The following is a 57,671-nucleotide window of genomic DNA, read 5'->3' as shown; positions in this document are numbered from 1 at the left end:
CCGAATCAGTGAAGAAGATCAGCGAAAGAACGATTTACGTGAAATAGAAGATACCCTTTTAAAAAATAAAGAGGCTCTTTTGGAAACGGTCGGAGTTATCCAGCATGCCCATGAGCGGGGACTTATCTCTCTGGTAAGCGGGCTTTTAGCCGAAGGAGATAAAATCCTCAATATTCTTGTCAAGAAGGCGGATACTCCAGAAACGGCCAATACTCTGAGGAACCTGCTTTTAATGGTTGGGGTTCTCGGCACCCTGAATGTTAAACAGCTGGAACCCATGCTGTTAAAGGTGAATTCAGGTATTGCCCGAGTAGCTGAAATGAAAGATGATGATGATCGAATTGGCCTATTTGACCTTTTCAGATCCTTAAAGGATCCGGAAATCAACAGGTCGATTGCACTTATGTTTGAATTCCTAAAAGGAATGGGCACAGACACAAGCAAAATGGAACGGACTACCCAGCTTCCAGAAGATCAGGCTCAGCATCAAAACGAGGACCATACTCTTAAAGTCTAATCATTCAGCCCCTGCCACATTGGCGGGGGCTGTTTAATTATCGGGTAATTAGGATATTAGAAGAATAGGTAATAAAAAGAAGTTAGTTACCATAGAAGGGATGGCTATGATGGAACCAGTCGAAGTAAAACGCGAGATCCTTCGCTTTGGAAATGGCCACGCCGAGCGTGTTGAGGACCACATCGTTACGGAATATTCAGTTACCGTTAAATTGAACGGACAGGAATTTGTTACAATGGTCTGTACGCCTGAATATATAGAAGACATGGTAATTGGCTTTCTTGCCTCAGAGGGAGTAATTAAGAGCCAAGAGGATATAGAAGATTTATGGATTCAGGAAAAGGAAGGTTTTGTACATGTTACCACCTCCCGACAAAATCCGTATTTTAAGGATTTACAGGGAAAAAGGTATCTCACATCCTGCTGCGGTGCCAGCAGGCAGGGATTTGTTTTTGCCTCAGATGCCTTAACCGCTAAGAAAATGACAAATAACACTGTAAAAATAAAAGTAGATGACTGTTTCCGTCTTATGAAAAACATGCAGGATTCTGCAGCGGTTTTTCAGCAGACCGGCGGTGTCCATAATGCAGCGTTATGTGATAAAGAAGGTCCAATCATCATGCGGATGGATATTGGCAGGCATAACGCCCTTGATAAAATCTATGGATATTGTTTGAAAAACAATATTTCAATTGATGATAAATTTATCGTCTTCAGCGGCCGGATATCCTCTGAAATTTTATTAAAAGTGGCCAAGATCGGATGTGCAGTAGTTTTATCAAAATCCGCACCGACTGAACTTGCTTTAAAGCTGGCGGACCATCTGGGTATTACCGCAATTGGATTTATCCGAAACGAATCAATGAATGTGTATACACATCCCGAGAGAATAATCCATTCAGGAGTCAGCCTTTCAACAGCAGCAGGGAAATAATTAGCTTCCGCGCAATGGCCTAGCCATTGCGTTTTGCGTTTAGTTGAGGTTATGGATTAAATACTAGCTCGATGGAAATGAATAAACAAGCCGTGTTTAAAAAAGTGTTCCCAATCCGATTCAAACAGTAGCTTATGTACACTTTAAGTGATCGAAGTCTATTGCTGAGAAGGAAAACGGTAACGAAAGCAAGCGTTATGTAACCGAAGTCCGATTGGGAAACGATAACGAAAAAAGTATGGGTGGTATTAAATGGCTAAGTTAATGGGAATATGTGAGTTATGTGAACGGGATGAAGTTGAATTAACGGTCCACCATTTAACTCCCAAAGAAGAGGGAGGCACCTTTTTGCCTACTGCTCTTCTTTGCAAAGCCTGCCATAAACAAATTCATGCTATATATACAAATAAAGAGCTTGCTGTAAGGCTAAACACAATTTCATTACTAAAAGATGATGACGAAATTAAAAAGTATATTAAATGGATCAGAAAGCAGCCAGTCTCACGGTCCGTTAAAACAAAAAAGTCAAATCGAAAGCGAAACAAGTAAGCTGGATTTATTAATTACATATAACACTGGAATTCCGGTATCTTGGAAAGGGTATAGTGGCAAAAATTAAGGTAAAAGGGACTGAAATGGTTCAGCCCCTTATTTGTTTAATTCAACCTTAATAGGGTTCATATTAATAGGATCATTTAGGCTTAAGATATCGAATGGAATAACCAGAGAGTAATCTTTTATATCAAAATCTTCTTGGTTATCCAATATATAAGTTGATTGAAAATCCATTCTATTATCCTGCAGAAGGGAAGCCGTGCTAACGCTTAACCTATTCTTTTCCATTAAATCAAAACGAATATCACCTTTTTCACTTAGTAGAAACTTTTTAGATTTAACTACGTTAACAGTTTCAGCAAAATTTTGAAGGATGTCTTTTCGAATCGCTTTTTTGTTTACATTCTCCAAAGAATAATTGACGAATAGCTTATTTCCATTTTGGCTTATTTTATTAACGTTTAATTTATAATGTAAACGGCTGCTTTCAATCATAAAAGGAGTTCCATTATTAAGCGATTTTATAGCTCTTTTTTCCTTTCTTCTTATTACAGGCTGAACAGTTAAATAGTTAGCATCACTATTTATCCTACTGGTAATAAGCCCGCGAATCCTTTTTTCATAGCCCTCTTGGGTCATTTTTGTTGATAATGTGTCAGCATCTTGAAGCAATAACCTTTTACCTTGACTATCCTCTGCGGCTACTTCAATTTCATCCTCTTTAAATGGGGAAGTAGTTTTATACTTTAGCAGGGTGGTCGCTTTTCCAGAGTGTATAGAGTCCATTTTTATAGAATATCCCTCCAAATGGCTTTGTCCCTGAATAGGAATAGTTTGAATTGGAAGCTGTTTAACCGGAACCTCGAACTTCCAGCTGCCCTTGATACCACCCATATTTGTGAATACAAGGGGAAGCTTGAAGGTTTTGGGTAAACTTTCATCTCTATTATTATAAAACTCCATAGATGCCGTGTAGTGGCCATCCTTTGTTTTAGTTAACATAGTCATGCCGCCAGACCAATTTTCTCTATCATCTTCGCTGAATAAATGGTATGAATATCCGCTTTCTGGCCCCTCAGTTCCGTTCCCGTCTAATGAAATTCGATCACCTTCTGCAATAAAAGTAACTCCTAACACATTTCCATCATAATAGGTGCTTGTAAGTGTAACCTCAACTCCATTGGAGGTGGCTTTTTCGTTAAGCTTTGTAATTAGATTATTTTTCTGCAACGATTCTCCGATCTGCATGCTATGCTTCTCATAGAATGACCCGACTAAGGGTACGTCGGCTAAAACGTTCGTTACTGGTGCAAAAATAAATCCTGAGGCGAAAAAAGCTGTTGCAGCAGCGGCACTTAATACTCCAATTATATTAGATTTTGCTTTTCTTTTTTTGTGAGATTTTACCATCCTGCCTTTTTCTAGGCCTTTATTAATAGCAGAGAAAACTTCAAAGCTAGGGACTTCAATTTCATTAATTTCCTTATTGAAAAGCTCTTTGTTCAAAATAATTCACTCCCTCCAATGAATGTTTAAGCTCCTTTTTTGCCCGGCGCAGATAGGTTTTTACGGTATTCTCGGGAATATCCATTATCTCCGCTATATTTCGGTTAGGAAGATCATGATAGAAAAATAAAATAATTACCGTTTGATAATTTTCGCTTAGCTTTGAGATGGCGGTTATTAAATCTATCTTTCCATCAATATCATTTGTTTTTGTCGGGGTATCCTTAGTAAAGTCTAATACGAGTTTCTTTCTTTTTCTAAGTAAATCAAAAGAGGTCCGTATAAGTATTTTTGTAAGCCACGTATGAAAAAACTCCGGCTGCTTCACCTTTTCAATTGAGATAAATGCTTTATAAATAGTTTCCTGAAGGACATCCAAGGCATCCTCTTTATTACGTACATACATAAATGCAGTTTTATATAATTTCTCACTTTGCTGTTTTACGAGTGTTTCAAATGCTTTCTCATTTCCTTTAATAGCAAGCCTAACGAGCTCCTCATGTTCCATCTCCCAACCTCCTTTCAATAGTTAGAGCAAACATGGGACGAATAAGTTTCAAAAAAATAAAAATCTATAATCTACCTTACTATTAAAGAAAAATTTGGAAAAGAAATATTTGAGGAGTAAAAATAAAATCTGGGGATTGGTGGTTCAAAACAGTCGATACAGCAGGCATAATAGGTCGCAATCGAACAGAGAATAGCAAGATTGAAAGCGGGTTCCATTCGGACAGGGGAAAGCCAAAAATGCAAGAGCAAGTCCGAAAGCCGGTTCCATTCGGACAGGGGAAAGCCAAAAAAGCAAGGGCGAGTCCGAAAGCCGGTTCCATTCGAACAAGACCGGAAGAAAAGGCCTGAGTCGGTTTGAACACGTAATCAGCAAATTCTTCTATGTTAAAAGAAAGAACAAAAAAAACAGGACCCGCCATTTGGGGGTCCTGTTTTTCATTTTTACACCATATCTCCATTATAAGAAGCTTTTCCAAATGAAGGAGTCTTAGACATTTCATCATCATATGCTCCACTAGGAACAGATGTGGAAGGCAGACTGTCTTTATAAACTTCACTGCCAGTGCTGCCGGTGTCAGCCGATTCGCTAGAGCTGAATTTTGACATTCCCATTTGCCCCATTACTTTTTTGCGGGCTTGTTTATTAGTCGCTAAATAGGCTGCAGCTCCCATAGCAAGAGAACTTAGCAATTTTCCTTTTGAAGCCCCAAGAATGCTGCCCATTGACTTTTGATCTGTTGTGGTTGTTTTATCCATTGTGGACGTTTTATCTATCGTGGATGTTCCATCCATCGTAGATGTTTCATCCATTGAACTTTTGCTGGAAGAAGATTTGCTGCCAGGCATCATTGATTGAACTTGTCCCATCAATTTGTCCCGCAGTTCTTTATTTTGCATAATATACGTTGCGGCTCCAATTGCTAAAGAACCCATTCCCATCATCTTAGTGTTAGTAGCCATAATGCATCCTCCTTTAAATTTGTGAATAATAATTTATTCCCTTTACAGGGGGAGGTAAACAAAAAAGCAGGCTTTTAAGCCTGCCTCTTATTGCCAGTTTATCTTGCAGATGGATAAAGATCGCTGATACTAAAATGTCTTTCCAGCTTTCTTTTGATACGCTGCAAGGCATTGTCGATAGATTTTGTGTGCTTGTCCAGTTCCTCGGAAATCTCAACATAAGAATGTCCGGCAATGTACAGAGATAAAACCTGCTTTTCCAAATCGCTTAATTTTTCGGATATTCTTTGCTCAAAGTCGGAGCTTACTTCCTGGTCAATAAAAAGCTCAGCCGGATCAAGAGCTTCGGGTCCGCTTAAAACATCAATAAGCGTATGCGCTGATTCATCATCATAAATTGGTTTATCCAGGGAAATATAAGAATTCAGGGGAATATGTTTTTTTCGGGTGGAGGATTTTACAGCAGATATAATTTGCCTTGTAATACACAGCTCGGCAAAAGCCCTGAAGGAATAGAGCTTGTCTCCCCTAAAATCGCGGATAGCTTTATAGAGGCCAATCATCCCTTCCTGAATAATATCTTCCCGATCTCCGCCGCATAAAAAATACTTACCCGCCTTAGATCGCACAAAATTCCTATATTTATGAATCAGGATTTCCGTAGCTTCCGTGTCTCCGCTATGTACTCTAAAAACCAATGATTCATCTTCCGATAATGTATAATCTTCAACCAGTCTTTCTTCGATGAGTGTACTCACATTTATCCCTCCGCTTGGGTTTTGCCGCAACTGCGCTTCTATATAAATTAATAGTAACTGAGAACATGATTGAAAGAAATTGAAAAATTACGACTTTTGTTAACAATTCTTGTCAAAAAAAGAAGGTTAACTTAAGCAAGCGTGGAAATCCCTCATTTTTAGATGTCTGTTTATGTAAAAGGCTGTCGAAATTCTTTTTTAATCAAGGAGGAATAAAATCTCTTTTCTCGAATAGGGAAACAAAAAGGCAGACCTGGAAGTCACAGGCCTGCCTAACTATCTATTTTTTAGGTTTTAGATGATTTAAATAAATTTTTGCATCCCCAAGAGTTTTTACAGGTACGATTTTAATATCTTTATATCCAAGCTTTTTGGCCTCGTCTGTTATTTCTTTTTGGTTTGTATCATCGGGACCCTGGTCAGCAGGGCAGAAGAAGATATCCACATTTTGTTTATGCGCGGCAACAATTTTATCCCGGATTCCGCCGATCTGTCCAACGTTTCCTTCTAGGTCCATTGTGCCGGTTCCGGCTATTTTATATCCTTTTTTCAAATCCTCAGGAAGTACCTGACTTAATATTTCAAGAGAAAACATCAGGCCGGCAGAGGGGCCGCCAATGTCTTCCGTGTGGAAGGTAACCTTCCTTGGAGTTTTAACAGAAATTTCGTCCTCAGGATAGATTCCGAGACCCGCTGTTTTTGTTTTTTTATCGATCTGGATAAGTTTTATTTTATTGGTATGTTGCTTTCCTTTTCGAAAGGACTCTATTGTTACTGTAGATCCCTTTGGTTTGCCTGCTAAGTATTTTTTAAAGTCGGCAGTGTTTTTAGTAGGAACTCCGTCAACGGAGGTAACGATATCTCCCACCTGTAAAACACCTTTCGCTTTAGACTCTGGCAAAATATTGGAAATAAATACGCCTTTTTGCTGAATGTCAACCTTTTCACCAGCGGCTTTTAGTCCCGAAGCCATAGCGCTTTCCTGAGAGGTCTTCATCATATGGTCTAAAAGTCTGTTATATTCAACTTCAGACATATCGCCCTTTACTTCTTCTTCCTTCATTATTTGAGTATGCGGGGCAAACTTTCCGTATATCAAATAATAGACATTGCTTGCTTTAATTGAAAGGATGGTTGTTAAGTAAAACTTCCCATTATGTGACTTATGGCCGTTCTCAACACTTACCTTCGAGGAAAGTTCTTCTACAGAGCCAGGTTGATAGAGATAATAGGGTGTAGGGATAAAGAGAGTAACCAGGAAGAGCAGGCCAATAATTAGGAAGACGGATAATCTTTTTGAATATCTTTTTTTATTTTGTTCCAAGCACTTTTTTCCCCTTTAAAAATGAATGATTAATATCAAAATAGTAACACACTGGTTCACCAAATAAAAATAGTAGGTAAAAAAATATAAAAGGACACATTGCAAATGATTTTGTCCTTTAAGTATTTATTTATCTTAAAACACTTCGTTTGTCATCTGATTCAGACTTGGCAAATCGTAAGCTCATGACAATGCTAATAGCTGATATCGTAATCAGCACCATTCCCAGAACCTGCATATGCCAGCCGGATATTTCTTTTCCAAAAACAATCCCCAGAACAATAGAAGAAAGTATTGATCCCAGATAGCGGCAGGTTTGGAAGAGTCCTGAGGTTGTTCCTATAATAGCACGAGGACTTGCTTCCAGCATCGCAGCCTGTAAAACCACATTCCCAATCCCGTAGCTTAGCCCTAGCAGAGAAAGTATGACTCCCATCCGCCAGTAAGGGGCATCTACAAAGAAAAGGGTAAATAAGACAGCTCCTGCAAGAGATAGAAAGGCAAATGCCAGAACTGGCTGGCGTACTCCGGATTTGTCTACCCACTTACCGGTTATCGTTGAAATGATAATACTGACACCAGACATAAACAGCATAAGAAGACCGCTTGTCCTCACGCTTAAACCCATTCCATCCTGAAAGTAGCTTGGAAGTCCGAAAAACAGGCAATAGAAGAAAACATTGAGAACGATAAATTGCAGGTAAACCCAAGATAGCTTTGGATGGGCTTTAAATAGCCTTACATCAATAAAGGGAGCTTCAACCTTAAGTTCACGCCAGACAAAAAGGCCCAATAGGAGGATCCCGCCTATCCCGGAGGCATAATGGATTTTCGTTTTGAAGGAGAGCAGGAACCATAGCAGCAAGACCATGCCGGCCGCAAACAGGCCAATTCCAGGCATATCAAGCTTACCGAGGAACTCCTTCAGGCTGGTATTTTCTTTTTTCGTTTCTGAAGGGAACATGTACATTCCCAAAATAAAGCTAATAATGATAAAAGGGAAGTTAACCCAGAATATAGCAGGCCAATCTCCGAGGACAATCAAAAATCCACCAACCGTTGGTCCCAACGCTGTCATTGCGGAAGCAAAAATGGAAAGAACGGCTAACGCAGAAGCCTGGCGTTCACGTATGTTGTCCCGGATGAGCGCCATTCCAGATGGGTAAATTGCACTGCTTCCAATCGACTGAAAAAGCCGCATGATAATGAGCATCAGGAAAGTGGAGGCGAGAGGTGCTCCAATAGCTGATACGGCTACTAGCAGCAGTCCTGCTAAAAATGTTTTTTTTCGGCCTAACAGGTCTCCAATTTTACCTGTAACAGGCTGGGCTACAGCACTCGCCAAATAAAAAGAAGAAATCAGCCAGGAGACAGTAGTAAAGGAGAGATGAAAGTCCTTCTGAATACTGTGCAAAGCTAGTGATATCATAGAAGAGTTTAAGGGATTAAGCATCGTACCACTAGCCACAGCAGTTAAAAATAAAGCTCTGTTTTTTTTCATATCATTCGTCCTTTTCTAAGATGAGGGCATGATTTCAATAAAAATCTATACGGTTTTACTATTTCCAGAGGTTGTCTGACAGATTCAGTAAATGTTTTGAATGTTAATTGTATAATACAACAATCAATCATAGATAAAACCTGGTTTTGTGTCAAATAAAATAAACCTTTAAATTTCTAAATATTTCGTAACCTCTGGTATAATAGTAGAAAATCACTATTTAGGGTGAATAAGATGAAACTTGCCGAGCTAAATACAGAATTTAGTAAAAAAATGTATTCCCATTCCGAGGAGATTGCACGTGAAATGATGCATGGGATGCTAAAGGAATACAATTATAAATTAAAAGATAAGGAAGAAGAGGAACATTCGGTTAATATATTTCTTCAATGCGTACATATTATTGCCGAAGGATTACAGGGAGGCAATGTTTTGAACAGGGCATCAGCCTGGGGAGAAGCAATGGGGAAATTATCCATTGAAAATAACGGAGAACTCGGTCCTTCGCTATTGTCTGTTTCTATTTATAAAAAAGCAATTTTGTTTTTTATACAGCGTGAAACACGCAACATGAATATATCCTTCGAAATATTGGTTGAAATGATAGCTGATATCGACCATATTTTTAATTTGTTTGTATACGGGTTCAGCAATGCCTTTACACGGAATGCGGAATACTTGCTGAAAAAATCGGAACAGCTTTATCTCAAAATATCTGCTCCCATTGTACCTATCTCAAAAGCGACAGCGGTTTTGCCACTCATTGGTGAAATTAATGAATTCCGTTCTGAAACCATTATCCAGGACACATTGGAAGCTTGTGTGAAAAATCGGTTTGAAACAATTGTTATTGATCTTTCAGGTGTATACGAGGTTGATTTGGTTGGTATTGAGGTTCTATATAAACTAATCCGGTCACTAAATCTGCTGGGTGTAACGCCAGTGATGACTGGAATGAGTGCAGGTATCAGCAAGACGTTTGCCGAGCTGGGAATTACCCTTTCTAATGTCCAGTTCTTCCATTCTTTGGAACAAGCCCTGAAAACGATAAAGCTATACTAAAATCAAAAGGGCCGTTCATTACGGCCCTTTACTTGTTGTTAAGGAAACTATAGATTTTAATCTTGTGGATAAACCCAAACAAAGTTATAGGAATCTAGCTTCACCGCCCAGTGTCCATCCCGTTTCTCCCTACGATATGTCAACATTGAACTCAGGTGCTCCTTGCGCCAAAGATTTTTCAAGGAGGCTTATGTTCAGCTCGTCGCAAAGCTGCAAGTCGTATATTCGAAGAAGCCGTTACAGGAAGTTTGCTCAGGAAGTTGCTTCGCTGAACGGGCCTTGCGCTTTTCAAGGCGGCAATACTTGATAAGGTCTCATCATTTCATAGTCTTCATGTTCGAGCATATGGCAATGCCATACATATAAACCGGTATAAGGAAAAAAGGGGACAATAATTCTCGTTATCATCCCCGGTGGTGATTGTGAGACATCCTTCCAGCCTTTTTCCTGGCGCTTAGGTAAAATCGGACTACCGGTAAATTTTATTTTACCTGTGTTCTTAAACATTTTTACATCAAACGGCCTTCTATCCAGAATTTGAAATTGTACCAGGTGCAGATGAATGGGATGGTCATCCTGTGTGGTATTAATTAAATTCCAAATTTCTACTGTTCCTGCAATGGGATTCTCTGAAATAGGGGAATCCCATTTTTTATTGTCCAGCAGCATGACCTTTCTTCCAAACTGATCCTTTGTTTCACCGAGTTCCAGATAGCGCACATCATTAACGGATTGTTCAGTAAGCCAATGGATCTTACTTAGAACTGGCGGAATGACAGTATGATTCTTTCCTGAAAGGGGTTTTGTAACCCGGAATTGCATAACACTGCCGGTAGTCTCCGCTTCTGGAGGCTTACCTGATGGAAAACCTGCAGGGGCGTTGTTTTTCAAAGTGATGGTTTTTCCTGCTAAAGTTGAAAAATCTACAATAATATCTGCTCGCTCGGCAGGTGCTAATGTAATCGATTGAATGGAAATTGGTTTTTCCATAAACCCGCTGTCTGTGCCTATCTGAAACATGAATTGATAGGGTTCAAGGTAAAGGCGGAAAAAACGCGAGTTTGATGCATTTAGGACTCGAAAGCGATAGCTCCTCGGTTCTACCTCCAGAAACGGCCAAACCTTTCCGTTCACCACAATGGTATCCCCAAAAAACTCTGAAACGATTGATGGTTTCATTTTACTAGGATTAGCATCGCTGCCTTCAGGATAAAATAGCGACCCATCCTCCAGGAAGGACTTATCCTGAATCATTAAGGGTATTTCAAATGGACCTGCAGGAAGATTTAGTGATTTCTCAAAGGAATCCCTAATTAGATAAAAACCAGCCAGGCCTGCATATATATTAAGCCTAGTAATTCCAATGGCATGGTCATGATACCAAAGGCAGCGTGATGATTGAAGATTGCTGTATTCATAGATTTTTTTTCTGAAAAAGGGCCCTGTCTTCTTATAGCTGCTGGTAAACCAGGCCTCGGGATATCCATCACTGTCTGGTTCTGTCCTTCCTCCATGCAGATGAACAACTGTTCTGACCTCAGGAGTATCGGGATGTGCGCCGTGAACGGTTTTATCCAAAGGCAGAAAGTGCCTGGATGGCAGATTATTTTTCCACTTGAAGTAAACCCTTTCTCCCATTTCTGCCTCAACTGTAGGCCCTGGATACACGCCTTCATAGCCCCAAATGATTGTTGGAGGCAGATCACTGTGAAACTGGTGATTTGCCTCTCTCATAACAACTTCATAATAGGTATAATCCTTGGCCTTCGAGAGTGGCTTTAGAACTTGTGGAATGGGAAGCGGATCGATAAATTTTTTAAGCTTCATGCCTTCCGCTCCTTTTTTAAAAAATGTCTTTTCATGAGATAGCTAGACAAGTCGCGTTTCTTTTACAATTTTATGCAGGAAGTTAAAGCCTTAGAAACTTTAAGCAGGATTTCCTTAGTCTAAGGGACCAGCCCTGCCTAATAAATATAGAAGGAATGAAGTAAAAAGGAGGGAGTTTTTTTGAAGGACTTCCATCTAATTTATAATGCTTTGGAAAAAATGGATTGCGATTCTGTACTTGCCACCATCATTCTGGTAGAAGGGTCTGCCTATAAAAAGCAAGGCTCCTGCATGCTCCTTCTTGAGGACGGCAGGCTAGTTGGACTGTTGAGTCCGGGATGCCTTGAAGAGGAACTAAAATCAAAAGCGGAGCAAGTCTTTAAAACAGGTAAATCGCAAATTATTAAATATGACCTTTCTGAAGAGTCGGATCTATCCTGGGGTCAGGGCTATGGCTGCAACGGCATTATTCATGTTCTGCTTGAAAGAATTGGCGAAAACGAAAAAAAGGTTTACAGGCTGCTCAAAGCCCTCTTGGACAAGGGAATAAACGTACTGAATGTCAAAAAACTAAACGGGCAATTTGAACAGCTGTTTATCGCAGAGAATGGAAATGCCTTTGGCCGATGGAAAGGGCCGAACAAAGTCTTTGCGGACTTTTTCGAGTTAATGGAAAAGGAAAAAGTAAAAATTACTCATTTGGAAGAAGAAAAAATTGTTGGAACTAAGAAGGTAATGTCTGTTTCTGTGCCCGTTTACTTGCAAATGTATGAGCCGAAACGGCGCTTGTATGTCATGGGTGCAGGAAAGGATGCAAGGCCCCTAGTATCACTGGCTGCAGAAAATGGATTCGCCGTTACGGTTTGTGATTGGAGAGAAGAACTGGCAAGCAGTTTGCATTTTCCAAAGGCAGAAAGCATCATAATCGGTTTCCCGCACGAGGTTTACCCCCAGATATCTTTCAATGACAAGGATCATGTCATAATTATGAGCCATCATTTTCAGCGGGATCAGGAGTGGGTGCAGCTTTTAAAGGAGAACAAGCTGAAATACCTTGGTGTTATGGGACCGAGGGATCGGACCAGGAGACTACTGGGTACAAGTGAAATCCCTGAAGAAATCTATTCACCGGCAGGCCTTGATATTGGAGCAGCCGATGAAACGGAAATAGCTGTAAGTATTATGGCTGAAATCCTGCAGAGCCTGTATAAACCGAAAAAAAGGAGGAATATACCTTTGTGGACGGTTCCCGAGTAATAGGCGTCTTTCTTGCAGCGGGCCAAAGCAGGCGCATGGGGCGTAACAAATTGAATCTCCCTTTTGGTCCCGGCTTATTGGGAGGCTGTGCTTTCAGATCTGCTTTAGAATCAAAACTTAGCTATGTTTTTGTGGTAACAAATGGAACGGATGAGTGGCTTAGTCCTTTTTTTAAAAACAAAAGATGGAAAAAGGTCGTTCTAACAGAAGGTGCAGCAGGGCAAAGTGATTCACTTAAAGCGGGTCTCCGTGAAGCAGAAAATGCAGGGGCTGGGGCGATAATGATTCTTCTTGCAGATCAGCCATTTATCAGCACTGCCATGCTGAATCAGCTATTAGAAGTTTATAGAATAGTGGGGCAGGAGTGGATAGTGTCTGCAGCAGACAATGGTGTTTGCAAGCCGCCAGTTATTTTTTCAAAAAAGTTCTTTTCACGATTGAACTCACTAGAAGGTGATCAGGGGGCCAGAAATATCCTTCGCTCTCATGAGAAGGTTCTTCAGGTAGAATTTCCAGCAATTGCTTTTCGGGACGTTGATACTTGGGAGGATTACTTGATTTCTAAAAAGGAGGGTGGAGATGAGGACAGTCGGTAAAAGTGTCATCAGGAAGGAAGCCTGGGATAAGGTATCGGGGACAGCGCGTTATACCCATGATATCCAATTTACAGAGCTCCTGCATGCGAAGATGGTAACGAGCCCGTTTGGCCATGCAAAAATAATTTCAATTGATACGTCAGAGGCGAAAAAAATCACAGGCGTCAGAGGTGTCTTGACTGGGGAAGGGCTCCCACTTATTGGCGAAGCCATTAAAGACAGGCCGCCGCTTGCTGTTGGAAAGGTTCGCTATCATGGCGAGCCGGTAGTGATTGTGGTGGCAGATACGCCCGCTCTTGCAAAAAAAGCTGCTGACAAGGTAAAGGTTCAGTATGAACAACTTCCTGTTGTGAACTCGCCTGCGCAAGCGTTTCAAAAAGGAGCCCCTCTTGTTCATGAACAGCTGGGCAAATATAAGAAGGATGAAGACAGTTATCCGGTACCGGGTACAAATATTGCCACACATCTGAAAATCAGAAAGGGAGACCTGACGAATTTTTGGAAAGACGTGGAGTTCACCGTTGAAGGCAGGTATTCTTTTAACCCATCTGATCATGTGGCGATGGAAACAAGATGCTCGATTGCCGAAATTACCCGCGAAGGCAGGATCCTTATTACCACCTCCTCACAAGCACCCTTCATGGCCAAAAAGCTAATCAGTCAGTATTTCAACGAGCCTGAGGGCAATATTGAGGTTCGTACTCCTCTGGTGGGAGGTGCTTATGGCGGGAAAGCCTCTGTTCAGCTTGAGGTTTTAGCCTATCTTTCTTCTAAGGCAGTCGGCGGAAGGCCTGTAAAGCTATGGAATAGCAGAGAAGAGGATATGATAACTTCTCCCTGTCACATTGGCCTCGATGCCAAAATTAAATTCGGAGCGGACCGGAATGGAAAAATAAAGGCCGCTGAAATTCTTTTTTTATGGGATGGAGGAGCTTATTCAGACAAGGCTATCGACTTAACAAGAGCAGGTTTAACGGACTGTACAGGACCATATGAAATAAAAAATGTTTGGTGTGACTCCTTTTGCATGTATACCAACCACCCTTATCCCGCGCCATTTCGAGGGTTTAGCCATTCGGAACTCTCCTTTGCGATCGAACGGACAATGAATTTACTTGCTGAAAAATTAAAGATGGACCCTCTCGAGTTAAGAAGAATCAACGCTATAAGGCCAGGTGACCTAACCCCGACCCAGGTTAAGCTAAATAAAAGTAATGTCGGTGACCTTCCAGCCTGTATAGCGAAATTAAAAGAACTGATGAAATGGAATGAAGGGGAGGTTGTTCCAGTTAACGACAGGGTTGTAAAAGTAAAAGGAATTTCCTGTAGCTGGAAAACCTCAACTATCGACACGAATGCACCATCTGGAGTGATTTTAACCTTTAACAGGGACGGAACCATTAATCTTATGTCAGGAGTTATAGAAATCGGTACGGGGACGAAAACAGTACTGGCGCAAATTTTAGCTGAACGGCTCAAAATGGATGTTAACCATATCTATGTAAGGATGGAGGTTGATACACAAACTACTCCGGAGCACTGGAAAACGGTAGCCAGTCGTGGAACCTTTATGGGTGGAAATGCCGTTTTGGAGGCAGCAGATGATGTAATCCGGCAGCTAAAGGAAATTGCTGCCTGCGTATTAAGGGCTCCTATTGAGGATTTAGAGGTGGCGGACAGCCGGGTATTTCTTAGGGATGATCCGGAGACAGGGGTTCATTTTAAAGAAATCTGCTATGGATATACCTATCCAAATGGAAACGCTATAGGCGGACAAATTATCGGTCGGGGTAATTATATATTGCGAGGTTTGACTCATCTCGATCCGGAAACTGGAAAGGGAAAGCCAGGCCCTGAATGGACAGTTACAGCCCACGGAGTTGAAGTGGAATTTGATCGTAAAGACTTAACCTATAAATTGCTGAAAGCCGTTTCGGTTATTGATATTGGGAAGGTGTTAAATGAGAAAGCAGCAAAAGGGCAGGTAATGGGAGCAATGAGTATGGGGCTCGCATTTGCCGGCAGGGAAACCTTCGTTATTGATGAAATCGGCAGAATCCTCAATCCACAGCTGCGAACCTACAGACCCTTGCGGTATGGAGAACAGCCTGAATACATCGTTGATTTTGTTGAAACCCCGCAGCTTGATGCGCCATATGGAGCAAGGGGAGTGGGAGAGCATGGGCTGCTTGGCATGCCGGCAGCACTTGGGAATGCTCTGTCAAGGGCGATTGGAGTGCCAATTAACCATTTACCGCTTACTCCTGAGCTGTTATGGAAAACAAAGGAGGGGCTGCTCCGGTGATATCCTTTGATTTTGATTACCTTACACCCACCACCATGCAGGAGGCAGCTGAGCTTTTTCAAAGGCTGGATCAGGAGGGGAAAAGCCCCTATTATTATTCAGGCGGCACTGAGCTTATCACGTTGGGAAGGCTGAATATGGCTTATAGCGAAGCTATTATCGATTTAAAAAATATTCCCGAATGCCACGCACAAGGCTTTTCTGGAGACTTTCTTGTTCAGGGGAGCGCGCTTACTTTAACAGCGGCAGAAGAAGTTAATTATTTTCCTCTTTTGACGAGTGTGGCGAGCCAGGTGGCGGACCATACAGCCAGAGGGAAAATAACCATTGGCGGCAATATCTGCGCGGCTATTTTTTATCGTGAGGCAGTCCTTCCTTTTCTGCTCACCGACAGTACAGTAATTATTGCTGGCAGCAGAGGCATAACCGCAAGAAAAATGAGTGAGGCCTTTAAGGAAAAAGTCCAGATTAAAAAAGGTGAATTCCTGGTGCAGTTGTTAACAGAAAGAAAATGGCTAAATGCCCCTTTTATCCATATTAAACGCCGGCAGCAATGGCAAACTGGCTATCCGTTAATTACCATTGCGGCAATGGATGCAGAGGATGGTCTTCGAGTAGGGTTAAGCGGTTTATGCCCATTCCCATTCAGATCTGCTGAAGTGGAAGCAGCGTTAAACAGAAAAGATTCGAACAAGGAGGACAAAATCCGTGAGGCACTAAAGGTACTGCCTTCTTCTATTTTAAATGATGTCGAAGGATCCAAAGAGTACCGCCTTTTTGCACTACAGAATCTTCTGGACGACGTTCTTAGCTGGCAGGAGGGAGGGTTTAAGCTTGAAAACACATAATCTTGTTTTGAAAATTAACGGAGAGGATCGTCAGGTAACAGTCAGGTCAGCCGATACCCTTCTATATACGTTACGAGGAAGACTCGGCCTGACAGGTTCAAAGCCAGGCTGTTTAAATGGAGACTGCGGTGCCTGTACCGTGAATGTGAATGGCTTGCCGATGAAATCCTGCCTCATGCTCGCTGTCGAGGCACAGGGTAAAGATATAACCACAGTGGAAGGCCTTCATGATGCGCCTATCCAGAAAGCATTTGTGGAACATTTTGCTTTTCAATGCGGATACTGTACCCCTGGGTTTATCATGAATTGCCATTCTCTGGTTAATAAGCACCCGGATGCGGATGACAAAAAGATTAAAGAATGGCTTGAATCGAATATATGCCGCTGCACGGGGTATGCAGAAATTGAAGCAGCAGTAAAACAGGTGCTGGGAAGGAAGGAGAGTTAGTGTCCTTTTAGGGCGCGAAAACATCAAAAGAGGCTGGTCAGGAGACCAGCCTCTCTTCAAATTAATTTTAATACGGAGCAGTTCGCATTCTTGACTTTCGGCTGCGGCGTTTTCTTGCGACGATTGCCATCGGCTTAAACTTAAACAGTTTTTTAACAGAAAAAGCGGTTTGCTTTGCTTCACCTACAACTGAGTTGACGGCTTCCTTTTTAAAATTAATATCGGCCATTAATTCCTGCTGGTTCAGTGTCAGTTTGTCCGTTTCATCCTTTATTCTATCTGTCTTTTGCTGTACTCTTGCCACGGTGTGGTTTAAAGCATTGATTGTCGGCTTTGCCGCCTTCAAGGTTTTAAAAACAAACCAGCCCAGATAAGCAAGGGAAGCAACAATAACGATAAGACTTAAGTATACAATCCACATAAGTGCTAGTCTCCCTTCGTATAATGGTATTAATCTTTACCCCTTTTTAAAAATAAATAACAAAAAGTTTTTGACAGAATTAAAGCAATTACGAGAAGATAAAAGCAAGAAAATAAAAGACAGGGGAATTTTTATGGGAGAATATCAATTTAAAAATGCTGTAACTTCTAAGGAAGAATTGCGTGAACTGCTCGGAACACCCAGCGAAATGGTACAGAACAAGGTGATTAACTATTTGGATGAACATTGCCGGAGTTTTATTTCCAAGTCGCCTTTTATTGTGGTTTCCACTACGGACAAGGCTGGAAAAACCGATGTTTCTCCAAAAGGGGATAAATCGGGATTTGTTCATATTTTAAATGATCATCAGCTGGTGATTCCCGAGCGAAAAGGAAACCGAAGAGCTGATACAATGATGAATATTCTTGAAAATCCGTATATGGGTATCATCTTTTTTATACCTGGCTTTGGAGAAATGCTTAGGGTAAATGGCAAGGCTACATTAATAAGGGATGAGGATATCCTTGATAAGATGGCGGTTAATGGGAAAAGTCCAAAATTCGGGATCGCTGTAAATGTAGAAGAATGTTTTATTCACTGTGCAAAAGCTACAATCCGAAGCGGCCTTTGGAAGAAAGAAACCTGGCCAGATAAAGAGACATTACCATGGGCGGCACAGATTCTTGCTGACCATGCAAAAATATGCGGAAGAAAAGCAGAAGACATTGATGCCGGTTTAAAATTAGGATATACAAAAGATCTTTATTAAAGGTTCTTTTCTAAGTGATTGTTGCAATTTGAAGAAAATGTGAGCAAAAATATACGAGACTCCCTTGGACCGCTTTTCCCGAAGGAGTCTCGCGCCTTTTGCTTCAATCAAATTAAGGAAAACAACAATGAGCTATAGCAGAGACTTTTGTTAAAAAAATTTTGGCCGTTTGTTATTCAATCCACGCTTTTGCTGTCATGGAGTAAATACCGTTTTTTAATAGCTACTCTCACGATGACATTCTCTAAGTAGTGAAGGTAAGTTCCAAGTTCTGGCTTTGTCTATGTCACTATGCTTGACCGGAAAATGTCCAAAAGCAGGAGTTTTAGATTCTATTCTAGAAGTGTTCTTTGCATTCATGAATTGGCAAAAGAGGAGAGAGAGAATTTGAAACCTATTTTATTGGATTTTCCTACAGAGTTTACTACTGAAAGATTATTAATAAGAATGCCTAAACCCGGTGACGGAAAGGCTGTTTACGATGCAATGGAGGCATCTTTGGAGGAATTAAAGCCTTGGATGCCCTTTGCTCACTTTAGTCAAACAGAACAGGATTTAGAGGCAAATATCAGGGAGGCCCATGTTAAGTTTTTAACTAGAGAAGATTTAAGACTGCTGGTTTTCCTGCGTGATACGGGGGAATTGGTTGCCTCCTCCGGATTGCACCGAATTAACTGGGAAGTTCCCAAGCTTGAAATCGGCTACTGGGCAGATACACGTCATAGCGGAAAAGGCTATGTGACGGAAGCGGTAAATGGAATCACCGAATTTGCATTCAAGGAATTAAAGGCAAGACGGGTAGAAATCTGCTGTGATGCTAAAAATTTGAAAAGTCGTGCTGTTGCAGAAAGAGCTGGTTTTACTTTGGATGCAATTTTGAAAAATGATGCTCTGTCGATTGTAGGAAACGAATTGAGGGACACATGCATTTTTTCAAAAACGGTGTAAATCATGCTAACTGAACGTTTTAAACAAACGATTCTTAACGTTCATGGTGAAAAAGGAAGAGCGTGGATTGATGCTTTTCCCGGCCTTCTCAAATACTGTGAAAAGCAGTGGAATCTGTCAATAGGTGAACCTTTTTCCTTGTCCTATAACTATGTCACACGAACGGTTTTACCCAACGGACAGGAAGCAGTTTTAAAACTTTGTGTGCCAGGGGAGGAGTTTTTGTCCGAGCTTGAAGCACTTCAGCTATTCCAGGGGAGAGGTATGGTGAAACTGCTTGATTATAATAGGGAAAGAGGAGTTTTACTATTAGAAAGGGTACTTCCCGGAAGTATGCTTGCCGAATTGGAGGATGACTCAAAAGCAGTAGTTTTGGCTGCCGAGGCATTAGACCGGCTTTGGACCGAGGTTCCACTAGGGACAAATCTGCCATCCATAAAATCGAGAGAAGAGGCTATGAAGAAAATAGCACGGGAGAATAAAGATGGTCTCGGTAACATTTCAGCAAAGCAGATAAAAGAAGCTTCAGCCTTATTTACATACATGATTGAAACGACAAACAAAGAATATTTACTTCACGGGGATTTTCATCATTATAATCTTTTAAAAAACAATGTTGGTGACTGGACAGTTATTGATCCAAAAGGATTAATAGGAGAAAGGGAATACGATCTTATTCAATATTTTCTGAACAAATGGCCCCAAACGAACCTAAAAGATATGATACGAAACCGTGCGGAAGTTTTCACAAGGGAATTAAAACTGAATAAGAAAAGACTTTTCCTATGGGGATATTGTCATTCTGTATTATCCTCGTGCTGGTCAGCGGAAAGCGGCCATGACACGGATACCATTCTCGCAGCTGAAGTCTTCCGGGAATTACTTTTAGAAGAAAACATGAAGCTGAAGGACTTTATCAAATAGGGGTGGGAACATGGAATTTATTTTTATGGATATTGTAGATATTATGCATAACGATTATTCAGGTTGTATAGACAAAAAGGGCTGGGACAATCCGAAATTTTATCTAAAAAAGATAAAAGAATTAAAGGAGAAAGGCCAGCTAAATAGAGAAACTTTTTTTGAAATAGTAAAAGAGTATTTAATAGATTTTAAAGACCTCCACATTTTCTTTAAGGATTTAAGTTCTCAAACTAAAAAGACACGCGGATTTCAGGTGCGGCGTTTTGAAGACCGTCTGTATATTACGCATTCTGACGTGGAAATGTTAATAGAAAGAGGGATGTCCTTTATTTCTTTGGGAGGATATTCTATACCTGACTTAAAAGAACGTCACAGCCGTTTGCTAAATGAGCAGAATGCAGAACGGGAAAACTGGACACAAATTCTTTCACTTTATGAATATGGGGAAATTGAAGATAAAAACGGAGTGATTAAAGAAATACCACTTCATTTTTATGAAAAACCGCCATATATCCCTGAGTACTCAATTAAAGAATTGGATGAGAAAACATTACTTTTAACCTTTACTGATTTTATGAATCCTGATGCTATTACAGCATTGATGGCGGAAAATCTGGAAGCCCTTGAAACAGCAGAACGCTGGATCATCGATGTTCGAGTAAATAATGGTGGAAGTGACGCCAGCTACTATCCACTGCTTCCGTATATAATGCCGGCAGAGGGCGTGGAGCTTGCTGACAAAGAAGATAAAATGCTGTTTAATTGTACCCTTTCAAATGCAAAAAGGGAGATTAACGAACTAGAATCAATAATGGAAAACATACAGGATGAGCAAGCACTGTCTATTCTTAAGATTTTCAAAAAAGAATGGGAGAAAAACAAAGGGAAAGGGTTTGTCGAATTTGATTTCACTGATGTAATGCCTGAAACCTTTATTAAAGGTAAAATTCTCCCTCAATCTATTGTTGTACTGGCAGATTATATGTGTGGAAGTGCAGGGGATTCCTTTGTTGAGGTCTGCAAAAAGTCAAGAAAAGTAACCATAATCGGAAGAGCGACAATGGGATTAAATGATTATGCCAATTTAACTAGTGAAAAATGGCAGGAAGGGTTTGAACTATTATACCCGACATCTCGACTATCACGAATTGATAAAGGCCAGGGAATGACAGGAAAAGGCATTGAGCCTCATATTCACATTCCATGGACACCTAACCATTTAAAAGCTGATGTCGATATGGAAAAAACGTTAAAGTTTTTGTCAGAGAAAGCCTTATCTTATAAGTAGCTTTAAGTCCCGGGATCAGTGGTCCCTGGACTTTTTCATTAGGCATATTGTGATTTTTACTTTGTAGATCAGAGCGGAAAGCGAGCGCCAAGAGCGAAAGTCAGCACTCAAGAATAACAGAACCTTTTATTATTGAAAAATTCAAATAGAAGAAGCAACATTCGCCCAGAATCTTCGTATGATAAAGCATATTCGCGGCTGCCCATTTTAGTGGCTGCTTTTACAACTTGGAATCTGGGGGAATGGAAATGGCTAATAATCGCGGGGGAAACAACGTTGTACCTCTATTCCAGAACAATAAGAGAAAAATTATTACTATAGTTGCTGCTTTCCTGATCATTTTAATTGCTGTCATCGGCTTTTTTACTTTAACAGTGAAGATTGAACCTGGCTATAAAGGTGTGGTGTACAGCTTAAATGGAGGAATTAAGGATAAAGTACTTGGCCAGGGAATGAAATTGGTGTGGCCATGGGAGGAAGTGACACAATATCCAGTTTCCACAGAAACAGTTTATCTCACTAAAGCCCATACTGAAGGGTCATCAAATAATGATTCGTTCAATATTAATACCATTGACGGAAAGTCTGTTAATGTCGATGTCGTTTATTCTTATAAAATGCAATCGGCTAAACTGCCGCATATCTTTACTAAATTCAGGCGGATGACACAAGAGGAAATCCAGGCAGGCTATTTAAAAACACAAATTAAAACAGTCATGCAGGAGGTCTCAACTCATTATTCGGTGCTTGGGGTTTATGCTGAAAAGCGGGGAGAAGTGACAAAGGAGATGCAGGAACTCCTTATCAAACGCTTGAAGCCAGATGGCATAATTATTGAAAACTTCTCGCTTTCCGATGTGCGTCCAGATAAACAAACACTTGTATCGCTCCAGGCAATTTCGGATGCCCAGAACAAACAGGAATTTTTAAAACGGGAACAAAAGAACAAAGAACAGGAAGCGATAAATGCAAAAATAGAGGCAGAGGGTAAAAAGAATGTAGCCATTGTTAACGCCCTAGCCGATGCGGAGCAGACGAGAATCCGTGCGGATGCCCAGGCGAAGGCCAATGAATTACTGACAAAATCCATGACGCCAGCGATAATCCAGGATAATTGGATTAAAAAGTGGAACGGGACCCAGCCATATGTAAGCGGGGGTTCTAATTCCATTATCCAGATGCCTGCAGATCTGTTTAAGCAGGAGGAGAAGAAATAATGTTGGAGGGAATTTATTAAAGATATTTTCTCTTGAAATTTGCATGGACTTTACCTCAAGGAGTCTTATTGGAGACATTCTCCCTTAAATAATGATTGAGTTTGTCCTTAAGAGGGAAGGCGATTCACGTTTTGGTTTCATTGCTGCCCAAAATAAGCGTATTAAAGACAATTAGCCTTGAAAAATACATGGACTTGTCATCAAGGAGGCTTATTGGAGACATTTCCCCTTAAATAATGAATCAGTTTGTCTTTAATAAATTTATAAGCCCTAAGATAAAACAAAAACAGCCCGCTCATTGCTGAGCGGGCTGTTCCCATATATATTACATCCCAAATGACATTACCCAGACAGAGCCTGCCACGAGTATAATTGCCATAAAAATTGCAAAGTAAATATTGATGGTATTTGTTGCACGGTTTTCTTCGCTTTCGTTCATGTGCATGAACATATAAAGCTGAAGGAGAGCCTGGACCACAGCTAGAGAGCCGATGATCCAGATAATTGCTTTATATGACAGGGAAGTATGCAATGCCACTCCTAGTGCAACGAATGTTAAAACAAGTGATGCGATAAAACCAAGAACGTGAGTCAACGGAAAACCTTTTGAGTGATTATGCATATTAACCCACCATCCTTGCCAAGTATACGAATGTGAAGATAAAGATCCAGACAACGTCAAGGAAGTGCCAGTAAAGCCCGATAATAAAGGTCTTACGGGCAGTGATTGGTGTTAGTCCTTTTCTCATTAGCTGGATAATAATCATTGTTGCCCAGCCAATACCCATACTAACGTGGAGACCATGCGTTCCAAGCAATACAAAGAAGCTTGAAAGGAACGCGCTGGTTTGCATAGTAGCACCTTCATGTACATAATTAATAAACTCAGTGATCTCCATGAAGACGAAACCAGCACCCAGCAATAGGGTAATGATCATCCAGGCAACCAATCCATTTCTATTATTGCGGCGCATTTCAAAGATTGCGAGACCGCAAGTGAAAGAACTAGTTAAAAGTAAAATTGTTTCTGTCAAAATCCCTTTTATCTCAAAAAGATCATTTGGAGTAGGACCTCCAGCATATCTTGCTTTTAAAACTGAATACGTTGCAAACAGAGTGGCGAACAGGACGATTTCGGCTCCAAGGAAAATCCAGAAGCCAAGAATATTCAGCCTGCTTTGCTCTGTCTGATATTCTAACGGCAGGGAAGTATTCACATTAGCCGACATTATTATTCACCCCTTTAGTTACCTTACGCCATTTGCTTTCAGTTTTCTTAATTTCATCGATGTGGACATGATAGCCATCCTTGTAATCAAACGAACGAACGATCAAACCAACAAGAATACCTACAGCGGCAATAAGAGCTGCAATTTTCCATTCAAAAACAAGGAAGAAGCCGGCTACACCAATAATGGATGCCATAATAATAGGCTGACCAGAATTGCTTGGCATATGGATTTCTTCAAGTTCATCCTCGCTGATATCGAGGCTTACCTTATTTTTCTTCATGTGCCAGAAAGCATCTAAAGATTTAACTTCTGGAACTTTTGCAAAGTTGTAGTGCTGTACTGGTGTTGCTGTAGCCCATTCTAAAGTCCTTGCATCCCATGGGTCATTTGAGATATTGCGGTCTGCATAACGTGCACTCCAGTAAATGTTGTAGCAGAAGGCACCAAAGCCGATCGCAAGTATAAACGCACCAATACCGGAAACAAGGAACAATGGAGCGAAACCAGATTCGACAGAGAAAGTGTAAGAACGTCTTACTGCACCTTTTAAACCAAGGAAGAACATTGGCATAAAGGTTAAGTTAAAGCCGATAACAAAGAACCAGAAATGGATCTTTCCAAGCTTTTCGTTCAGCATATGGCCGAACATTTTTGGCCACCAGTAGTATAATCCTGCAAATACCGCAAATACGACGCCAGGAATAAGTACATAGTGGAAGTGAGCAACAAGGAACAGGGTATTATGATACTGATAGTCAGCTGCACCCATTGCCAGCATGACACCTGTTACACCGCCGATAACAAAGTTCGGAACGAATGCAAGTGCCCAAAGCATAGCAGTTGTAAATTGAATACGTCCTTTTCTCATAGTAAAGAGCCAGTTAAACATCTTAACACCGGTAGGGATAGCAATCATCATAGTTGTAATCGAGAAAATAGAGTTAACTGCTGGTCCTGCACCCATAGTGAAGAAGTGGTGGACCCAAACAAGCATACTCAAAAATGCAATACCTACGATGGAACCAACCATTGATTTATAACCGAACAATGACTTTCTCGAGAAGGTTGCTATAACCTCCGAGAACATACCGAATGCAGGCAGAACAACGATATAAACCTCAGGGTGTCCCCATAACCAGAAGAGGTTAACCCACATCATGTCCATACCGCCGCCGCTTATTGTAAAGAAGTGAGTTCCGAAAATACGGTCAAAGGTCATTAATGCAAGAGCTACTGTAAAGATAGGGAAAGCAGCTACGATAATAATAGACGTAATTAGGGAAGTCCAAGAGAACATTGGCATTTTCAATAATGTCATGCCTTTGGCACGCATTTTTAAGATCGTAACAATAAAGTTAATACCTGTCATCAGGGTACCGATACCGGCAATCTGAATGGCAACTGCGTAATAGTTATTACCGATGCCCGGGCTGAATTCCTTACCCGCAAGAGGGAAGTAAGCCGTCCATCCTGCATCAGGTGATCCGCCGATAACAAAGGAAATATTAAACAACATTGCTCCAACAAAGAACAGCCAGAAGCTTAAAGCATTCAGCTGTGGAAACGCAACGTCACGAGCTCCGATTTGAAGCGGAATAACAACGTTCATTAAACCAATTAGGAAGGGCATTGCCATGAAAAGAATCATGATAACACCGTGAGTAGTGAAAATTTCATTATAGTGCTGCGCATTTAAAAATTTCTCTTCCGGTGTCAAAGTTTGGACCTTCATTAAAATTCCGTCCATACCTCCGCGGAAAAACATAAGTACACCAGCTAGAATGTACATAATACCAATTCGTTTATGGTCGACAGTTGTCAGCCATTCACGCCAAAGCCATGACCATTTTTTAAAAAAAGTCAGGCCGGCAAGAATACCAAGCATTGTAAGGCCAATGGCGATTTGGGAACCAACAATAAGTGGGTCGCCGCCCATTAAGATCTCATTCCATTGAATGCTGCCCAGTAGAATGCCCATTATTGACCACCTCCGTCTTTCTGGCCGTTCATGTCCATACCGTCCATTGAATGGCCATCCATATTCATTGCTTCATCTTTTTTATCATTCTTTTTGCTAGTTTCTTCATCTTTAAAAATTTGTCCCTGATAACCGTGTACTCGGTATTTTTCAGGGTTCAAATATGTTTTTGAATCCATTTTTCCATGGTCAACCCATGCAAGATGTGTTCCGTTAAAAGTCAATCTGCCAAGGTGAGTAGGATTTAAAAGGCTCTCATACTTCTTTTCAGAAAGTTTTGGAGCAGTATTCTTAACTTCGTCTACCCATTTTTTAAACGCTTGTGGAGACTTGGCTTCAACAGTAAATTCCATATCAGCATAGCCTCGGCCGTTAAAGTTTGTGTTACGTCCTAAAAATTCGCCTGGTTTATCAGCTGTCAGATAAAGCTGAGTTTCCATTTTATTCATAGTGTACTTTTGTCCGCCAAGTGCAGGAACCCAGAAGGATTGCATGGTACCGGCAGAAGTCAGCTTGAATTTAACTGGCGTTCCAGCTGGAATATTTACATAGTTTACAGTCTCAATTCCTTGTTCAGGATAACTGAAAATCCACTTCCAGTCAGCGGAAGTAACATTAATTGTAATTGGCTTCTTATTTTCGTAACCCTTTGGTACTTTCTCCAAATTATAAATAGATTTAACCGTTGGAATAGTAAGGGCAATAACGATCAGAATAGGGATAACAGTCCATGTAATTTCAAGAGCAGTACTGCCGTGCTCTTCAGGAGGCTCGTAATCCTTCCTTTCCGGCCTGTCACGATATTTCCAGACAATATATCCAAAAAGGCCAAACACGACTACTACAACCAGCAGCATAAGTACAAGCGACCAGTTAATTAAACCAAGTATTTCTCTGGCAGCAGGCCCCTTTGGTTCAAAAACGACCATGTGTGTGTCACAGCCGCTCAGAAACAGCATAGGGATCAGCGCCATGAACGAAATCAAGAACCCTTTCTTGGATTTCATTCTGTCAGCTCCTCTCTAAATAAAAAGTTAATTGTTAAATAATGAATTGAATGATTATTCTAATATTGTTGTGAAAATCTTCACAATATCAAGCGGAACTGGTGATCACAATCGCATGAGAGTATGAAGAAAACACTACGCTTATGATAATAACATATAAAATAAGGTTTAATTGTGACAAAATTAGTAAGGATTTATGAACCTTTAGTGGAATTTCTTTGTAAAAGGAAGTCTTTTTATTTGACATAAAACATTGTCAAGGTTCTTTTGGGGGGAATTTCGTTTTATCGAAATAATAAAAATACCCACAAATTGAATATTTTAGTGTTTTTTAATAAGATATGGCATAATGGGAATGAAAAAATCGAATGGAGGACTTAACATGAAGTGCAAAATCAACAAAAATGCTGCAAAGGTTTTAAAAGAAATGCTTGCCAGGCCAGAAGCAGAGGGAAAGATGATTCGCGTATATGTGACACATATGCATGGCGATCACGCCCATTATGATATTAGATTAGATACTCCGACTGAAAACGATGAAATTGTGAAAACGGATAAGGATATCGATATCCTTTTAGATAAAAAAGAAGAATTTCTTGACGGAGTTTGGCTCCAGTATTTCTTTGTGCCAAAAGAAGAATTTGTGATTACCAATCCATCAAAGGACCATCATCACCACCATTAAGAGAAGCAGAAGCGGAGCAGCTCCCAGAACTTTTTAAAAAGACTCCATGCTGCTTTACAGGAACTTCAGCAGATAATCATGGAGCAGGAGCCAATTTGCCCACTTAGCACGATGTGAGTTAATCTGAATCTAAAAACCGGGCTAATCCCGGTTTTTCTTTATTAAACCATTTTTTGTCCTATGTTTTGATTAAACGGTATATGGATATTTTAATACTATTAAATAGTAAAAAAGGGGATCATAATCTTGGAAAATAAGCAAAAAGAGATTGATATAAAATTAGTGGCACTTGATATGGACGGAACCCTTTTGAACAGCAGCGATGAGATTTCAGAAGGCAACCGCAGAGCAATCAAAGAGGCACAGGAAAAAGGGATTTATGTTGTATTAAGTACAGGGAGATCTATTTTGACATCCAGGGAGCATGCGAAATCCCTGCAGCTTTCATCCTTTTTAGTAACGGTGAATGGAAGTGAGATTTGGGATCAGAACGGAGAACTAGTCGAACGAAATTCTGTACAATCCGATCTCGTGCAGTGGATGTGGGAGCTTTCTCAAAAGCATGGGACAAAGTTTTGGGCTACTGGTGTAGATAAGGTCTGGAATGATAGTATGCCAGAGGATATTCTGGCAGGTGAATGGCTGAAATTTGGTTTTAATATTGAGGATGCTCATGTGCGGGAATTGATATTGAAAGAACTTCAGGACAAAGGATTGTTTGAAATAAGCAATTCTAGTCCTATTAATATAGAAGTAAATGCACTTGGAGTAAACAAAGCAAGGGGCCTTCAGACGGTATGCGAAAAGCTCGGCATCGGGCTCGAGCATGTAATGGCAGTAGGGGACAGTTTAAATGACATGGCTATGATTAAAGAAGCAGGACTGGGGGTTGCTATGGGAAATGCCCAGGAAGCAGTCAAGGCTGAAGCTGATTTTGTGACAAAAACTAACAATGAAGACGGAGTAGCCTTCGCCATTGAAAAGTGGGTATTAAAATAATGGTTATCAACGGACCCTGCTCAAGGAATCTGTCTTTGTAGACGGGGTTGCCAAGAAAAGTTGAAAAAGCTGTGCGGGTTTCCGCACAGCTTTTTGTATGGCTATTGTCCTTGAACTTTTCTAATAATATCATCAATGGTCCTGCCAAGTCCCTGCATCCCATTATCGAGCTCCTGTTTCCATTTTGGTGCTTCCTCTTTTAGTTTTTTGCCTAATTTGCCGGCATTGTCCTCTAACTCTTTTCGGATTTGATCCGCTTTTTTCTGAAATGCCTTTCTGGCTTCTTCAGCTGTTTGTCCTTTATTAGCGAGCTGGGTGTTAACCGATTCCACTTCGAATTTTTCCTTTTTAATATAAGGAAGTGATTCATCCATCATGGCTCTGAAAATAGGGACAACATTCCCTGAACTGTTATTTGGAAGGTAATGCGTACGATCAGTCTGGTCAAAGCCAATCCAGATAGCTCCTACGAGATTAGGTGTATATCCAACCATCCATTGGTCCTTTGTTCCATTAATATCCTTATACGGAAGCTGAGTAGAGCCTGTTTTACCAGCAATATCATACCCTGGGATGTGTGCTCTTCGTCCTGTTCCGGTTTCAACAACGTTCATTAACATGGAGGTCATTTCGTTAGCCACTGATTTAGAAGTAACTTTCGTTGTCTCGGGTTCATGCTCAGCAAGAATATTGCCAGTTGGTCCAACAATCTTCGTAATAAAATGGCTGTCCTCGCGTTTTCCGCCATTTGGAAAAGCCGAGAAGGCATTTGCCATTTGAAGAGGAGATACGCCGTTGTACATGCCGCCAAGCGCAAGAGCCAGGTTCTTATCTACTTTCTTAACAGGAATTCCGAATTTTTCTGCCGATTCAATTCCCTTATTTAGGCCAATCTTATTTAATAGCCAAACAGCTGGGATATTTAAAGATTCTTCAACTGCTTTATACATTGGCACTTCACCGGAATATGTCCTTGAGAAATTCTCCGGCTTGTAGTTACCAAAGGAAGTTGACTTATCCTGAAGCATGGAGGTTGCATCATAGCCTTCCTCCAAAGCAGGTGTATAAACGGCTAGCGGCTTCATTGTTGATCCTGGCTGTGCCTTTAAGTGAGTAGCTCTATTAAAGCCCCTGAAAACATGCTCGCCACGGCCGCCCACTACGGCACGTACTCCTCCTGTTGATGGGTCCATCAGAACGGAACCACTTTGAACGAGTGCCCCATTTGGTCCGCGAGGGAATAAATTGCGGCGGCTATAAACCTTCTCAAGTCCGGACTGAATATTTTGGTCCATCTCTGTATAAATACGGTAGCCCCTCGTAAAAATTTCTTCTTGGGTAAGTCCGTATTTATTGATTGCCTCATCCAATACGGCATCTAAATAATAAGGGTAATTTCTTTCCGCTTTTGTTCCTCCGCCATCATGCAGGCGGATTTCTTCATTAATCGCCCGTTTATATTGAGCGGAGCTAATATATCCAAGTTCCTTCATTTTACCGAGTACCACATTTCGCCGCTTCATCGCCCTGTCGTAATGATTATAAGGGTCGAGGGCTGTCGGTGCCTGTACAAGTCCCGCGAGCATAGCAGCTTCACTTATGGAAATATCCCGTATATCCTTGGCAAAATATTTTTGGGATGCCTGCCCAATTCCCCAGGCACCTGAGCCAAAATAAACCTGGTTTAAGTACATTTGTAGAATTTCATCTTTTGTATAAACCTTTTCCAGCTTAACAGCCAGAAATAATTCTTCTGCTTTCCGTTTATAAGTTCTTTCAGGGGAAAGCAGGGCGTTTTTCGTCAGCTGCTGGGTTAAGGTACTGCCGCCTCCTGTTACACCACCAGCTAAAAGGTTTCCAAAGAAGGCACGCGCAATACCTCTAATATCGAAACCGCCATGCTGATAGAAACGTTCATCCTCAATTGAAACGACCGCTTCCGGTACATATTTAGGAACATCCTGAATTGAAATACCTTTAAGACGATTAGGCTGAAGCTCACTTGCCACATCTCCGTCTTTATCATATATGGTTGTGGACTGGCTCAGCCCATCTTTTAGTGACTCGACATTTGTTCTGCTGGCAAGCCATGCGAAATAGAGAATGGTTAACAAAATAACTGTAAGCAAAATAAGCAGTAATATTTGCGTCAGATGCCTTCTTTTCCAAAATTGAATAGCGGCATCCTTTATATATTCTAATTTACTCATAAAAATCTCCTGACTTTTATCGCAAGTGCGGAATGATACAAAATGTTTCTGCGTTATATTATAAGGATTTTTATAAAAAAAAGACAATATGAATTATTAAATTACTTATAGATAGAAAAAATTTCGCTGTTAGGGACAAGGGCGGACAACCTGCAGAATTTTAAACATAGTATATAAAAAAGCCATTATAACGGGGGGATAAGGATGATTAACTGGAAGGTCCGGTTGAAAAACAGAGGCTGGGTAATCGGTTTTATTTCCCAGCTGATGATTGTATTAGAATTGCTGCTGACAGGCCTTCACATGATGGGTGTTACCGATTTTCAATTAACAGAATCGGTTAAAGAGTGGGTTCTTACACTGGTGAATGCTATTTTTGTTATTTTATCTATGCTGGGAATTGTTCAGGACCCGACAACTAAGGGTTATTTGGATAGTGAACAGGCATTAAATTACCATGAGCCAAAATAATTTTTGGTCAACAGGCAGCATTGCCTGTTTTTTTTTTGAATAAACAAGAGTCTTTTTCAACGTTAAGGAAAAACTGTAAATAAAAAAGGAGGTTGTTTTATGTGGACAGCCGCTTTATGGGGTGCCGTTTCCGGATCTGCCGTTTTGTTCGGTGCCTTGGCGGCAATGTTTTTTCCTATAAAAAAGAAAATAATAGGTCTTATTATGGCTTTTGGTACAGGGGTCCTTATTGGTGCAGCTACATATGATTTGCTTTGGGAAGCTGTACATAGCGGAGGGATCAAGGCAACAGGGCTAGGGTTTTTATTGGGGGCAGGCGTTTTTACATTGCTTGACTTGCAAATTTCAAAAAGAGGTGCCCTTAACAGGAAACGTTCTGACAGTCAAAGAAGGTATAAAGGATCCGGAATGGCCATTTTTGCTGGTACTGTTTTAGACGCCATCCCTGAATCCATCATGATAGGTGCTACCTTTGTGGAAACGCACCGGATTAGCTGGCTGCTGGTTATTGCTATTTTTATCTCAAATATTCCCGAGGGCCTATCAAGTACTACTGGTTTACTAAAAGGGGGATTTTGCAGGAAAACGGTTCTGTCACTCTGGCTTACGGTTCTCGCTATATCTTCTATATGCTCATGGGCTGGTTTTGTTTTTCTTGATCACGCTCCGGATACGGTAATGGCAGTCATTGCTTCATTCGCAGGCGGAGGAATTATTGCAATGGTTGGCTCTACAATGATGCCCGAAGCTTATGAAGAGGGGGGCTCTATTACAGGACTTTTTACCGCATTGGGGCTGTTTGCTTCATTAATATTAGACTCAATGGGATAAAAGAAAAGGCACCGAGGAAAATCGATGCCTTTTGTGCTATTTGTTAGTTGTTGAAAATTATTTTATTTAGGATAAAATTCTCTACGACCTTGGCGACACCATCATTCATATTGGTATCTGTCACAAAGTCTGCTTTAGCTTTTATATCGTCAGGCGCATTACCCATTGCAACACCGAGTCCCGCAAATTCAATCATGGCCAGGTCATTATAGCTGTCACCCATGGCAATCACTTCTTCACGCTTAATTCCAAGCTTTTGTATCAAATGTTCCACGCTTGTCGCTTTGGTTACTCCAAGATTCGTAAATTCAAGGAAATAAGGCTTGGACCTCATGGTGCTGATTTCTCCGTCTAACTCCTTCTGCAGCTTTTTCTCCACTTCAGCAAGTCTTTCAGGTTCAGCAAGCATAAGTGCTTTTACGACTGGTTCATTAATGGCTTCTTTAAAGCTGTCTACCAATTTAATGTTCATCCCTGTAATTTCTTCCTCAATATTGGTAAATCGGTTAGGTGTTTCTGTAATAATTTCATCCCCTAAGTAGGATTGAATAAGAATGCCTTCGCGCTGGCTGATATCGTAAAGTCTATGAGCGGTTTCAGGAGTTAACACGCTGCTAAAAATCTCAATATTGGTTTTGCAGTCAATAATTTTTGCTCCATTGAAAGTAATAATAAAACTCCCAAAATCCTTCAGCCTTAGTTCTTCTGCGATAGGATGCATCGCAAAATCTGGCCGTCCAGATGCAAGGACCACTTTCACGCCTGCTTCCTGTGCAGCAAACAAAGCATTTTTGGTTCTGGAAGAAATCGTAAGGTCATCTAGGAGTAAGGTATCATCTAAATCGAGTACGACCATTTTGTATGTCATTTTTTAAGTCCTTCTTTCCTGGCTTTCTATTATTTTACTATCCTACTATATTTAAAAAATATATCAAGTTAGTTCAAAGTAATGACATAAATGGAGACAAGTAAAGATTTATTTTTTAAAATGGGTATGTAAAAGCTCATTTTAATTTTGACAATGTTGCTTGGAATGGATATGAAAGGTCAGCGGGTTATGGGATACCCTTCAGGAGCGAAGGTTACGAGGAGAGAAGAGCGGAAGCGGCTTGTTCAGCTCCGGCAAAGCACTGGCCGGCTAAAATCGCATGTCCTGAGGCAGCGCCGGCACTAGCACTTCCCATGCGTTGAAGGTTCTAACATGAAATTGTTCCTTTTACTTCACCGTCAGGACTAAGGTGACCTCGAAGGTTAGGCACTTAAGGTTGAAGGGATCCCGCACGCGTCGGCAAGCACCAGAATTGATATCAACGAGCAAATTTAGCTGAATCGTTAAGTTGGAGAAAAAGGAGGAAATCAAATGGATGCTGTAGAAAATGGATTATGGATAAAGGAAGATGGCTTTTATATCAGTAATAATAAAGAGTTTTTAGATCCATCTGCCATACACCATTATTTAAAGAATGAGGCCTATTGGTGGGATAAGGGCGTTACAATGGAAATAATTAATGAACTTATTAGAAATTCTACTCTTTGCTACGGCATTTATGAGGGGAATCCAGAGGAGGGTCAGGGAAAACAGGCAGGTTTTGCAAGAGTTGTTTCCGATTTGGTGAGATTTTCTTGGCATGGGGATGTCTTTGTCCTCCCGGAATACAGGGGAATAGGATTAAGTAAATGGCTAATCGAGACTATTGTCAGCCATCCAAGGTTGAAGGGAACAAACTTTATGCTAGCTACGCAGGATGCCCATACCTTATATTCACGATTTGGATTTGAACCGTTAACGCAGGTGGAAAACCGGCTTGCCAGGCCACTAAATTGGGAAGAGGTTTTCGAAAGTTTGAAATAAGGGAAAAGGGGAGAAATTTTTGGAAATGTTGCCTTGCCTGGGATGCAGAGGGCTCTGCTGCGGTCCTGTCGCTGTGACCAAACAAGAACTTATAAAGATAAAGAAAAAAGTAAAGTCAATGCCCTCCAAGATTAGAGAGGAGCTTGCCAATCAAAATCGGCATTTTGGGACCTGCATTTTTTATGACCTTGAAAATGATAAATGCGGTATTTATTCAGCACGGCCTGAAGTCTGCCGGAAATTCGGATATTTTGAAAAAATGGCATGCTTCCGAAAGCCTGAAATGGCTGTGAAAAAGGACAGGGGACCTCTTCCTGAGATTGCCGGTATCTTAAGCATTGATTATAAGTGGGATTATTTTAAATAAAAGTAAGTGGGAACGGTCGAAAAGTATTAAAAAAATACATAATAAATAAAGCTCCCGTTGCTGCGGGAGCTTTATTCATATGGATTTTAACCTTCCAAATCACCAAAGGATCCAAAGAACTCATAATGAATGTCCTCTTCAGGAACGCCGAAGCCTTTAAGAAAAGAATTAACGGCTTTCATAAACGGTGGAGGTCCACAGAAATAGTATTGAGCGTCATTTGAATTTAGTGTTTCCTTCATCCACTCAAGCGTAATATAGCCATCCTTATCATAATTTTTAGCTGCCTTGTCCTCTTCAGTCGGCTTTTCATAAATTACATAGGACTTCACATTTTCATGCTGCTCTGCCATTTCGCGTACATGGTCCTTAAAAGCATGTACTTTCCCGTTAAGCGAGGCGTGTATAAACGTAACCTGTCTTTCTGGCTGCTCTTCAACAATCGTATTCAGCATAGCCATCATCGGAGTAAGTCCGACACCTCCGCTTAGAAGTACAACCGGACGGGTGCTATTCATATCCAAATAAAAATCTCCGGCAGGCGAAGTGATTGGGAGGATATCTCCCTCATTGATTAGCTTATGCAAATCGGTTGAAACCACGCCAGGCGGAAGTTCTTCTGTTGGGGCATCCTCCCGCTTAACACTGATCCGATAATAATCCTGTCCTGGACGGTCAGAGAGGCTATACTGTCTCAGGTGAGTATATTCTTCCTGTTCAACATCAAGTTTAATGGTAATGTATTGGCCGGGAGTATAACGCGGAAGTTCCTGGCCATCCTTTGGTCTTAAATAGAAGGAAGTGATTACATCGCTCTCCGGAATTTTATTGGCAACAATAAAATCCTTAAAGCCAGCCCATCCACCAGGCTGAGTTGCTGCATATTTGTACAGCTTGTCCTCCATTCGGATAAATACATCGGAGATAATACCGTAAGCATCTGCCCAGGCATCGATTATTTCATCAGTTGCCGCATCGCCAAGAACTTCTTTTATTGCACCCAGCAGGTTCTCTCCAACGATTGGATACTGTTCAGGCTTGATTTGGAGGCTGCGATGCTTTTGCCCGATTCTCTCAAGTACTGGCATAATTGCACTCATATCCTCAATATTGGCTGCCGCACCATAAACGGCATTCGCAAGTGCCTTGGGCTGGTGACCTGTTTTTTGGTGTGTCATGTTAAAAATATTCTTCAATTCTGGGTGGTTCTTAAACAGTCTTTGATAAAAATGCTTTGTAATCGTTTCACCATGTTCCTGGATAATTGGTAAAGTAGACTTCACGATTTCCAGCTTTTTGGGGTCCAATTTTTTTACTGATTTTACAACATCCGCCCACAAATATTTTTGATTATCGGAGTTTTGATTTTCCATTGCAGTACCCCCTGTTGTCTTTTATAAGAAATTCACACTTAAAATAATTTACCCATAAATTGGGATATAATTCATTTCTTTTCCTATTTCGGACTATTGTACTAAAAATGAATGAAGGAAAATACAGAGTCCATAAATATTTACCATGTCTGTCCGAATGAGACCCGCTTTCAGACCCGCCCACGCTTTTTTTGCAACCCCTAGGTACTAAAAGGGTGAAAAATAGTAAAAGGGTGTAGGCACAAGGTTAAAAGTTTCATTGAGATTTAAAATGAAAAATAAAGAAAATTGATAGATGTTCTTATTTGCTAGTTTTTCAACCTATATACTCCTTGCCCGGAATGTAAACGCTTCGAAAATATTAATAAAATGTTCACAAGGAATTATCGGTTTCTGCGTTAAAATAGAGACTGTAGCAAGGTTTGTGACTACTTTCACAAACTTAGGTTTATTCATCATAATATAGTTTTCTTATATTCAGAGAGAGGCGAACAAAAATGAGTGGATTGTCTTTGGGTGCTTTATTGATCAGATTTCTTCTTGGAGGAACAGCTGTACTTGCTTCAACCTTAATTTCACGTAAGCTGGGAGATAGGGCAGGTGGAATTTTTGCCGCTTTTCCTGCCGTATATTTGGCAGCACTCTTAACAAACGGTCTGGATTTTCATGGACAAGAACTTATTTCTCATTCGATTCTGTTGTCAAAGGGAGCCATATTTTGAATGGCTATAAATATTGTTATCGCGATTTTAACGGGTTACCTGCTGCCTCGTCAGGGATGGAAGCGCGGTTTGACAGAGGCAATAGTATGCTGGTTTGTTGTATCTATGGTTGTTGTAATGATTACATCCAATTAAGAAAGCAAAGGTGGACAGCATGAAAAAACATGATTTATTACTTCGATTTTTATTGGGAGGTTCAGCAGTAGCTTTAAGCTATCTCGTAACCGTTATCTCGCCATGGAAAATACTTGGCGGTATCTTCGCAGCCTTTCCGGCAGTAATGCTCACAGCCGTTTTAATGATGGGCATTTCCTCTGGTTCTAAAAAAGCAGCAAATATTGCGAAGGGTTCCGTTTTTGGAATGATCGGAGGGATTGTGTGTGTGGCCACAGTTCTTCTGGTTCTCCAGGCAAGCGGAAACTGGATGTTTAGTATTATATCAGGATTTATTTTATGGTTTGGCAGTTCTTTCGCCATTTCTGAAATGAAAGAACGTACAAAGAAGAGAAGTTTGAGTCGAGCTTAAATGTACCATATAGACTGTTCTGTCGGGGAATAAATCCCTGAAGGAGCAGTCTTTTTTTGCAGGAGATGTCGTTGTGGTACTTACCCGGAAAAACGGCCTGGCAAGACCCGGAGTGAGTACGAGAGGAGGCTTGCCAGTTCAATAGTCAAAAGGGAGCGGCAGTTCACTCATTTTGTCCATAAAGTACCATTGAAAGGCACCCAGAAAACAACTGAGGGGCTCGAATGTTTTTGTGAATATGAGAATTGGAGGAAGCAGCACGATGTTACTAGAGAAAAAAGAAAAGTGGCAGAAAACAATAAAAAGCCAAGACACAGGAGAAAACCGGGTGGCTTTATTTTTTTCAAAGCAGTTAGAAAAAAGGGTAAATAAGTTGGAGCAGCTTAAGACTACCCTTCATGAAAACCTCGAACAAAGATTAAATACATACCAAAAGATTGAAGGAATATCACTATGGAAAGTAAACAGAAAGCTGAACCGTCTTGCTGTAAAAGGAATTCCAAAGGATGTATTAAAAGAGGGAAAATATATCATGCAGCTTCCCGATAAGGAATATGCATCAGCTTCGTCCTCACATCAAGTCCAATATATTGAAAATACCATTAACGCTCTAGAGGGATTTGAAAACCTCCGGCTCAGCCATTTTTACAGCTATACGCCAAAATACGTGGAAAAAAAGGTATTAGGCGCTGTCACAAGACAGCTTGAGATCGAAATAAACTAAAAAAACTCCGGTCCTGCCGGAGTTTTATTTTGTCGATAAAAGGGGGTACGGAATGCTTTTTTTTCGAACCCCGCCATGTCTAGTTGACCATCTATTTAAATTCAGTGCAGCGAAAGTAAGAAACGCATTCATCGAAAATTTTTTAAGTCCCCGCAAAGTTGTCCAACGCATGCAAATAGAAGATTGAAAGTAAAGGTAAGTTTAATGAGGATAACCGGATCAATTTAGACTTGTTTGTTTCTCAGGACCATTTGGTAGGTAAGATGGAATCAGCCATTGATTTCTCTTTCATTAATGACATAGTAAACGGAAGTAGACCGCACATGTTAATCATTTCAAGCTGATCTATTTGAATTGGAAATATCTATAAGCTCGGTTCTTCTGCCACCCAACTTTCTAAACCCAGTTTGATTGGAGTGGAGGGCACGAGACTCCTGCGGGATTAGCGGGACAGGTGAGACCCCGCAGGCGTTTGTGCCGAGGAGGCTCAGCGCCCGCCCCGCGGAAAGCGAGTGCCTGGGAACAGAAATCAACAGGCCCCCTCTACAGTCTAAAACTCCGGTTCTGCCGGAGTTTTAGTTTGCTTTTGCAATGATTTGATTTTTTCCGCTTTCTTTTGCCTGGTAAAGAGCTTGATCAGCTCTTTTTAATAACTCCTTTGCCAGGTCTCCACTGAGCAATTCCGCGACACCGAAGCTGCAGGTTAATTTACCCACAAACCTAAAGGGATGCTCCTCAATTACTTTTCTTATATTTTCCCCATACTCATGAATCTCTATTAGATTTTTACCTGGACAAACCAGAAGAAACTCTTCACCGCCCCAGCGTCCTACATCAAACTTCTGGCCGATATAAGCGGTTAACAAATCGGATAGTTCAACTAAGACAGAGTCCCCAACATCATGTCCGTATGTATCGTTAACCTTTTTAAAATAGTCGACATCGAAAAGGGATATCGTAAGAGGAAACGAATTTGCTCTTGAAGCTGCAATTTGCTCATTTAACAGCAGGTCCATATTTCTTCGATTCGGCAGCTTGGTTAAATAATCCGTATTGGCACTTTGGTGGGCACTTTCTGCCTGTAAATAGATCTCGATAATTTTTTGCAAATAGTAAAGCATGACAATCGTTCCGATTGAGGATATATAAAATTGTATAAGTGTATCCAGTGTATCCTCTGTTCTATAAGGACTAAACAAGAAATGGTACAAACCTGGAGCCAATATTAAAGAATAAATAATCAGTGAAATAATAAGGGCTTTATTTCCCCTGAATGTAAAAAAAAGAATAAGAAAGACAAGAGAAGCCCAGTAAGTAACCGTTCCTAAATTGTTTAAATAATCGTCTGTACCCAACGTAAACAGAATTGCCCTATACATTCTAAGCAGGAAAACGGAGATCCCGATGGTACTCGTGGCAAGTTCAATGTAGCGGAACCTTATTTTTTTTAGTAAAAGAAAAAAGTAGGCAATAGACAAGCCAATGCACAAAATGGAAAAGGTAATGACATTAATAGTATCCAGCGCGCTTTCGCTTGATAAAAGATAAAGAATAAAGCTGAAGCCTAAGACAAAAAGTGGCAGTAAAATCATAAAAATTCGCCGTTTTATCTGGGTAAAACGATTATCCTCATAAAAAAACTCATCATTCATCATGTTCAGTACCAATATTTCTAATTTAGTATATTTATCAACAATTATAACACTTATAAACTTTATTTTTAGCCCTGATTATGGGCTGGAGAAAAAAATTTTTTATATCAAAACAGGGGTAACCTAACGACTGCATCCTAAGTATAACAATAATAGTCTTCATACAATTACCTAATGTTTCTTAATATCAAGGATTTTTTGCACTTTATACAGCTTGATGAATATTTATGTTTTAACAGCAAAAGGATGTGGAATAAAAACCGGCGCTCTTAAGGTTAAAAGGCTAAAGAAAGAGCCTAGTAACATAATAAAAAAGCAAAGTGAATATTTTTTTTATTTTTCATCATTTATTGTTTGTATAATAATCCATTAATATGTATAATTATCAACATATTAAAAATGATTCATGTGGAGTTGAGTTAAATGAAGGCGTCAATAGTGGGGGCAACTGGATACAGTGGACTGGAGTTAATCAGGCTCCTGCATAATCATCCCAACGTGGAGATCCATTCAGTTGTCTCAGGCTCCAGTGAAGGAGCAGTTATCTCGGAGATTTATCCCCATTTAACAGGCTTGGGAATCCCGAGACTGTCAAAATTAAATGCAGAAGAAACGGATGTGGTTTTTTATGCAACACCATCCGGAATTAGCAAAAGCGAGGTACCCGGACTTCTTGGTAAAGAAGTAAGAATCATTGACTTATCGGGTGATTTCCGGCTTAAATCCCCCGAAGAGTATGAAGAATGGTATGGAAAAACTCCGGCTCAACAGGAGCATTTGGACCAGGCTGTTTATGGGCTGAGCGAGCTTTACAGGGAGAAAATTACAAACAGCCGCTTTATTGCCAATCCTGGTTGTTATCCAACTGCCACGCTGCTGGGAATTACTCCATTGCTGAAACAGGGCTGGATTGAATCAGATTCCATTATTATTGATGGGAAATCCGGTGTTTCAGGGGCGGGAAGAGGATTATCTCAAAACACCCATTACCCGGAGACGAATGAAAACCTATCAGCCTATAAACTTGGCAGACACCAGCATATACCGGAAATTGAGCAGGTTTTATCTGAACAGGCAAGCACACCGGTCCAGGTTACCTTCAGCACTCACCTCGTACCAATGACAAGGGGAATTATGTGCACCATATATGCGAAAATGGCAAAAAGCTTCACCCAGGATCAAATTGAAGAATTATATCGGGACTTTTATGAAACTAGTCCCTTTGTCAGAATCCGAGAGGGTGGAACTTACCCATCTACAAAACAGGTTTACGGTTCTAATTTTTGTGACATCGGGTTTGCGATTAATCACCGTACCAATCAAATTATGGTAGTTTCCGTGATTGATAATGTCGTAAAAGGCGCAGCCGGGCAGGCTGTTCAGAACTTGAATCTCATGATGGGCTGGAATGAAACTGAAGGACTAAATATGACGCCTGTTTTTCCATGAACAAGGCAAATTTTTAATATGACGTTGGAGGGGACACAGTTGGGAGAAATTATTGCGCAGGAGATGGGCGTATTTACTGAAATACAAGGAGGAAGCGTCACTTCTCCTCGTGGATTTAAAGGAGGCGGCCTGCATTGCGGGCTTAAGAGAAAGCGCCTTGATCTTGGCTGGATCTTCTCTGAAGTACCAGCATCAGCAGCGGGGGTATACACGACTAATCTATTCCAGGCTGCACCACTAATAGTTACACAGGAAAGTATTGCTAAGGAAAATAAAGTTCAGGCGATTCTGGTTAACTCAGGAAATGCCAACGCATGTACAGGGGATCAAGGAATGGAAAATGCCCGCATCATGCAAAGCCAATTTGCAGAGGTGTTAGGGATTAAACCTGATTATGTGGCTGTTACTTCAACAGGGGTAATTGGGGAACAGCTTCCAATTGAAAAAATTGTAAAAGGAATCAATCAAATAGATGCTTCCATCGAACAGCCGGGAAATTTTGAACAGGCGATTTTAACAACAGATACTACTGAAAAACAAGTGGCAGTAAAGGTCCTCATTGATGGAAAAGAAGTTATCATAGGCGGAGCTGCCAAAGGATCGGGTATGATACATCCCAATATGGCTACAATGCTGGGATTTATCACTACTGATGCTGATGTCAAAGCTGAGTCATTAAGCTTGGCATTAAAGGCAACAACGAACCAAACCTTTAATATGATTACAGTTGATGGAGATACAAGTACAAATGATATGGTACTTGCTCTGGCAAATGGCCTTGCGGAAAATTCACCATTATCACCTGAACATCAGGATTGGCAGGTGTTCCTGGAAGGATTCTCCTATGTTTCGCGTGAACTTGCGAAAATGATCGCCCGCGACGGCGAAGGCGCTACCAAGCTGATAGAAGTGGAAGCTATCGGTTGTCCTGATAAGGAAACAGCCGCAGCTATTAGCAAAACTATCGTAGGATCAGCCCTTGTAAAAACCGCCGTTTTCGGAAGCGATGCCAACTGGGGAAGGATTATTTGTGCAGTCGGCTACAGTGGCAAAAAGCTTGATCCTTCAAAAATCTCAGCCAAAATCGGACCGATTACAGTTGTTGAAAACGGTTTGCCATATCCATTTAGTGAGGAAGAAGCGAAAGCTTATCTTAATAATGAAGTAATTAAAATCAGTGTTAATTTAAACGAAGGTCTCGAATCAGCAGTGGCCTGGGGCTGCGACTTGACCTATGACTATGTCCGAATCAACGCCTCGTATAGGACGTAAGGAGGGACCTGGAAAATGGAATACTTAGTTATTAAGGCAGGCGGCAGTGTTATAGATGATGTTTCTCCCTCCTTTTACCAGGAACTTGCTGAAATCCAATCTGAAGGCCGGTATCAGCCTATTATTGTTCATGGCGGAGGTAAATTAATTACCCGTCTGCTTGGCCAATTGGATATTCCAACTGCCTTCGTAAACGGTCTTAGAGTAACGACAGTAGAAATGCTGGATGTAATCGAGATGGCTTTAAGCGGTTCTGTAAATAAAATGATCTGCAGGAGCATTCAGTCCTCAGGGGGCCGGGCAGTTGGCATCAGCGGTATAGACGGCGGGCTGATCCAAGGAGAACAAATCAGCGAAGAACTGGGATATACGGGTTCAGTGAAAAAAATAACAGAAGATTTGCTCATTGATCTTTGCGGGAAAGGTTATATTCCGGTAGTTTCTCCAGTGGGAAAGAACGCTTCAGGGCAGCGCCTTAATATTAATGCCGATACTGCTGCAGCCGCTATCGCTTCAGCTTTAAAATGTCCTTTGTTATTAATGAGCGATATTCCGGGCATCTACCGTGAGGAATCCGGAAAAAAACTAATTTTATCTGATGTTTCCACCAATCAGGCCGATATGCTGATAGGTGACGGAACCATTACCGGAGGAATGATACCAAAGGTAAACGGCGCCAAGGAAGCATTAATAAACGGAGTAAAAGAAGTACTCATTTTCAGCGGAAAAGCAGAAAAGGCCATTTCCGCCTACTGTAATGGAGAAAAAATAGGAACAAAAATATATACAAGTGAGGAGTTATTGCATGCCTAAGTCACTGCTCAAAGCAAGTGCTGTAATGAACACGTATTCAAGATTTCCACTCACCCTCGTAAAAGGAAAAGGAAGCTTTGTCTGGGATGATAAAGGAGAAAAATATCTGGACTTTACTTCAGGTATAGCGGTATGTAATTTGGGGCATGTCCCTGATGCTGTTTACGAAAAAGTACAGGAGCAGCTGCAAAACCTTTGGCATTGCTCCAATTTGTATCATATACCGGCCCAGGAAAAGCTTGCCGAACTATTAATTCAGAACAGCTTTGAAGGCCAGGTGTTTTTTTGCAACAGCGGAGCTGAAGCAAATGAGGCTTTGATAAAGCTGGCAAGAAAGTATGGAGCGGAAAAGGGCGGAAGCAATAAAATTGTAACCTTTAAACAATCGTTCCACGGACGTACGCTTGCTACACTGTCAGCCACAGGCCAGGAAAAAATACAGGCTGGCTTCTCAGCTTTAATAAATGACTTTATCTATTTGGAGTTTAATAGCGAAGAAGCTTTACAGCAATTAAAGGAACTCGATACTTCCGCCGTTTTGCTGGAACTTGTTCAGGGTGAGGGCGGTGTCGTCCCTGCTGATCAGGAATGGGTGAATAAGCTAGCAGAAATCTGCAGCGAAAAAGAAATGCTGCTGATGATTGACGAGGTACAGACAGGGATGGGCCGAACAGGAACTTTATTCGCTTTTCAGCAATACGGAATAAAGCCTGACGCAGTATCTCTGGCAAAAGGATTAGGGTCAGGATTTCCTATTGGGGCGATTATTGCTTCAACTGAAGCAGCTAAAGTACTTGGACCAGGCACACACGGAAGTACATTTGGAGGAAATCCACTGTCAGCAACAGCAGGGCTTGCAACCCTGGAATATATTGTTGGAAATAATGCGGCTGAAGCAGCACAGGTTCTCAGTAATTATTTACTCGAAAAACTGGCTGAACTAAAAAGTAAGCATATCCAAATTAAAGATGTAAGAGGAAAAGGGCTGCTTTTGGGATTAGTAATGGATACAGAGGCTGCGCCACTTGTAAATAGATTAAGAGAAGAAGAAAAGGTCCTGGCACTGACTGCGGGTCCGAATGTATTGCGGATACTTCCGCCTTTGACTGCTTCAAAAGAAGAATGTGATCAGTTTATTAAATCATTAGGTAAGATCCTAGCAAAAGCCTAAGGAAGGGGAAAACAATGGATAAAGGGTATCTCATCTTGGAGAACGGCGACATATATGAAGGAAGCTTTATCGGAAAGGCAGGTGAAGCTTGTGGCGAGGTGGTGTTTAACACCAGTATGACAGGCTACCAGGAGATCGTTTCCGATCCTTCCTATGCAGGCCAGATTGTGGTGTTTTGCTATCCAATGATCGGCAATTACGGGATGAATTCCTTTGATTTCGAAGCCGACACCCTGCACTTATCTGGGGTAATCATTGGTGAGCATTGTGATGAACCGAGCCATTTTCAGGCCAATCAATCCTTCTCTGAACAATTGCGCCATTTCGGAGTGGCGGGCCTGGCGGGGATAGATACCCGAAGCCTTACGAAAAAAATCCGCAAACACGGAACCTTGAAAGGCTGGATATCGGATAAATCCTTCGCTGGCAAAAAACAGGAATGGATTTCTGATTTTTCCAGCAGTCAGGTTCCAAGGGTTTCTGTTAAGGAGCCGGAAGCACATGGGAATAAGGGACCACATGTCGTCCTGGTTGATTATGGTTATAAAAAGTCAATCCTTGACTCCCTTCTTGAAGAGGGCTGCAGGGTAACCGTAGTTCCTTACAACTACACCTGCCAGCAAATCAGCGACCTCAATCCAGATGCCTTATTACTAAGTAACGGCCCTGGGGATCCAATGGCACTTGCACCGCTTTTTCCGGAGATTAAGAAAATGGCAGAGGCCTTACCTACTCTTGGAATTTGTCTGGGCCATCAGCTCATAGCCCTCGCCTTTGGAGGCAAAACTGAAAAGATGAAATTTGGTCACAGGGGAGCCAACCATCCTGTAAAGGAACTCGAAACAGGCAAGGTGTGGATTACTTCTCAGAACCATGGCTATGAAGTAATCGAGGATACCATTGATAAGGGAACCTTTGATATTGCCTATAAAAATGTAAATGACAATTCTGTGGAGGGACTTAAGCATAAAACGCTGCCGCTTCAGACAGTCCAGTTTCACCCGGAGGCCAATGCGGGCCCAAACGATACAGCTCATATTTTTAAAAAATTTGTCCAGCAGCTTGCGGAAACAGGAGAAATGCTAAATGCCTAGATTGAAAGAAATTAAGAAAGTGTTAGTAATAGGTGCCGGTCCTATTGTTATCGGCCAGGCCGCTGAGTTTGACTACGCGGGAACACAGGCCTGCCTTGCCCTCAAGGAGGAAGGCCTTGAGGTAGTTCTGGTAAATAATAATCCCGCTACGATCATGACCGATTCTGCTGTAGCTGACAAAGTGTATATGGAACCTTTGACTGTTGAAAGCATAGAAGAGGTTATTAAAAAAGAAATGCCAGATGGGTTGATTGGTACACTTGGAGGACAGACAGGATTAAACTTAACAGTCCAGCTTTATCAGGCAGGGATTTTAGAAAAGTACGGTGTGAAAATTCTTGGCACATCTGTTGCTTCGATTCAAAAAGGGGAAGACCGGGAGCTATTCAAACAATTGATGATTGAATTAAATGAACCAATTCCTGATTCCCTTTCTATCAGTACGGTGGAAGAAGGTCTGTATTTTGCAAGAGAAACAGGCTTCCCGTTAATCAGCCGTCCTGCTTTTACGCTCGGTGGCGAAGGCGGAGGATTTGCCAATATCGAGGAAGAACTCGTTCCTCTTTTGAAAAAGGGTTTATCCTTAAGCCCTATTGGCCAGGTTTTGCTTGAGAGAAGTATCAAAGGCTGGAAGGAAGTAGAGTACGAGGTAATGAGAGATGCAAATGATACATGTATTATCGTTTGCAATATGGAGAATCTTGATCCGGTTGGTGTTCATACCGGCGATTCCATTGTTGTCGCACCATCTCAAACATTAACGGATACTCAATACCAGATGCTTAGGGATTCTTCTTTAAAAATTATTCGCGCTCTTGGTGTCATCGGCGGCTGTAATATTCAGTTCGCGCTCAATCCTGAGTCCAATCAGTACTGCATTATTGAAGTAAATCCAAGGGTGAGCCGTTCATCGGCACTTGCTTCGAAAGCAACAGGTTATCCAATTGCAAGGATTGCTGCAAAATGTGCTATTGGCTATCATCTTGATGAGATTGTCAATCCTATAACAGGCAATACATTTGCCTCCTTTGAACCGGCAATTGACTATATTGTTGTCAAACTGCCGAGGTTCCCGTTTGATAAATTCCCTGAAGCGGACAGGACGCTTGGAACTCAGATGAAGGCAACAGGTGAAGCAATGGCGATTGACCGAACCTTTGAAGGAGCCTTAAATAAGGCAATCCGTTCTTTAAACACACCAGTCTTCAGCCTGACAGGCAACCGTTTTGGCGAAACGGCATATGAAGAATTGGCTGAATCGATTAAAACTGTCACGGACGAACGGCTTTACCAAATCGCCGAGCTTTTTTATAGAGGAACGGATATAGAGACAATTCAAAAGAACACAGCCATTGATTTGTGGTTTCTCGCTAAAATTAAAAAACTGACAGATCTTGAAAAAGAGCTGAGATCCTGCAAATCACTGGATGAGATTCCTCAGGAATTGGCTATTTGCGCAAAGAAAAACCAAATTAGCGATAAACTTTTTGCCAGCATTTTTAATATGAAGGAAAAAGAGGTGCGCCTGCACTGGGAGAGCCTCGGTTTGCAGCCGGTTTATAAGCAGGTCGATACCTGTGCCGCTGAGTTTGAGGCAATCACGCCGTACTACTATTCTACTTATCATGGTGAAGATGAACTGGAACTAGATTCGTGCAAACCAAAGGTTCTTGTAATTGGTTCCGGACCAATCCGCATCGGCCAGGGAATTGAGTTTGACTACTGTTCTGTCCATGCCGCTCTGGCGCTTAAAAAGAAAGGCTATGAGGCAATTGTTATCAATAACAACCCAGAAACAGTAAGTACTGATTATACGGTTGCTGACCGATTATATTTTGAACCGCTTGCTGCAGAAGATATCCTCCAGGTTATCAAACGAGAGCAAATTAAAGAGGTCCTGATTCAATTTGGAGGCCAGACGGCAATAAATGTCGCTCAAGCCCTTCATGAAGAAGGACTGACAATCCTGGGAACAAGCATGGACAGCATCGATGCTGCAGAAGACAGGGAACAGTTTTACCAGCTCTTAAACAATCTTGATATTCCTCATATCGAAGGGAAAACAGTTGAAACTGCTGCAGAGATCGATCAAGCCGCTGCTGAACTCGGTTATCCTTTACTTGTACGCCCTTCCTACGTAATCGGCGGACAGTCAATGTTTATTTTAAACAGTGAAGACGACTTAGCTAATTATAAAAAGATCTTTTTACAGCAGGCAGACAAAGGAATTTGGCCGCTGTTGATGGACCGCTACTATCCTGGGCTTGAATGTGAAGTCGATGTAATCAGCGACGGGAAAGATATTGTTATTCCGGGAATCATGGAGCATATCGAAAAAGCTGGAGTCCATTCCGGTGATAGCATCGCTGTATTTCCACCTTTAACCTTAACGGAAGAAACAAAGAAAACGCTGGTTAATTATTCGGGAAGAATTGCCCGCAGCCTTCCGGTAGTTGGCCTGATGAATATTCAATTTGTCCTTTTTAACGACACAGTTTATGTTTTAGAGGTCAATCCAAGAGCCTCCAGAACGACGCCAATCATGAGCAAGGTAACCGGAATCCCAATGATTGAATGGGCGGTCCGCTGCCAGCTGGGCGAAAAGCTTGGAGAAATCACACACCGACTCGGACTTTTAAATGAGCCTTGCTATACAGTCGTCAAGCAGCCAGTTTTTTCAGATAAAAAACTGAAGGATGTCGATCATATCCTGGGACCAGAAATGAAGTCGACCGGGGAATTAATCGGTATCGGAATGACTTTTGACGAAGCATTTAAAAAAGGGTCAAAGAAATCAGGTCAATCAGGAGCAATTTTATGTGCCATTACCGATAGATCCAAAGCTGAGGCACTTCCATTAATCAAGGAATTAGCTGAAAAGGGCCATCAGCTGTTGGCCACTCCGAAAACAGCACAATTTTTAAAAAGCCATGGTGTTCATGCCGGAGAGGTTTCCAGCCTGGCAGAAACAGAACAGCTCTTAAAAGATAAAGAGATTTCGGCAGTCCTTAACATACCGACCCAGGGACGAAACAGCCAGACTCTCGGTTTCCAGATGAGGTCCATGGCAACAAGGTATCAGGTTGCATGCTTTACAAATCTTGAAACCTTCCAAAGCTTTATCCGATGCCCGGAGGCGCTCGAAACAGGATGTCTGGATATCAATGAATATTTAAAAATGAATCAATCGTTCGTATAGAAAGGGGCAGGAGAATGACTTACACTTTAAAAATGCAAAACGAGAAAGTGCCTAAATTTAAAAATAAAAACTTCTTAACACTAAATGATTTTTCTAAAGAAGAAATTCTCTATATGCTTGATGAGGCAAAAGAATTAAAACAGATGCAAAAGGCAGGAAAGCAGCACTCCTTCCTGCAGGGAAAAGTTTTGGGGATGATTTTTGAAAAATCCTCTACCAGAACCCGTGTATCCTTTGAAGTGGGGATGCTGCAGCTTGGAGGGCACGCTATTTTTCTAAGCTCCCGCGACATTCAATTGGGACGCGGTGAAACAGTAGGAGATACCGCAAAGGTTCTTTCACGATATATAGATGGCATTATGATCCGAACATTTGAACATTCAAAAATTGAAGAGCTGGCGAATCATGCGGATGTTCCAATTATTAACGGATTGACTGATGACCATCATCCCACACAGGTAATGGCCGATCTGCTGACCATTCATGAACACAAAGGAAAGCTGGAAGGACTTAAGGTTTGCTATGTAGGTGACGGAAATAACATGGCACACTCCTTGATCGAAGGTGCTGTAAAGGTGGGCATGCAAATTGCTGTTGCGAGCCCGGAAGGCTACGCACCGAATGAAATGATTGTCCAGCGTGCGAAAAAGGAAGCGGCAAAAACAGGTGGAGAAGTCATACTGACCAATGACCCTGCTGAAGCAGCAAGTGATGCCGATGTGATCATCACAGATGTCTGGGCAAGCATGGGCCAGGAAGAAGAACAGCAGGAACGAATGAAAATCTTTACGCCATACCAGGTAAATGAAAAGCTGTGCAGCTATGCGAAAAAGGACTATTTGTTCCTTCATTGTCTGCCGGCACACCGCGGCGAAGAAGTGACGGCCGAAATCCTTGACGGCAAGCATTCCGTTGTTTTCGACGAAGCTGAAAACCGTCTGCATGCACAAAAGGCTATTATGAAGCTGTTAATGGGATAAATAATGGGACTGCTGATGCCAGTCCCTGTTGTTTAGATCAAATTTAGGAAAATTAATGCCCAAATAATCGGGAAACAGGCATTTTTAAAGGCTTTTAAAAAGAAAGGCACAGCATTGAAAGGCTTATGCACGATTTTGGATGAGGAATAACCGATTTTTAAAGGGAACTGCACGATTTTCGCGGAAGAATGCACGTTTTTTTAAGGGAAATGCACGATTTTCACAGAAGAATGCACGATTTTCCAACTTAAATGCACGAAACCCAGATATGAATGCCCGAGTCACGGATCTTGTGCCCGATTTAAGCTGGATATGCACACTTCAAAAGCAGACAAGCCTTCCAGTGAAAGTGACAAGGCTGGCGCCAGGTGAGCAAAGTGAAAATCCTCCAACGACCCGTCTCACCAAAACAGCTGCCATTACTTTACTTGTTTAAATCCTAAGGTCTCCAGAGCTTTACGCATATTGGCCTGTGTTTGGATGTCTGAAAATCCAATCCCTAGTCCGACAATTGTTTGAGCGATCTCTGGACGAAGGCCGGTTAGAATACTTTCAACTCCGGTAAGCTTTAATGCGCTAATAATCTTCATAAGCTGGTCCGCAGCCATTGTATCGATGATTGGAACCCCGGAAACATCGAGGATAATATGATTTAATTGGTGCTCTGTTCCTGCGTTAAGGGAAACCTCCATAATCAGGCTGGAGCGGCGGGCGTCAATTTCACCAACAATCGGAATAACGGCAATTCCTTTTGTAATGGGTACAACGGGAACCGATAATTCATCCAGTGCTGTGTAGGCGGCAGTCATAATGTGATAATTATGCTTTTCGTAGACTTCACCAATGACATTGCAGACCTGATCAATCATGGGATCAATAATCTTTGCGATATCTAGCATGGTTTTTGCAGCAAAGTCACGTTTTTCTAACTCCTCTGTGAAAACATCCCATAGGACAGATCTATAATAGGAAACAGCCCGGATAGACCCGCTTAATGGGACCTCATACCGGAGGGCAAATTCTGCAGCTTTTACTCCCCAGTTATCAAGACGCTGGGAAATATCAGTCTCATCACCATTCAATGCTTCTCCTAAACCATGAATTATTTCTGCCCGGATCTCTCTTAATTCATCTAAAGGCATACCGGCATTTCGGAGACTTTTTGAGTAGTTGTCATTTAAGTGTTCCTCAAGTTTAATGGCCAGCCTTTCACTATCCTGAATAAGCTTTTCGCCGAAGTATTTTAACTCATCTTTCATAGATTCTCGTGCCCCTTTACTTGCTTATATGTATAAAAAGAATTTTATTATTAATCTAATGAATTTCATTATAGTATGTATTTACGGAAACAGAAAGTTTTTGCCAATTCTAAACGTAAAAAAAAATAGTAATACAAGCTTAAATCGGACATTTTTTAAAACATATGTTATATTAATATTTAAAAAATTCACAAACATCTGTGTTTGGGAGGATGAGTACATGCCCACTGGTTTAAAAACAAATGACAGCAGCCTGCCGCTGCGCAGGGATGTAAAAATGCTTGGTAATATACTGGGCGAAATCCTAATCTATCATGGCGGCCAGGAGCTTCTTGATAAAGTTGAAAAAATAAGAGCATTATGCAAGATACTCCGCACGCAAAAACACCAGGAAACGTATGACGAATTAAAGCAGGAAATTACCATGCTTACTCCGCCAATGCGTCAGCAGGTTATCCGTGCTTTCTCCGCTTATTTCCATTTAATTAACGTGGCAGAACAAAATCATCGAATCCGCAGGCGGAGGGAATATCAGCTTCAATCGGAAGTAAATGTCCAGCCGGGATCGATTGAAAGTGCGATTTTGTCATTGAAAGAAAATGAAATTACGATTGAAATAATTGAAAAGGTAATAAACAAGTTATCTTTGGAACTTATCATTACAGCCCATCCAACCGAGGCAACAAAACGTTCCATTCTTGAGATCCAAAAAAGGATTGCTAATATCCTAAAACAGCTGGATTCTCCAATTCTTTCAAAAAAAGAAAGAACCAAATTAGAAGATAGCCTGTTTAATGAGGTAACAGCTCTCTGGCAAACAGATGAATTAAGACATAACAAACCTTCTGTCATTGACGAGGTCCGTAATGGTCTCTACTATTTTGACCAGACGCTGTTTGACGTACTCCCTGAAATCCACCTGGAGGTAGAAGAGAGTCTGAACATGCATTACAACACCAATAAATGGAAGGTTCCCGAGTTTCTTCGATTTGGATCATGGATTGGAGGCGACAGGGATGGAAATCCAAATGTCACTCCAGCTGTAACCTGGGAAACCTTAAATAGGCAGCGTAGGCTTGTTTTGAAAAAATACAAGGCAGTTTTGACTGAATTAATGAAGCGTTTTAGTCACTCGTCCCTTCGAGTATCTGTACCTGAGGCTTTTATTGAAGCCCTTGAGAAAGATGAGCAGAAGTACTTAACTGAAGATAAACGCTGGACAATCGAGTCTGAAGTCTACCGACGAAAGTTTGCTGTAATGATTGAACGTCTACGCAACGACGGTAATTCGGAAATTGGATACGAGAAAGCCGAAGAAATGCTTGAGGATTTACTTATGATTCACACAAGTATTCGTCAGCATCATCCTGTAAATTATGAACTCAAAATGCTGAACAAGCTAATCCGCCAGGTAGAATTGTTCGGATTCCATCTCGCTACGCTTGATATCCGCAACCATAGCGGTGAGCACGAGGCGGCTGTTTCCGAGATTCTTCGCAAAGTTCGGATTACTGATAAATATGAAGAATTAAGTGAGAGTGAAAAAGTAAGCCTGCTCGACAGCCTGCTGAATGATCCAAGACCGCTTCTTTTAATGAATGAAGACTATTCTTTAGAAACACAGCAAATGATTGAAGTTTTCAGGCTTATCAAAAGAGCGCATGCTGAATTCGGAAAAAGATCAATCACCGTTTACCTTGTCAGCATGACTCAGTCGGCCAGCGATCTGCTTGAGGTTTTGCTTATGGCAAAAGAGGCAGGGATTTACCGTCTTCATGCGGACGGTTCGATTGAGAATGACCTGAATGTAGCACCTTTGCTTGAAACCATTGATGACTTAAAAGCAGGTCCAAAAATTATGGAGACGCTGTTTAAAATGCCAGTTTACCGTAACCACTTGAAAACAATGGGCGATCACCAGGAAATCATGCTGGGATATTCCGATGGCAGTAAAGATGGCGGTACATTGACAGCCAACTGGAAGCTGTACAAAGCACAGCTTGAGATTCATGAGATGGCGAAAAAGTTTCAGGTAAGCCTGAAGTTTTTCCACGGCCGAGGCGGTTCCCTTGGAAGGGGCGGCGGTACATTGCACCGGAGCCTGTTGTCTCAGCCGGCAGAAACCTTGGGTGATGGAGTCAAGATTACCGAGCAAGGTGAGGTTTTATCATCAAGGTATTTACTTGAAGATATCGCTTACCGAAGTCTCGAACAGGCAACATCAACATTGATGCTCGCAGCAGCAAAGGTATCTAAGGAATCAGAACAGGGGCATATCCGGGATATTAGATGGGAAGAGGCAATGGAGGAAATCTCCGAAGTCTCCCTTGTAAAGTATCAATCCCTCGTGTTTGCTGATCCTGACTTTTTGGTTTACTTTAATCAGGCAACACCACTAAAGGAATTAGCGGAATTAAATATTGGCTCTCGCCCAATGAGCAGGAAGAACAGCGCTCAATTTGAGAACCTGAGAGCTATTCCATGGGTATTTGCCTGGACGCAGAGCCGCCAGCTGTTCCCTGCCTGGTATGCAGCAGGAACAGGGCTTCAAAACTTTGCTGCAAAGAATCCAGAAAATGTGGTTTTACTGCAGGAAATGTACAAAGAATGGCCATTCTTCCGCTCAACAGTGGATAATCTGCAAATGGCTTTAATGAAAGCAGACCTTACAACGGCAAGCGAATATCGTGCACTTGTAGAGGATAAAGAAATAGCCGACCGTATTTTCAATAATATTGTGGAAGAATACAACAAAACAAAGGCCATTCTCCTGCAAATTTCACAGGATGAAGAGCTGCTTGACAACGCGCCAAATATTCAGGATTCAGTCCATCGACGCAATCCTTATGTAGACCCGCTGAATCATATACAGGTTGAACTGATAAAGGAACTGAGGAACACTGAAGAAATCGATGATGAACTCATGACCCAGGTTCTCTTAACCATCAGCGGAATTGCAGCAGGGTTGAGGAATACTGGCTGATGCAAGAAAAGCAGAGGCGAAACAGCTTCCAAAGACAAAATCCGGATGAAATAAAGTGTCTCTGACTCATTCATATTAAAAGGATCTATTCAATTGGGAATAGATCCTTTTGTCTATTAAAAAAGAATAAAATCCCCCAGAGTCTTTTCTTTTATTAAAAGAAAAACCACTTTTTCTCCCGAAGTTGTTTGATTTCATCCCTTAAAAGAACTATCTCGTTTGCCAAATGATCAAGTTTCTCTTCCAGCTGGCTATTTGCTTGGTCAGAAGAAGAAGAAGCTGCACCTGTCATTCCTTTAATTGAATTTAAAATCTCCTTATTCCCGGCAAGGCTTCCAGCAATTTTTAATAAAGAGCCCATATCCAAAGTTGACTGATTTTTAAACAATTGTGATGCTGCTTTTTTGAGATGATCGGTATTTACTTTTGCCTCCTGTTTTTCAGATTGCGGAGCCTCTTCAGAATTAATTAGATGCATTTTTAGTAAATTTGCCAACTGAGTTAAATCCATATTAGATGTTTTGATTTCATCTTTTGGTAGTGGTGATTCTTGCATAACATCATTCTCCAATCTGTATTTTTTGAAAAGAAACTTTTAATATTAAATGCCTGTGACATGGCTGACTATGAAATGTTGATTAAAGGTGGGAGACTCACGCGGGCAAAGCGAGTGCCCATCCAAAACCAACTAAGGCATAAAAGAACCTATAGTGTGTCTTAGCGTCTGCCGGATTTTTTAGATCAGGACCAACACCAGCTTTACGTCTGTTTCCCAGAGTGGAAGACCATTATTATCAAGAAGAAAGCCCTGGAAGAATAAATTCTTCCAAGGCCCCTATGAGAAAAGAGGTAAAGCATTATACTGGAGCCCCGCAGCCCAAAATTGTACAAGCTGCAGCTTGAAGTGCATTTTCAGTAGTGTCACTTCCAGGGCTTAAAAGACTTACTAGAAGCCATGCTACTAAAATCAGCACTACAACAAGAAAATCTACTAATCCTAATTCCATTACATATCCCCCCCTTTCGGTTTGGAATCTGTAATGTTCGAACCTTACATCAACATAGTATGTAAAAAATGGAGACAAGCATAAACGCTTGTCCACTTATTGATAAAATGGGCGAATTATTTTTAATAAAATTCGATAAAAGAACAAATAATGGAAAAGCCAATTACAACATGAAAGAGGGTTAAGATGAACATTTGGTTTAACCGCTGGTTTACAACTGCAGCCCATTTTATTGATTTAATAAAAAATAACCCGGAAAATAGAAAGTTCACTATTTATGGAACCCATGCAAATCTGGATGCCTTGTATCTGCAGGTTTGCGATTTCGCTTATTTGGAGCCTGATGTGGACGGAATGGAATACGTTGATTTTTGCCTGAATTTTTGTCAAAACCACCAAATAGATATTTTTATCCCAAGGAAAGAAAATGTTTTAATTTCTAAAAGTCTTGAAAAATTTCATTCCATCGGAGTCAAGGTGCTGGTCTGTCCAGATTACGAGTTAATGAAGATGCTTGATAATAAAGTAAAGGCCTATCAAGTTGTTGGGGAGAAAACAAGTATAACGATTCCTGAATATTTTGTTGTAAATAATGCAGAAGAATTTAAGTATGCCTATCAAACATTAAGAGAGCGGGGACGTACTGTCTGCATAAAGCCAGCCGTAGGAGAAGGAGCTTGCGGGTTTCGAGTCATAAAGGAAAATATTGATACGGTCGAACAATTGATTGGCGGAGGGAATGGCTATCGTATACCTTATCATTATGCCTATGAAATATTAAGCCAAAAGGAACATTTTTCTGATTTAATGGTAATGGAATTCCTTGATGGAACTGAGTATAGTATAGACTGCCTAGCATCAACGAAAAAATTATATACAGCCATCCCGCGTATGAAAGGGGACGGCAGAGTTAGGGAGCTTATTGAGCACCACGAGCTGATCCAGCTTGCTCATGAATTTTACAAGGAATTCAGGCTTCCGTATGTTTTTAATATCCAGCTTAAATACTCGATGGGAATTCCAAAACTGTTGGAAATTAACCCCCGAATGAGCGGAGGCCTTCATATTAGCTGCCTTTCCGGTGTGAATTATCCCTATCTGGCCATTAAACTGCTTCTAGGAGAAGAGATTAAAAATTTAAGTCCACAATTTGGCATCCGCGCAAGCCATTTGGAAAAAGAAATGATCTTGGATTCAAAAATTATATAAAGAAAATAGCCCTGGATATTCCTCCAGGGCGTTTGATTTAATCGAAGGTTTTAAGTTTAAGGTGGTTGATTTTGGTTTGAATTTCCTGCAAACCGATCTGTTCTTCATTAAAAGTTAATTTCACTTTTCCATAATCAAATAGTATGGTAACATTCTCAATTCCGTATTCCTTCTGAATGCCGCGTTTTACTTTTTTTAAACAAGAGAGACACCCGAACTCTTCCATTCTTATAGTAGCAAAGCCCATTAGAAATTCCCCCTTACTTTCCTTGTTGTATTAAATATAAAGCATTCCCATCAGAAAAAATGTAATTTACATCACAGCTATAGGAGAAACTTAAGCTAAAGGTTCAACAATTTAAATTGGGAGGCGATTTACCTTCGATTTTCAAGTTTGACAAGCCATCAGCCTGTAATGGCCGGGTTCAAGTTCATTAATAATCGCATTCATTCCCATGGCGGTAAAACCGGCAGCCAATGGCTCGCCCCGATGTGGAAGGTGAACCTCAATCACTGTGCCCACTGGTGTGCTTTTTACAAAGTCCAGGATTTCCTTTCGTGGATGTTCTCCACGTAAAACTCTTTCTCTTACATCAATAATTGCTCTTGTGCCATCCAATTGAAATTCCATATGATTTCCTCTCCATTCCTATATTTAAAGTTTCTAACTCAACCATAATAGAATTTTTGGTCAAAAGAATTGATTTAAATCAATGTTTTGCCTTTTTCTTATCTAAAAACAGAAGAGTTCACGAAATAGACAAAAATGGAGAGTGGAATGTAGAAGCAATTCTTATAAATAAAAAAAGAACAGGCACTTTGGAAGAGGCTACTGAAAATCTTCCGATTTTATAGTCCTACTGAGAAAATACAATTGAAAAAAGCCAGGTTTATTCCATATTTTTGGAATTAATCCGGCTTTTTTCTTGTTTTCAGTTTACATTTTTACTCTCTACTTTTATTTCATCAGCTTCAGAATCCTTTTTAGATTGACTGTAAATATGGCCATGGCACCTTGTATTTCCATACCAATTAGACCCGAGGATGTGGCTACATCATACCCGTGCCTATGTTTTAATTCGCTATTTTTAGCTTCTATTTTATACCTTTCCTTGGATTTTTCCTTAAAGTACTCACTTTCCTGAAACTCTGCCTGATCTAGGTGTTCAGTTGATTTTAACGAAACTGAATACGTCTTACTTTTCGCTCCCTCTTTATAACAGCCCTCCCTAAATGGGCAACGCTTGCATTTTTCAATATCAAAATAGTGGGTTTCCACTTGATTTCTGCCTGTGTTTTTCTTTCCGGTGCGCGCCTTTCTGATTGCGAGATGTCCTGCTTTACAGACATACATCCCAGCGTCCTTATTAAATTCAAATTCGTCTTCTTTTGTGCGGAATCCCTGGGTAACACTCGGGTTCAATTTTGCGACTAAGTTGATTTTGTTTGTTTTACTGTACTTAATATTGTCTTTTTCTGAATATGCAGCATCGCCGATCACAGTCTCAACCTGGATACCTGCTTCTTTGCTTTTCTCTATAAGAGATTGAAGCTGCTTGCCATCATTTTTCTCGCCTGTAGTTATCACAGCTGCCGTAATAATTCGTTCCTCACTCATTGCTAGATGCGTCTTGTATCCGAAGAAAGAAGAGTCTGCGGTTTTGTGTCCCACCTTCGCATCCTGGTCCTTTGAACATTGGAGCTTTTCCAGGTCATCTGAGACCGTCTCTTTCAATAGGTTCAACTGTTCTTTCACGGCCGGGTATTGAATGAGGGTTTCTTCCTGTTCAATCACTTCAATTAGTTTCTGTGAATAGGCAATCTCATCCTCCAAAACATCGGTCTTTGTCTTGGAAGGGAATTTGGGTTTCATGGATTCATCGATTTGGTAGATCGCCTTCCTGAGCTTCTTTGAACGCTCCATCAGGACTTCCTTCGGTTTCAACTGATTGTAACGGGCTTTAGTATGGGTGGCATCGACAATGATCGATTTACTTTTGATAATCCCTTTTTCTAAAGCAATCTCCACTGATTTATTTATAAGCAAATCTAGGAGGTTAATATCCGGCAACCTTAATTTACGGAATTTGGTCAGGGAGCTCGGGTTTATGACTTCCTCTTCTGGAGCCAT

General features: G+C 41.1%; 54 protein-coding genes and 1 pseudogene (1 of these 55 running past the window's edge). 33 read left to right on the top strand and 22 right to left on the bottom strand.

The window, feature by feature from the left end; genetic code table 11:
- The 3 genes from AC3WR0_RS09985 to hlpB form a co-directional block, all read left to right on the top strand.
- Window positions 1–517 carry the 3' portion of a helical membrane plugin domain-containing protein gene (locus AC3WR0_RS09985; RefSeq protein WP_492552178.1) on the top strand. Its footprint begins 32 nt before the window's first position, so 517 of the gene's 549 nt are visible here — the last part of the coding sequence; its start codon lies beyond the left edge, outside the window; its stop codon occupies window positions 515–517.
- 109 nt (window positions 518–626) lie between these two features.
- Window positions 627–1,451: a formate dehydrogenase accessory sulfurtransferase FdhD gene (gene fdhD, locus AC3WR0_RS09980; protein ID WP_492552261.1), complete on the top strand. Its 825-nt coding sequence runs from the start codon at window positions 627–629 to the stop codon at window positions 1,449–1,451.
- A gap of 252 nt (window positions 1,452–1,703) precedes the next feature.
- Window positions 1,704–2,000: an HNH nuclease-like protein HlpB gene (hlpB, locus tag AC3WR0_RS09975; protein WP_492552177.1), complete on the top strand. Its 297-nt coding sequence runs from the start codon at window positions 1,704–1,706 to the stop codon at window positions 1,998–2,000.
- 99 nt (window positions 2,001–2,099) lie between these two features.
- Here the strand turns inward: hlpB and AC3WR0_RS09970 are convergent, their stop codons facing one another.
- The 6 genes from AC3WR0_RS09970 to AC3WR0_RS09945 form a co-directional block, all read right to left on the bottom strand.
- Window positions 2,100–3,512: a DUF4179 domain-containing protein gene (locus AC3WR0_RS09970; protein ID WP_492552176.1), complete on the bottom strand. Its 1,413-nt coding sequence runs from the start codon at window positions 3,510–3,512 to the stop codon at window positions 2,100–2,102.
- On the bottom strand, window positions 3,490–4,020 hold the full coding sequence (locus tag AC3WR0_RS09965) for a sigma-70 family RNA polymerase sigma factor (protein ID WP_492552175.1): 531 nt from the start codon (window positions 4,018–4,020) through the stop codon (window positions 3,490–3,492). The genes AC3WR0_RS09970 and AC3WR0_RS09965 overlap by 23 nt, the downstream gene beginning before the upstream one ends.
- Window positions 4,021–4,463: 443 nt before the next feature.
- A complete protein-coding gene (locus AC3WR0_RS09960) occupies window positions 4,464–4,982 on the bottom strand; it encodes a hypothetical protein (RefSeq protein WP_492552174.1) in 519 nt (172 codons plus the stop codon).
- A 98-nt stretch (window positions 4,983–5,080) separates the two neighbouring features.
- A complete protein-coding gene (gene sigH, locus AC3WR0_RS09955; RefSeq protein WP_492552173.1) occupies window positions 5,081–5,740 on the bottom strand; it encodes an RNA polymerase sporulation sigma factor SigH in 660 nt (219 codons plus the stop codon).
- A 280-nt stretch (window positions 5,741–6,020) separates the two neighbouring features.
- A complete protein-coding gene (locus AC3WR0_RS09950; protein ID WP_492552172.1) occupies window positions 6,021–7,064 on the bottom strand; it encodes a SepM family pheromone-processing serine protease in 1,044 nt (347 codons plus the stop codon).
- Window positions 7,065–7,194: 130 nt separating this feature from the next.
- Entirely contained in the window at window positions 7,195–8,565 is a 1,371-nt protein-coding gene (locus AC3WR0_RS09945; RefSeq protein ID WP_492552171.1) for an MFS transporter, read from the bottom strand.
- Window positions 8,566–8,799: 234 nt separating this feature from the next.
- On the opposite strand from AC3WR0_RS09945, the gene AC3WR0_RS09940 reads away from it, so the two are divergent.
- A complete protein-coding gene (locus tag AC3WR0_RS09940; protein ID WP_492552170.1) occupies window positions 8,800–9,627 on the top strand; it encodes an STAS domain-containing protein in 828 nt (275 codons plus the stop codon).
- Between the two features lie 288 nt (window positions 9,628–9,915).
- Here the strand turns inward: AC3WR0_RS09940 and AC3WR0_RS09935 are convergent, their stop codons facing one another.
- Complete coding sequence (locus AC3WR0_RS09935; RefSeq protein WP_492552169.1) at window positions 9,916–11,454, bottom strand: multicopper oxidase family protein; 1,539 nt, start codon at window positions 11,452–11,454, stop codon at window positions 9,916–9,918.
- A gap of 180 nt (window positions 11,455–11,634) precedes the next feature.
- On the opposite strand from AC3WR0_RS09935, the gene AC3WR0_RS09930 reads away from it, so the two are divergent.
- From AC3WR0_RS09930 to AC3WR0_RS09910, 5 genes are read left to right on the top strand one after another with little or no spacing between them, the layout of a single operon-like run.
- Window positions 11,635–12,711: an XdhC family protein gene (locus AC3WR0_RS09930; protein WP_492552168.1), complete on the top strand. Its 1,077-nt coding sequence runs from the start codon at window positions 11,635–11,637 to the stop codon at window positions 12,709–12,711.
- The gene (locus AC3WR0_RS09925) at window positions 12,693–13,307 is read left to right on the top strand and encodes a nucleotidyltransferase family protein (RefSeq protein WP_492552167.1); all 615 of its coding nucleotides are present in this window, start codon (window positions 12,693–12,695) and stop codon (window positions 13,305–13,307) included. Before AC3WR0_RS09930 ends, AC3WR0_RS09925 begins: the two co-directional genes overlap by 19 nt.
- Window positions 13,291–15,612: a xanthine dehydrogenase family protein molybdopterin-binding subunit gene (locus AC3WR0_RS09920; protein WP_492552166.1), complete on the top strand. Its 2,322-nt coding sequence runs from the start codon at window positions 13,291–13,293 to the stop codon at window positions 15,610–15,612. The genes AC3WR0_RS09925 and AC3WR0_RS09920 overlap by 17 nt, the downstream gene beginning before the upstream one ends.
- Window positions 15,609–16,460: an FAD binding domain-containing protein gene (locus tag AC3WR0_RS09915; protein ID WP_492552165.1), complete on the top strand. Its 852-nt coding sequence runs from the start codon at window positions 15,609–15,611 to the stop codon at window positions 16,458–16,460. Before AC3WR0_RS09920 ends, AC3WR0_RS09915 begins: the two co-directional genes overlap by 4 nt.
- Window positions 16,447–16,908 carry a (2Fe-2S)-binding protein gene (locus tag AC3WR0_RS09910; protein ID WP_492552164.1) on the top strand — a complete coding sequence of 154 codons (462 nt, stop codon included), beginning with the start codon at window positions 16,447–16,449 and terminating at the stop codon, window positions 16,906–16,908. Before AC3WR0_RS09915 ends, AC3WR0_RS09910 begins: the two co-directional genes overlap by 14 nt.
- A gap of 67 nt (window positions 16,909–16,975) precedes the next feature.
- On the opposite strand, the gene AC3WR0_RS09905 is transcribed toward AC3WR0_RS09910, so the two are convergent.
- On the bottom strand, window positions 16,976–17,329 hold the full coding sequence (locus AC3WR0_RS09905; protein ID WP_492552163.1) for a DUF948 domain-containing protein: 354 nt from the start codon (window positions 17,327–17,329) through the stop codon (window positions 16,976–16,978).
- Window positions 17,330–17,462: 133 nt separating this feature from the next.
- On the opposite strand from AC3WR0_RS09905, the gene AC3WR0_RS09900 reads away from it, so the two are divergent.
- From AC3WR0_RS09900 to AC3WR0_RS09880, 5 genes are all read left to right on the top strand, one after another.
- Window positions 17,463–18,098 (top strand): pyridoxamine 5'-phosphate oxidase family protein, encoded by a 636-nt coding sequence (locus tag AC3WR0_RS09900; RefSeq protein ID WP_492552162.1) that lies wholly within the window; start codon window positions 17,463–17,465, stop codon window positions 18,096–18,098.
- A gap of 387 nt (window positions 18,099–18,485) precedes the next feature.
- Complete coding sequence (locus AC3WR0_RS09895) at window positions 18,486–19,046, top strand: GNAT family N-acetyltransferase (RefSeq protein WP_492552161.1); 561 nt, start codon at window positions 18,486–18,488, stop codon at window positions 19,044–19,046.
- A 3-nt stretch (window positions 19,047–19,049) separates the two neighbouring features.
- Window positions 19,050–19,970, top strand: coding sequence for an aminoglycoside phosphotransferase family protein (locus AC3WR0_RS09890; RefSeq protein ID WP_492552160.1), 921 nt, complete (start codon window positions 19,050–19,052; stop codon window positions 19,968–19,970).
- A 10-nt stretch (window positions 19,971–19,980) separates the two neighbouring features.
- A complete protein-coding gene (locus AC3WR0_RS09885) occupies window positions 19,981–21,258 on the top strand; it encodes a S41 family peptidase (protein ID WP_492552159.1) in 1,278 nt (425 codons plus the stop codon).
- 248 nt (window positions 21,259–21,506) lie between these two features.
- Entirely contained in the window at window positions 21,507–22,475 is a 969-nt protein-coding gene (locus tag AC3WR0_RS09880) for a prohibitin family protein (protein WP_492552158.1), read from the top strand.
- 325 nt (window positions 22,476–22,800) lie between these two features.
- Here AC3WR0_RS09880 and qoxD read toward each other — a convergent pair whose 3' ends face one another.
- From qoxD to qoxA, 4 genes are read right to left on the bottom strand one after another with little or no spacing between them, the layout of a single operon-like run.
- Entirely contained in the window at window positions 22,801–23,097 is a 297-nt protein-coding gene (gene qoxD / locus AC3WR0_RS09875) for a cytochrome aa3 quinol oxidase subunit IV (protein ID WP_166029572.1), read from the bottom strand.
- A gap of 1 nt (window position 23,098) precedes the next feature.
- The gene (gene qoxC / locus AC3WR0_RS09870; protein WP_492552157.1) at window positions 23,099–23,704 is read right to left on the bottom strand and encodes a cytochrome aa3 quinol oxidase subunit III; all 606 of its coding nucleotides are present in this window, start codon (window positions 23,702–23,704) and stop codon (window positions 23,099–23,101) included.
- Window positions 23,694–25,685 carry a cytochrome aa3 quinol oxidase subunit I gene (qoxB, locus tag AC3WR0_RS09865; RefSeq protein ID WP_492552156.1) on the bottom strand — a complete coding sequence of 664 codons (1,992 nt, stop codon included), beginning with the start codon at window positions 25,683–25,685 and terminating at the stop codon, window positions 23,694–23,696. Before qoxB ends, qoxC begins: the two co-directional genes overlap by 11 nt.
- Window positions 25,685–26,692 (bottom strand): cytochrome aa3 quinol oxidase subunit II, encoded by a 1,008-nt coding sequence (gene qoxA / locus AC3WR0_RS09860; protein WP_492552155.1) that lies wholly within the window; start codon window positions 26,690–26,692, stop codon window positions 25,685–25,687. The genes qoxB and qoxA overlap by 1 nt, the downstream gene beginning before the upstream one ends.
- A 382-nt stretch (window positions 26,693–27,074) precedes the next feature.
- Between qoxA and AC3WR0_RS09855 the strand changes: the two genes are divergently transcribed.
- Together AC3WR0_RS09855 and AC3WR0_RS09850 are read left to right on the top strand one after the other, a co-directional pair.
- A complete protein-coding gene (locus tag AC3WR0_RS09855) occupies window positions 27,075–27,377 on the top strand; it encodes an iron-sulfur cluster assembly accessory protein (RefSeq protein ID WP_492552154.1) in 303 nt (100 codons plus the stop codon).
- A gap of 246 nt (window positions 27,378–27,623) precedes the next feature.
- Window positions 27,624–28,376 carry a Cof-type HAD-IIB family hydrolase gene (locus tag AC3WR0_RS09850; RefSeq protein ID WP_027322273.1) on the top strand — a complete coding sequence of 251 codons (753 nt, stop codon included), beginning with the start codon at window positions 27,624–27,626 and terminating at the stop codon, window positions 28,374–28,376.
- A gap of 101 nt (window positions 28,377–28,477) precedes the next feature.
- Here AC3WR0_RS09850 and AC3WR0_RS09845 read toward each other — a convergent pair whose 3' ends face one another.
- The gene (locus AC3WR0_RS09845) at window positions 28,478–30,586 is read right to left on the bottom strand and encodes a transglycosylase domain-containing protein (protein WP_492552153.1); all 2,109 of its coding nucleotides are present in this window, start codon (window positions 30,584–30,586) and stop codon (window positions 28,478–28,480) included.
- A 204-nt stretch (window positions 30,587–30,790) separates the two neighbouring features.
- Between AC3WR0_RS09845 and AC3WR0_RS09840 the strand changes: the two genes are divergently transcribed.
- Window positions 30,791–31,057: a phage holin gene (locus AC3WR0_RS09840; protein ID WP_492552152.1), complete on the top strand. Its 267-nt coding sequence runs from the start codon at window positions 30,791–30,793 to the stop codon at window positions 31,055–31,057.
- Between the two features lie 99 nt (window positions 31,058–31,156).
- Complete coding sequence (locus tag AC3WR0_RS09835; RefSeq protein WP_492552151.1) at window positions 31,157–31,888, top strand: ZIP family metal transporter; 732 nt, start codon at window positions 31,157–31,159, stop codon at window positions 31,886–31,888.
- A 43-nt stretch (window positions 31,889–31,931) separates the two neighbouring features.
- Here the strand turns inward: AC3WR0_RS09835 and AC3WR0_RS09830 are convergent, their stop codons facing one another.
- Window positions 31,932–32,756 carry a Cof-type HAD-IIB family hydrolase gene (locus AC3WR0_RS09830; RefSeq protein WP_492552150.1) on the bottom strand — a complete coding sequence of 275 codons (825 nt, stop codon included), beginning with the start codon at window positions 32,754–32,756 and terminating at the stop codon, window positions 31,932–31,934.
- A 492-nt stretch (window positions 32,757–33,248) separates the two neighbouring features.
- Here AC3WR0_RS09830 and AC3WR0_RS09825 point away from each other — a divergent pair, with 492 nt between their 5' ends.
- The gene (locus AC3WR0_RS09825) at window positions 33,249–33,740 is read left to right on the top strand and encodes a GNAT family N-acetyltransferase (RefSeq protein WP_492552149.1); all 492 of its coding nucleotides are present in this window, start codon (window positions 33,249–33,251) and stop codon (window positions 33,738–33,740) included.
- A 25-nt stretch (window positions 33,741–33,765) separates the two neighbouring features.
- The gene (locus tag AC3WR0_RS09820) at window positions 33,766–34,107 is read left to right on the top strand and encodes a YkgJ family cysteine cluster protein (RefSeq protein WP_492552260.1); all 342 of its coding nucleotides are present in this window, start codon (window positions 33,766–33,768) and stop codon (window positions 34,105–34,107) included.
- 86 nt (window positions 34,108–34,193) lie between these two features.
- Here AC3WR0_RS09820 and hmpA read toward each other — a convergent pair whose 3' ends face one another.
- Complete coding sequence (gene hmpA, locus AC3WR0_RS09815) at window positions 34,194–35,480, bottom strand: NO-inducible flavohemoprotein (RefSeq protein WP_492552148.1); 1,287 nt, start codon at window positions 35,478–35,480, stop codon at window positions 34,194–34,196.
- Between the two features lie 497 nt (window positions 35,481–35,977).
- Between hmpA and AC3WR0_RS09810 the strand changes: the two are divergent.
- The 3 genes and pseudogenes from AC3WR0_RS09810 to AC3WR0_RS09800 all read left to right on the top strand — a co-directional run bounded on the left by AC3WR0_RS09810 (window position 35,978) and on the right by AC3WR0_RS09800 (window position 37,452).
- Window positions 35,978–36,337 (top strand): annotated as a pseudogene (locus AC3WR0_RS09810) (DUF3147 family protein).
- Between the two features lie 19 nt (window positions 36,338–36,356).
- Window positions 36,357–36,728, top strand: a complete 372-nt coding sequence (locus AC3WR0_RS09805) for a DUF3147 family protein (protein ID WP_492552147.1) — start codon at window positions 36,357–36,359, stop codon at window positions 36,726–36,728.
- A gap of 262 nt (window positions 36,729–36,990) precedes the next feature.
- Entirely contained in the window at window positions 36,991–37,452 is a 462-nt protein-coding gene (locus AC3WR0_RS09800) for a hypothetical protein (RefSeq protein ID WP_492552146.1), read from the top strand.
- Between the two features lie 575 nt (window positions 37,453–38,027).
- Here the strand turns inward: AC3WR0_RS09800 and AC3WR0_RS09795 are convergent.
- Window positions 38,028–39,044 (bottom strand): GGDEF domain-containing protein, encoded by a 1,017-nt coding sequence (locus AC3WR0_RS09795; RefSeq protein ID WP_492552145.1) that lies wholly within the window; start codon window positions 39,042–39,044, stop codon window positions 38,028–38,030.
- Between the two features lie 483 nt (window positions 39,045–39,527).
- Here AC3WR0_RS09795 and argC point away from each other — a divergent pair, with 483 nt between their 5' ends.
- The 8 genes from argC to AC3WR0_RS09755 all read left to right on the top strand — a co-directional run bounded on the left by argC (window position 39,528) and on the right by AC3WR0_RS09755 (window position 49,518).
- Window positions 39,528–40,553, top strand: coding sequence for an N-acetyl-gamma-glutamyl-phosphate reductase (gene argC / locus AC3WR0_RS09790; protein WP_492552144.1), 1,026 nt, complete (start codon window positions 39,528–39,530; stop codon window positions 40,551–40,553).
- A gap of 63 nt (window positions 40,554–40,616) precedes the next feature.
- A complete protein-coding gene (gene argJ, locus AC3WR0_RS09785) occupies window positions 40,617–41,825 on the top strand; it encodes a bifunctional ornithine acetyltransferase/N-acetylglutamate synthase (protein ID WP_492552259.1) in 1,209 nt (402 codons plus the stop codon).
- A gap of 15 nt (window positions 41,826–41,840) precedes the next feature.
- A complete protein-coding gene (argB, locus tag AC3WR0_RS09780; protein WP_492552143.1) occupies window positions 41,841–42,638 on the top strand; it encodes an acetylglutamate kinase in 798 nt (265 codons plus the stop codon).
- Window positions 42,631–43,809: an aspartate aminotransferase family protein gene (locus AC3WR0_RS09775; RefSeq protein ID WP_492552142.1), complete on the top strand. Its 1,179-nt coding sequence runs from the start codon at window positions 42,631–42,633 to the stop codon at window positions 43,807–43,809. Before argB ends, AC3WR0_RS09775 begins: the two co-directional genes overlap by 8 nt.
- A 14-nt stretch (window positions 43,810–43,823) precedes the next feature.
- The gene (locus tag AC3WR0_RS09770; protein ID WP_492552141.1) at window positions 43,824–44,903 is read left to right on the top strand and encodes a carbamoyl phosphate synthase small subunit; all 1,080 of its coding nucleotides are present in this window, start codon (window positions 43,824–43,826) and stop codon (window positions 44,901–44,903) included.
- Window positions 44,896–48,102 carry a carbamoyl-phosphate synthase (glutamine-hydrolyzing) large subunit gene (carB, locus tag AC3WR0_RS09765; protein ID WP_492552140.1) on the top strand — a complete coding sequence of 1,069 codons (3,207 nt, stop codon included), beginning with the start codon at window positions 44,896–44,898 and terminating at the stop codon, window positions 48,100–48,102. The genes AC3WR0_RS09770 and carB overlap by 8 nt, the downstream gene beginning before the upstream one ends.
- A 14-nt stretch (window positions 48,103–48,116) precedes the next feature.
- Window positions 48,117–49,082, top strand: coding sequence for an ornithine carbamoyltransferase (argF, locus tag AC3WR0_RS09760; RefSeq protein ID WP_492552139.1), 966 nt, complete (start codon window positions 48,117–48,119; stop codon window positions 49,080–49,082).
- Window positions 49,083–49,221: 139 nt separating this feature from the next.
- The gene (locus tag AC3WR0_RS09755) at window positions 49,222–49,518 is read left to right on the top strand and encodes a hypothetical protein (protein WP_492552138.1); all 297 of its coding nucleotides are present in this window, start codon (window positions 49,222–49,224) and stop codon (window positions 49,516–49,518) included.
- On the opposite strand, the gene AC3WR0_RS09750 is transcribed toward AC3WR0_RS09755, so the two are convergent.
- The gene (locus AC3WR0_RS09750) at window positions 49,502–50,341 is read right to left on the bottom strand and encodes an STAS domain-containing protein (RefSeq protein ID WP_492552137.1); all 840 of its coding nucleotides are present in this window, start codon (window positions 50,339–50,341) and stop codon (window positions 49,502–49,504) included. The genes AC3WR0_RS09755 and AC3WR0_RS09750 overlap by 17 nt on opposite strands.
- Before the next feature lie 220 nt (window positions 50,342–50,561).
- Here AC3WR0_RS09750 and ppc point away from each other — a divergent pair, with 220 nt between their 5' ends.
- Window positions 50,562–53,324: a phosphoenolpyruvate carboxylase gene (gene ppc / locus AC3WR0_RS09745; RefSeq protein ID WP_492552136.1), complete on the top strand. Its 2,763-nt coding sequence runs from the start codon at window positions 50,562–50,564 to the stop codon at window positions 53,322–53,324.
- 154 nt (window positions 53,325–53,478) lie between these two features.
- Here ppc and AC3WR0_RS09740 read toward each other — a convergent pair whose 3' ends face one another.
- Both AC3WR0_RS09740 and AC3WR0_RS09735 read right to left on the bottom strand, forming a co-directional pair.
- Window positions 53,479–53,880 (bottom strand): hypothetical protein, encoded by a 402-nt coding sequence (locus tag AC3WR0_RS09740; RefSeq protein WP_492552135.1) that lies wholly within the window; start codon window positions 53,878–53,880, stop codon window positions 53,479–53,481.
- A 301-nt stretch (window positions 53,881–54,181) separates the two neighbouring features.
- Window positions 54,182–54,331: a hypothetical protein gene (locus tag AC3WR0_RS09735; RefSeq protein ID WP_492552134.1), complete on the bottom strand. Its 150-nt coding sequence runs from the start codon at window positions 54,329–54,331 to the stop codon at window positions 54,182–54,184.
- A 186-nt stretch (window positions 54,332–54,517) separates the two neighbouring features.
- On the opposite strand from AC3WR0_RS09735, the gene AC3WR0_RS09730 reads away from it, so the two are divergent.
- Window positions 54,518–55,540, top strand: a complete 1,023-nt coding sequence (locus AC3WR0_RS09730; protein ID WP_492552133.1) for an ATP-grasp domain-containing protein — start codon at window positions 54,518–54,520, stop codon at window positions 55,538–55,540.
- 37 nt (window positions 55,541–55,577) lie between these two features.
- Here AC3WR0_RS09730 and AC3WR0_RS09725 read toward each other — a convergent pair whose 3' ends face one another.
- The 3 genes from AC3WR0_RS09725 to AC3WR0_RS09715 all read right to left on the bottom strand — a co-directional run.
- Complete coding sequence (locus tag AC3WR0_RS09725) at window positions 55,578–55,787, bottom strand: heavy-metal-associated domain-containing protein (protein ID WP_492552132.1); 210 nt, start codon at window positions 55,785–55,787, stop codon at window positions 55,578–55,580.
- 141 nt (window positions 55,788–55,928) lie between these two features.
- Window positions 55,929–56,171, bottom strand: a complete 243-nt coding sequence (locus tag AC3WR0_RS09720; RefSeq protein WP_492552131.1) for an amino acid decarboxylase — start codon at window positions 56,169–56,171, stop codon at window positions 55,929–55,931.
- 327 nt (window positions 56,172–56,498) lie between these two features.
- The coding region (locus tag AC3WR0_RS09715; RefSeq protein ID WP_492552130.1) for an IS1182 family transposase at window positions 56,499–57,671 on the bottom strand (1,173 nt) is incomplete at its 5' end.

This window comes from Neobacillus sp. FW104-15D2 (assembly GCF_058790155.1).
Note: the sequence above shows the minus strand (reverse complement) of the source record. Positions and strands in the feature narration are given on the sequence as shown.

What these genes read in the sequence shown, in the direction of transcription:
- fdhD (WP_492552261.1), top strand. Translation starts at nt 627, where the DNA reads ATGGAACCAGTCGAAGTAAAACGCGAGATCCTTCGCTTTGGAAATGGC.
- hlpB (WP_492552177.1), top strand. Translation starts at nt 1,704, where the DNA reads ATGGCTAAGTTAATGGGAATATGTGAGTTATGTGAACGGGATGAAGTT.
- AC3WR0_RS09965 (WP_492552175.1), bottom strand. Translation starts at nt 4,020, where the DNA reads ATGGAACATGAGGAGCTCGTTAGGCTTGCTATTAAAGGAAATGAGAAA.
- AC3WR0_RS09960 (WP_492552174.1), bottom strand. Translation starts at nt 4,982, where the DNA reads ATGGCTACTAACACTAAGATGATGGGAATGGGTTCTTTAGCAATTGGA.
- AC3WR0_RS09945 (WP_492552171.1), bottom strand. Translation starts at nt 8,565, where the DNA reads ATGAAAAAAAACAGAGCTTTATTTTTAACTGCTGTGGCTAGTGGTACG.
- AC3WR0_RS09940 (WP_492552170.1), top strand. Translation starts at nt 8,800, where the DNA reads ATGAAACTTGCCGAGCTAAATACAGAATTTAGTAAAAAAATGTATTCC.
- AC3WR0_RS09935 (WP_492552169.1), bottom strand. Translation starts at nt 11,454, where the DNA reads ATGAAGCTTAAAAAATTTATCGATCCGCTTCCCATTCCACAAGTTCTA.
- AC3WR0_RS09920 (WP_492552166.1), top strand. Translation starts at nt 13,291, where the DNA reads ATGAGGACAGTCGGTAAAAGTGTCATCAGGAAGGAAGCCTGGGATAAG.
- AC3WR0_RS09905 (WP_492552163.1), bottom strand. Translation starts at nt 17,329, where the DNA reads ATGTGGATTGTATACTTAAGTCTTATCGTTATTGTTGCTTCCCTTGCT.
- AC3WR0_RS09900 (WP_492552162.1), top strand. Translation starts at nt 17,463, where the DNA reads ATGGGAGAATATCAATTTAAAAATGCTGTAACTTCTAAGGAAGAATTG.
- AC3WR0_RS09890 (WP_492552160.1), top strand. Translation starts at nt 19,050, where the DNA reads ATGCTAACTGAACGTTTTAAACAAACGATTCTTAACGTTCATGGTGAA.
- AC3WR0_RS09885 (WP_492552159.1), top strand. Translation starts at nt 19,981, where the DNA reads ATGGAATTTATTTTTATGGATATTGTAGATATTATGCATAACGATTAT.
- AC3WR0_RS09880 (WP_492552158.1), top strand. Translation starts at nt 21,507, where the DNA reads ATGGCTAATAATCGCGGGGGAAACAACGTTGTACCTCTATTCCAGAAC.
- qoxD (WP_166029572.1), bottom strand. Translation starts at nt 23,097, where the DNA reads ATGCATAATCACTCAAAAGGTTTTCCGTTGACTCACGTTCTTGGTTTT.
- qoxC (WP_492552157.1), bottom strand. Translation starts at nt 23,704, where the DNA reads ATGTCGGCTAATGTGAATACTTCCCTGCCGTTAGAATATCAGACAGAG.
- qoxB (WP_492552156.1), bottom strand. Translation starts at nt 25,685, where the DNA reads ATGGGCATTCTACTGGGCAGCATTCAATGGAATGAGATCTTAATGGGC.
- qoxA (WP_492552155.1), bottom strand. Translation starts at nt 26,692, where the DNA reads ATGAAATCCAAGAAAGGGTTCTTGATTTCGTTCATGGCGCTGATCCCT.
- AC3WR0_RS09855 (WP_492552154.1), top strand. Translation starts at nt 27,075, where the DNA reads ATGAAGTGCAAAATCAACAAAAATGCTGCAAAGGTTTTAAAAGAAATG.
- AC3WR0_RS09845 (WP_492552153.1), bottom strand. Translation starts at nt 30,586, where the DNA reads ATGAGTAAATTAGAATATATAAAGGATGCCGCTATTCAATTTTGGAAA.
- AC3WR0_RS09840 (WP_492552152.1), top strand. Translation starts at nt 30,791, where the DNA reads ATGATTAACTGGAAGGTCCGGTTGAAAAACAGAGGCTGGGTAATCGGT.
- AC3WR0_RS09835 (WP_492552151.1), top strand. Translation starts at nt 31,157, where the DNA reads ATGTGGACAGCCGCTTTATGGGGTGCCGTTTCCGGATCTGCCGTTTTG.
- AC3WR0_RS09830 (WP_492552150.1), bottom strand. Translation starts at nt 32,756, where the DNA reads ATGACATACAAAATGGTCGTACTCGATTTAGATGATACCTTACTCCTA.
- AC3WR0_RS09825 (WP_492552149.1), top strand. Translation starts at nt 33,249, where the DNA reads ATGGATGCTGTAGAAAATGGATTATGGATAAAGGAAGATGGCTTTTAT.
- AC3WR0_RS09820 (WP_492552260.1), top strand. Translation starts at nt 33,766, where the DNA reads ATGTTGCCTTGCCTGGGATGCAGAGGGCTCTGCTGCGGTCCTGTCGCT.
- hmpA (WP_492552148.1), bottom strand. Translation starts at nt 35,480, where the DNA reads ATGGAAAATCAAAACTCCGATAATCAAAAATATTTGTGGGCGGATGTT.
- AC3WR0_RS09805 (WP_492552147.1), top strand. Translation starts at nt 36,357, where the DNA reads ATGAAAAAACATGATTTATTACTTCGATTTTTATTGGGAGGTTCAGCA.
- AC3WR0_RS09800 (WP_492552146.1), top strand. Translation starts at nt 36,991, where the DNA reads ATGTTACTAGAGAAAAAAGAAAAGTGGCAGAAAACAATAAAAAGCCAA.
- AC3WR0_RS09795 (WP_492552145.1), bottom strand. Translation starts at nt 39,044, where the DNA reads ATGATTTTACTGCCACTTTTTGTCTTAGGCTTCAGCTTTATTCTTTAT.
- argC (WP_492552144.1), top strand. Translation starts at nt 39,528, where the DNA reads ATGAAGGCGTCAATAGTGGGGGCAACTGGATACAGTGGACTGGAGTTA.
- argJ (WP_492552259.1), top strand. Translation starts at nt 40,617, where the DNA reads ATGGGCGTATTTACTGAAATACAAGGAGGAAGCGTCACTTCTCCTCGT.
- argB (WP_492552143.1), top strand. Translation starts at nt 41,841, where the DNA reads ATGGAATACTTAGTTATTAAGGCAGGCGGCAGTGTTATAGATGATGTT.
- AC3WR0_RS09775 (WP_492552142.1), top strand. Translation starts at nt 42,631, where the DNA reads ATGCCTAAGTCACTGCTCAAAGCAAGTGCTGTAATGAACACGTATTCA.
- AC3WR0_RS09770 (WP_492552141.1), top strand. Translation starts at nt 43,824, where the DNA reads ATGGATAAAGGGTATCTCATCTTGGAGAACGGCGACATATATGAAGGA.
- carB (WP_492552140.1), top strand. Translation starts at nt 44,896, where the DNA reads ATGCCTAGATTGAAAGAAATTAAGAAAGTGTTAGTAATAGGTGCCGGT.
- argF (WP_492552139.1), top strand. Translation starts at nt 48,117, where the DNA reads ATGACTTACACTTTAAAAATGCAAAACGAGAAAGTGCCTAAATTTAAA.
- AC3WR0_RS09755 (WP_492552138.1), top strand. Translation starts at nt 49,222, where the DNA reads ATGAGGAATAACCGATTTTTAAAGGGAACTGCACGATTTTCGCGGAAG.
- AC3WR0_RS09750 (WP_492552137.1), bottom strand. Translation starts at nt 50,341, where the DNA reads ATGAAAGATGAGTTAAAATACTTCGGCGAAAAGCTTATTCAGGATAGT.
- ppc (WP_492552136.1), top strand. Translation starts at nt 50,562, where the DNA reads ATGCCCACTGGTTTAAAAACAAATGACAGCAGCCTGCCGCTGCGCAGG.
- AC3WR0_RS09740 (WP_492552135.1), bottom strand. Translation starts at nt 53,880, where the DNA reads ATGCAAGAATCACCACTACCAAAAGATGAAATCAAAACATCTAATATG.
- AC3WR0_RS09735 (WP_492552134.1), bottom strand. Translation starts at nt 54,331, where the DNA reads ATGGAATTAGGATTAGTAGATTTTCTTGTTGTAGTGCTGATTTTAGTA.
- AC3WR0_RS09730 (WP_492552133.1), top strand. Translation starts at nt 54,518, where the DNA reads ATGAACATTTGGTTTAACCGCTGGTTTACAACTGCAGCCCATTTTATT.
- AC3WR0_RS09725 (WP_492552132.1), bottom strand. Translation starts at nt 55,787, where the DNA reads ATGGGCTTTGCTACTATAAGAATGGAAGAGTTCGGGTGTCTCTCTTGT.
- AC3WR0_RS09720 (WP_492552131.1), bottom strand. Translation starts at nt 56,171, where the DNA reads ATGGAATTTCAATTGGATGGCACAAGAGCAATTATTGATGTAAGAGAA.